Here is a 52,004-nt window from a genome sequence, read left to right on the forward strand (position 1 = left end):
GGTGCGACGTATTACGTCTTCGGATTCGCTTTGTGGCGCAAGGTTGGATTGACTGTCTGTATACTGGCCTATTTCATCCTGGCCTTTCCCATGCAATACCTGCTGCACGCTTACGTGCTTCACCATATGACGCTGTTGTTCCTGCCTTTGCTATATCTGGTGTTCGGCATCTTCATGGATGTGATGATGTTCGTCGCCTTGTATTCCTGGGGCATGAGCTGGGGGCGGCCGGATGCGCGCGCGTAGGCCGGCCATGCGTATGGCGATTTCAATGCTCCTCCTCCTGCTTGTGGTCTACACCGCGGCATGTGCCCTGGTGTTTTTCCGCCAGCGCAGCATGCTCTATTTCCCGCAGGCGTTTGAAGGCGGCAGGGTGCTCGATCTGGGCGGCGGTGCGCGCGTTGGCGCCACCGTTGACGAGCGTCCCGGACCCGCCGCCGTGATCTATTTTGGCGGCAACGCGGAGGCGGTCGGATACAGCCTGCCGGAATTGCAAGCCGTGTTTCCCGGCCAGTCGCTGTACCTGATGCACTACCGCGGCTACGGCGCCACACCGGGCGAGCCGACCGAGGAGGGCTTGTCCGCCGACGCGCTGGCCCTGTATGAGTATGTGCGCGCGCGGCACCCGCAGGTAACGCTGGTCGGGCGCAGCCTTGGCAGCGGCGTCGCCACGCGCCTGGCGAGTTTGCGTCCGGCCGACCGGCTGGTGCTGGTCACGCCTTACGACAGCATGGGCGAGGTGGCCTCGCATCACTTCCGCTGGCTGCCGGTGCGCCTGCTGCTGCGCGACCGGTATGACTCCGCCGCTTATGCGCCGCGGATCAATGCCCCCACCACCATCCTGGCCGCCGAGCGCGACGAGGTGATTCCGCGTACCAGCAGCGAGGCGCTGTATCGCAGCTTCCGTTCAGGAGTTGCCACCTTCCATCTTGTGCCCGGCGTCGGCCACAACGACATTTCCCTGCGCGCCCTGAAAACAGATTGACCTTTCGGCCAGGGCTATGGTCACTGAAACGCAGCGAGCTTGGCGCGGATGGCGGGGCCCACCGAAAGCTGCGGGTTGGAGTAGCCGTCATCCTTGCCCGCTTCGATTTCGCGCTTGCGTATCACTTCACGGGCCGCTGCATGGGCTTCCTCGAAGGAGCGGGTGTGGCTGCGCAGCTGCTCGTCGAACATGGCGCGGCCGAAGTAAGTCAATTCGGACTTGTAGCCGCAGCCATATGAAGTATGGTTGGCATCGGCCGCCGTCAGCACCATGGTCGCATCGTCTTTCAGGGCCGGGATCCAGCTGCCGGAATAGCAGGCCGATACCGCAATCACCCGGTGTTTGATGCCCGCATCGTCCAGGAATTTGCGCAGCATGGCCGGCGTCAGCTCGGTCAATTCGAACGGCCAGAAGTCGGCCGCCAACCGCCCTTCGCGCGCTCCGTGCGAGGTAAGGTAGACGAACAGCACGTCTTCGTCCTTGTCCATGGTGCGCGCCACGCTGCGGATCGCACGCCGCAGGTTCAGCGTGGTGGCCCAGGGGAGCTTGTCGGCGGTTTTGACGTGGTTCACAAACTGCACGGTACGGCCGCCGGTGTCGAAACGCGCGGACATCACGTCGGCCACCATCTGGCTTTCGCGCCGGAACACTTCGTCGCCATAGGGGGCGAAGGTCAGCGCATACATGTCGACTTTGCCCGGCCGCTGCGGCGCCAACGCCGCCAATTGGCGCGACAGCAGCGCCGGCTGCGCCTCCATCATTTCCGCCGTCAGTTTCAGGTACCGCTCCGGCGCGTCCTCGTTATCGGCCGAATCCTTTTCTGGATACCAGAAGTCCGGGTGCCGTGCCGACACCCCCAGCGCCACCACCCCCGCCATCATGACGGCCGTCACTGCCAGTGGCCAGCGCCTGCCCCGTCCAGCACGCGCCAGCAGGGTCAGTTGCGACAGCACGAACAAGGTGACCGGGATACCCCATAAGATCCAGGCACCCCATGGTCCCAGGTAGCGCGTCGACCACTTATCGGCCTTGCCGGCCCACATGCTGAACAGGAACAGGTTGAGCAACAGGTTCAGCCAGACGGTCTGCGACAGCAGCATGGTCACCAGGGCCGCCAGGTCGGGCGCCGCGCCCGGACGCCCGCTCGGCCCCGTGCCGCGTACCAGCAAGGCGTAGAACGGAAGCAGGGCGAAAGGCAGCCAGCCATATGCTATGGCTTGCCAGTAGAACTGGGCCGGGCCCTGGACATACAGGCGCTGGAAAATGACCGTTTGGGACAGCACCAGCAGCACCAGCGTCAGAACCAGGTTGGCGTCCGTATGCGCAAGGCCGTCCCAGCGCGGAGAACGGAAAAAGGCGGTGGATGCGCCTGCGCGCAGCCACCGCCAGAGATCGCGGCCGTTGTTATTGAAGTTCAAGATCTACGCGCTTTGCCTTTCCGCTTTCGCCCGGGAAGCCCGTGAAAGCGCTTTGTACCAGCGCCGGCATCACCATCGGCGTCGATTGCTTGCGGCTGGTGTTTTGTACCGTTACATCGAACAGTTTCTTGCCCTGCAGGTTGTTGATGGTCACATGCAGGTTGCGGTCATAGTTGTGCTGGATGGTTTCGCGGAATTCCATCGGGCCCCACATCCACGGATCGTAGTAGGGGCGGTGGAAACCGTAGTAGCCATAGTAGCGGTAAGGGTAGTAGCCCCAGCGCGGATAGTAGCCCCACGGGCCCGGGCCATACATCCAGGGATCGGTCGCGGTCAGGACCTTGACCGGGCGGTCGACGGTGCTGAACTGCATACCGACGCGCAGTTTGGCGTCCCGAGCGCTGGCAGCCTGGGTGAAGCCCAGCTTGGCCAGTTCGCCGCCCACCAGGTTCTGGTAGCTGCGGAATTCCAGAGTATCTTCGCCGGGTGACGGCGTTTCGAAGGTATACGATTTGTCCTGCAGGTCGCTCGGCCACTCGTGGAAGACCGTGACGTTACTGCGCAGGGTCGTGGCACAGCCGCTCAGCAACAGACCGGTGGCCGCCACCAAAATGGCTAGGGCTCTCATGGCAAAACTCCTGTTTCTACGTAGATGTCAGTTTAATCCGGCAACATGCCTTTCACCTAATTATTACAGAATGTTACCCACGGCGGGCTACCGGAAAAGAATCGGGCGTACCCGGTGCGCGGTATTGGTAAAATAGCCTTCTTTGTCTCCGCTCGCCCAAACCATGCGTACCGACAGCCCGCAAACGATTTACCGCAAGGATTACACCCCGCCCAGCTACCTGGTGGATACCGTGGAACTGGGCTTTGACCTCGATCCCGACTGCACCATCGTCGCCAACCGCGTTCAACTGCGCCATAATCCGGCCAGCAAGAGCCGCGATCTGGTGCTGCACGGCGAGGCGATCGAGCTGGTGGCCCTGCGCATGAACGGTGAAGCGCTGAATCCGGGCCAATATATTATTGGCAACAATACCCTGACCATCCGCAATGCTCCGGCCGATGTGCTGCTGGAAATCGAAACCACTTGCGCCCCGGTCGAGAACACCACGCTTTCCGGCCTGTACACCTCGGGCAGCGGTTTCTACACCCAGTGCGAGGCCGAGGGCTTCCGCCGCATCACCTATTTCCCCGACCGCCCCGATGTGATGGCGCGCTATACCGTGATGCTGCGCGCGGACAAGCAGCAATACCCGGTACTGCTCTCCAACGGCAACCTGCTGGAAGAGGGCGACCTGGACGACGGCCGCCATTACGCCAAGTGGGAAGACCCGTTCAAGAAACCGTCCTACCTGTTTGCCCTGGTGGCCGCGCGCCTGGTATGCCAGGAAGAGAAATACACGCTGAAGTCCGGCCGCGAAGTGCTGCTGCAGGTGTGGGTGGAGGAGGGCAACCTCGATAAGACCGACTACGCCATGCAGTCGCTGAAGAATTCCATCCGCTGGGACGAAGAGCGCTGGGGCCTGGAACTGGACCTGGACCGCTTCATGATCGTCGCGGTGAGCGACTTCAATATGGGCGCGATGGAGAACAAGGGCCTGAACATCTTCAACACCAAGTTCGTCCTGGCCAACTCGCGCACCGCGACCGATATCGACTACTCCGGCATCGAAGCCGTGGTGGGCCACGAGTACTTCCATAATTGGACCGGCAACCGCGTCACTTGCCGCGACTGGTTCCAGTTGTCGCTGAAGGAAGGCCTGACCGTCTTCCGCGACCAGGAATTCAGCTCCGACATGATCGGCACCGACAGCGGCCGCGCCGTGACGCGGATCGACCAGGTACGCACGCTGCGCCAGGCCCAGTTCCCGGAAGACGCGGGCCCGATGGCGCACCCGGTGCGTCCCGATTCCTTCGTCGAGATCAACAACTTCTACACGGTGACCGTGTACGAAAAAGGCGCCGAAGTGGTGCGCATGTACCAGACCTTGCTGGGCCGCGAAGGCTTCCGCAAGGGCATGGACCTGTACTTCGAACGGCATGACGGCCAAGCCGTGCAATGCGACGATTTCCGCGCCGCGATGGCGGACGCCAATCAGCGCGACCTGAAACAGTTCGAGCGCTGGTACAGCCAGGCAGGCACACCGGTGCTCAGCGCAAGCGGCCGTCATGACGGCGCCAAACAGGTGTATGAATTGACGCTGCGCCAGTCCTGTCCCGCAACGCCGGGCCAGGCCGAGAAGCAGCCATTCCACATTCCGGTCGCGGTGGGCCTGCTGGACCGACACGGCAAGGACCTTATCCCGACCAGGGTGCTGGAGCTGACCAAGGCCGAACAGACCTTCCGCTTCGAGGGCGTGGCCGAAGCGCCGGTACCATCGATCCTGCGCGACTTCTCCGCGCCGGTGGTGCTGGAATATCCGTACACCGACGACGAACTGCTGCACCTGTTCCGCTACGACAGCGACGCGGTCAACCGCTGGGAAGCCGGCCAGCGCCTGGCCATGGAGCGCCTGCTGTCGCTGGCCAAGGCCGTGCTGGACAACAAGCCGCTCAAGCTGGACGACACCTATATCGGCGCACTGCGCGCCGTGCTGGCGGATAAGGAACTGGATGCCGCCTTCCGCGAGCAGTGCCTGATCCTGCCGTCGGAAACCATCATCGCGGAACGGATGGAAGTGGTGCATCCGCAAGCCATCCACAGTGCGCGCCAATTCATGCGCCACGCCATCGGTGAAGCGCTGCGCGCCGAACTGCTGCAGGTATATGCCGACAATGCCACCCCGGGCGCCTACAGCCCCGACGCCGTCTCGGCCGGCAAGCGCGGCCTGAAAAACGTGGCACTGGCCTACCTGCTGGTGCAGCCGAACGCCGAAGCGGTCAAGCTGGCCAGCGAGCAGTTCGCCGCCGCCAGCAATATGACCGACCTTGCCGCCGCGCTGTCCGCCCTGATCCACAGCGGCGCCGACGCCGGCAAGCAGCTCGATGCCTTCTACAAGGACTTCAAGGGCGAAGCGCTGGTGGTCGACAAATGGTTCGCCATGCAGGGTGCGGCGCCGCACACCAATGTGGCTAAGGTGCGCGAGCTGATGAAGCATCCAGCCTTCACACTGAAAAACCCGAACCGCGCGCGCAGCCTGCTGTTCAGCTTCTGCAACCAGAACCCATCGCAATTCCACGCCGCCGACGGCAGCGCCTACGAATTCTGGGCCGAGCACGTGATCAAGCTCGACGCCCTGAACCCCCAAGTGGCCGCCCGCCTGGCGCGCAGCATGGACCGCTGGCGCCGTTACGCGCCGGCGCTGCAAGTCCATATGCGCCACGCGCTGGAAAAAGTCGCCGCAGCCACCAAGCTGTCGAACGACGTCATGGAAGTGGTGAGCAAGGCGCTCGCAAACTAATTAAGCACAAACCTAGGGAAACAATGAAACGTATCAGCCTGACCCAATACCTCGTTGAAGAACAACGCCAGCACCACAGCATCCCAGCCGAACTGCGCCTCCTGATCGAGGTGGTCGGCCGCGCCTGCAAAACCATTTCGCACAGCGTCGGCAAGGGCGCCCTGGGCGAGGTGCTGGGCGCGCTGGAAAGCGAAAACGTGCAGGGCGAAGTCCAGAAGAAGCTGGACGTGATCTCCAATGAAATCCTGCTGGAAGCGAATGAATGGGGCGGCCACCTGGCGGCGATGGCGTCGGAAGAGATGGAAGACATCCATCCGATCCCTAACCGCTACCCGAAAGGCGAATACCTGCTGGTGTTCGACCCGCTGGACGGCTCCTCCAACATCGACGTCAACGTCTCGATCGGCACCATCTTCTCCGTGCTGAAGGCGCCGGACGGCATGACCGAACCTACCGAGCAGGACTTCCTGCAGCCAGGCGCCAAGCAAGTGGCTGCCGGCTACGCGGTGTACGGCCCGCAGACCCTGCTGGTGCTGACCACCGGTAACGGCGTGAACTGCTTCACCCTGGACCGCGAGATGGGTTCGTGGGTGCTGACCCAGCGCAATATGCAAATTCCTGCCAAGACCAAGGAATTCGCGATCAACGCCTCCAACCAGCGCCACTGGCACGCGCCGGTGCAGCGTTACATCGGCGAACTGCTGGCCGGCTCCACCGGCCCGCGCGGCACCGACTTCAATATGCGCTGGATCGCTTCCATGGTGGCCGATGTGCACCGCATCCTGAACCGCGGCGGCATCTTCATGTACCCGGCCGACAATAAGGACCCAAGCAAGCCAGGCCGTCTGCGCCTGATGTACGAAGCGAACCCGATGGCTTTCATCGTCGAGCAGGCGGGCGGCATGGCCACCGACGGCAAGAAGCGCATCCTCGACATCCAGCCTGAGAAGCTGCACCAGCGTGTGCCGGTCTTCCTGGGGTCGCGCGACGAAGTGGCCCTGGTGACGAGCTATCACCAGGCCGGCGTGTAATTTTTGCAATAATAGCGCTCTGCTACTAGCGAACGCGCAAGGTTGTTTGTTATAATCCGGGCTCTTTGCCGGTGTAGCTCAGTTGGTAGAGCAGCTCATTCGTAATGAGAAGGTCGTAGGTTCGATTCCTATCTCCGGCACCAGGACGTATAGAAACCCTGTCAAATCTTTGATTTGGCAGGGTTTTTTCGTTTTACATCTTTGCGACCAGCGCCACAAGCGCGAGAAAAATTGCGATCAGGAGTCCGACGATCAGATGATTCTGCGAGTCCATCCGTGCATTCAGCTTTTCCATCGCCTCGTATAACTTGGCTTCGAATTCTGCTCGCAATTCGATGCGCAGATTATCCAAGCTATTTTCGAGGTGTTTGAAGTGTCCGGCTACCTGCTCAAAGCGAACGTCGAGATGTGAGCGTAGCGACTGTAATTCACACGAAAGATTTGTCACGGCATTCTCCAGCTTGGCGATGCGTTTCTCGTGGTCGGCGAGCTCTGGCGGGGGAGTGGCGTCCATGGCGGCTCCTTGAAGTGATCCTACCATTGTCGCCACCCGATAAAGCGCGCGCTTGATGCACGTCGAACGTGCGCAGCGCCGCGTTACTTCACGTTACGCGCGAGGAAAGTGCGCATCAGTTTGCCTATTTCCGCGCCGTCTTCCTCCAGTGCGAAGTGGCCGGTGTCGAGCAAGTGAAGCTCGGCTCGCGGCAGGTCGCGCAGGTAGGGCGCGGCACCAGCGGCGGGGAAGATCTTGTCGTTCTTGCCCCAGGCGATCAGCATCGGCGGCTGGTGTTTGCGGAAATAGGCTTGCCACTCCGGATAACGTCCCGGGTTGCTGCCATAGCTGTAGAACAGCTCGAGCTGGATGTCCTTGTTGCCCGGGCGGTCCATGTATGCCTGGTCCACGGTCATGCGTCGGGGCTGATCTTGCCGGCATCGCGCACGCCGTGCGTGTACTGCCATTTGGTCGCGCCGATTTCAAAGAAGGGCTTCAGTTTGGCGCCGTTTGTTTCGGATTTTTCGGCCCAGTAAGCCTTGAATGGCGCCCAGAATTCGTTGTCGATGCCTTCGTTGTAGGCATTGCCGTTCTGGACCACGATGGCGGACACGCGCTCAGGGTGCGCAGTAGCGAGACGGAAGCCGATCGGGGCGCCGTAGTCCTGTACGTACAAGGCGTACGTCGATGCGCCGACCGCGGCGGTGAACTTGTCGACCACGGCGGCGAGGTTGTCGAAGCTGTAGGCGAATTTATCGGGTGCCGGCATATCGCTTTGGCCGAAGCCGGGATAATCGGGGGCGATCACGTGGTAGCGGTCCGCCAGCTGCGGGATCAGGTTGCGGAACATCTGGGATGACGTCGGGAAGCCGTGCAGCAGCAGCACGGTTGGCGCATCTTTCGGCCCGGCTTCGCGGTAGAAGATGTTGATGCCATCGACTTTGACCGTGCGATAGCTGACATCCGCCGGTGCGGCGAAGGCGGTGGCGCCAGCAAAGGCGAGGACCAGGGATGCGGCGATGCGAGAGGTTTTCATGTTCGCTTCCTTCAACAGTGGTTTGGATGGGATGGATTTTAGGAAGCCGCCGGGTACGGGGGAACTACGCGCAGCGAAACAATCCATTTCGCTGCGCGTAGTTCCGCGTGGCGCGAGGCGCCGATAGAGTAGGGGCATCGACAACCCACTGGAGAACACCATGAAAACCCTGTTAGCCTCTGCCGCCATTGCGCTTGCCGTCGTCGCCCCTGCATATGCGGCGCCGGTAGCCTACCGCTCCGTCAACGTGGACGGCGTGAACATCGCATATCGCGAAGCGGGGAACGCCAGCAAGCCGGCTGTCCTGCTGCTGCACGGCGTTCCCAGTTCATCGCGCATGTACGACGGCCTGCTGCGCAAGCTGGGCGACCGCTATCACCTGATCGCGCCGGATTATCCGGGCTTTGGCAACAGCGATGCGCCAGATCCCCAGAAGTTTGCCTACACCTTTGAGAACCTGGCCGTCGTCATGCAGCACTTCACCGATGCGGTCGGCGCGCGCCGCTATGTGCTGCTGATGCAGGATTACGGGGCTCCCGTAGGCATGCGCCTGGCCCAGGCGCGGCCGGAAGCGGTGCAGGCGCTGGTGTTCCAGAACGGGAATGTGTACGAGGAGGGCCTGGGTGCGATGTGGGCCAAGCGCAAACCGTTCTGGGCGAACCGCGAGGCGCATGAGAAGGACGTGATCGCGGTGCACCAGTCGGTGGCGGCGACCCGCGCGCGCCACATCGGCAGTGATCCCGATATTGCGGCGTATGACCCGGATCTGTGGATGGACGAATATGCCTACCTTAACCGTCCCGGCCAGGCGCGTATCCAGGCCGACCTCATTTACGACTATCAGCACAACCTGGCCGCGTATCCGCAATGGCAGGCTTGGCTGAAACAGCGCCAGTTGCCGACACTGGTCGTCTGGGGCAAGCACGACCTGGCTTTCACCGTGCCTGGAGCGCAGGCCTTCAAGCGCGATAACCCGTCCGCGGAAGTGCATGTTCTCGACGGCGGCCATTTTGTGATGGATACGAAGCTCGATGAAGTCGCCGCCATCACAGGCGCCTTCCTCGGCAAGCTTAGTTCAGGTGCGGGTGCGTCCGCAGGTGCTGCGCCAGCAGGTCGATGAATTTGCGCACGTTGGAGGAGCCGTACTTGCTCTCGCGGTGCAGGATATGCACCGGCCACGGTTCCTCTTCAAACTCCGGCAGGAGGATTTTCAGCCTGCCGTCCGCAAGTTCATCGGCCATCTGGTAGGACAGCAGGCGGCAGATGCCCAGCCCCTCGACTGCGGCGCGAATGGCCGCGTCGTTGCTGGTGACGGTGAAGCGGGGTTTCATGCGGACTGTTATGGGCTCGCTGCCGCGGCCGAACTTCCACTCCACGCGCGGCGTGATATTGCTGGCGGCGATGATCGTATGCCGCGGCAATTCGTCCGGGTGCCCGGGTTCGCCGTGCCTGGCGAGATATTCCGGTGAGGCGCACAGCACGCGCCGCATGCTGCCCACGCGCAGCGCCCTCATGCTGGAATCGGGCAGGGGGCCCAGGCGGACCGCGACATCCATGCCTTCCTCGAGCAGGTTGACCACGCGGTCCAGGAAATAGGCGCTGACATCGACTTCGGGGTACTGCTGCAGGAATTGCACGATGCAGGGCGTGACGAAGCTCTTCCCGAACAGGACGGAGGCGGTGACGGACAGGTTGCCCTTTGGCTGGGAATTGACGCCGGCCGCGGCATCATTGGCTTCCTCGATGCTGGCGAGGATGTTGCGGCAGTCGTCCAGATAGCGCTGGCCCGCCTCGGTCAGGCGCACATTGCGCGTGGTCCGCTGCAGCAGCTGCGCGCCCAGCTGTTCCTCCAGCGCCGCCACCGCGCGGGTGATGGCGGCCGGCGACATGTTCAGGCTGCGCGAGGCGCCGGCAAAACTCTCCTGCTCGCCTACCGCCACGAATACCGTCATCAGGTGCATCTGATCCATTTATTTCCTCTCAGCACGATGGTTTCCGTTAATAATTATGACAGATTAACTTTTTTGCCTTATACTTCTTGCATGTTTGAATGAGAATGATTATCATTTGCGTTCTTTTTCAAACGTGAAGCGTGTTATGTCCTTTTCGAAAACCCTCCTCGCGGCAAGCTTGGCCGCAATCGGCCTCCCCGCAGTTGCTGACGAAGCCGCCGGTGCCAGCGACGGTAATGTCGTCGTCGTGACCGCATCGATGCGTGCCCATACCGTGGCCGGCGCGCCAGCGTTCACGACCGTCCTGACGGCGGAAGATATCGCCAAGTCGCCGGCCAATGGCCTGGCCGACCTGCTGCGCGACAGCGTGGGCGTGAACAACCAGACCGACGGTAACGGCCGCGACGAGATCCGCATCCGCGGCCTGGGCGGCAAGTACACCTTGATGCTGGTGAACGGCAAGCGCGTATCGTCCGGGGGCGCCCTGTGGCGCGGCGGTGATTTCGATTTCAGCTCGGTCCCGCTGTCCAGCATCAAGCGGGTGGAAATCGTGCGCGGCCCGATGGCGGCGCTGTACGGCTCTGATGCGATCGGCGGCGTGATCAACATCATCACCTGGCCGGCCAGCAAGGAGTGGAAAGGCAGCGTCACCGGCGAATACCGCACCGTGGCCAGCGGCTACGACGGCGACCAGTACCGCGTTGGCGCGAATGCTTCCGGCGCCCTGAGCGACACGGTGAGCCTGTCCCTGGCCGGCGAGCGCTATGACCGCGACGCATGGTGGGATACCCCGGCCAGCGACAAGACCCGCACGCCGCGCCTGGAAGAGAAGAAGGCGAGTAACCTGACGGGCACCCTGACCTGGCAAGTGGCGGAGAACCAGTCGCTGGACTTCGACCTGGGCTACAACAAGGACAAACGTCCGCGCGTGATGTACTACTACGCCTTCTACCCGGCGTACAATTTCGAATCGAAGGACATCCGCGACCAGGACATCGAGCGCAAGACCTACGGCCTGACCCACCGCGCAAACTGGGACTGGGGTAACACCACCGCCTACATCACCCGTGAAAGCGCGGAGATCCAGGACTTCAACACCCGCTACAATGCGCCGCAGCAGCGCACCCTGAAGGAAGACAATACCTACGCCAAGTTCTACGGCAGCACTGCCCTGGGCATCAACGCCCTGACGGCCGGTGTGGACCTGCGCCGCCAGGTGATCCACGACGGCGCCAGCTATCTGGACACCGGCAAGGTAAGCACCGATACCAAGGCCGTCTTCCTGGAAGATGAACTGACCCTGGCCAAGGACCTGCGCCTGACGCTGGCGGGCCGCTTCGACGACCACAGCGTGTTCGGCGGCCACTTCTCGCCCAAGAGCTACCTGGTCTGGCAAAGCAATGATGTGCTGACCGTCAAGGGCGGCATCAGCAAGGCCTTCAAGGCGCCGGACGCCTATCAGCTGAGCAAGGAATACCGTATCGTCAGCTGCGGCGGCAGCTGCTTCCTGTCCGGCAATCCGGAGTTGTCGCCGGAAACCAGCACCAATTACGAAATCGGCTTCGAAATGCACCAGAAGACCTGGGACTTCACCGCCGTGGCATTCAGGAACGATGTGGACGGCCTGATCGTGGCAACTTACGATCCGGTGGCTAATGCCCGCCATTGGACCAATGTGGCGCAAGCCAAGACCAACGGCATCGAGCTGGAAGGCAATGTGCAGTTGCTGCCGTCGCTGACCCTGACCGCCAACTACACCCACCTGAACGCGGATTATGTGAACGAAAAGGGTGTCACCGCGGTGCTGGACAACCGTCCGAAAAACGTGGGCATGGCAAGCCTGGCCTGGACGGTGCTGCCGGGCGTCCAGACTTCGCTGTCGGCGCACTACACCGGCAAGCAGTTCTACGCCGAAAAAGAGATGCCGGCCTACACCCGCGTCGACCTGGGCGTTTCCGCCAAAGTCGACAAGCACTGGACCGTGCGTACCGGCGTCAAGAACCTGACCGACGTCGACCTGGCGAAGAAGAGCAAGGACTTCAGCTTCTTCGAACTGGGCCGCAATTACTACGTCAGCGCCACGTACGGCTTCTGACACCGGTGGGGCTGCGGCCCCACCTCTTCCCCCCCCTAGCCAGCGTCGAGCCAGCGAACCAACCAATAGTTTGCGAGGTAGACCATGGCTACGAGCTTATTCCTGTCGCCGCACCGTTCGCTGCGCGGCAGCGGCGTTGCAGAACGCATCGACACGCCGGCATTCGATGCCGGCCGTCTGCAGGCCGATGTCGCTGCGGCCTTGCGCCGTGCGCGCGTGCGCGGCAATCCACACCCGGTGGCGCTGGGCGCCATCCCGTTCGATACCCGCCAGCCGTCCGCGCTGGTGGTGCCCATGGTATCGGAATTCATTGAGCGCTCCAGCGTGGTGCAGGAGGCTGCGGTTGAATTGCCGCCCATCCTGCGCGAGCAAAGCATTCCCGGCGAGGAGCGCTTCAAGCAGGGCGTGCGCCAGGCCGTCGCCAATTTCGGTTTGAGCGATATCCGCAAGGCGGTGCTGTCGCGTCTTCTCGACGTCGAGCTGGCGGGCCGTGCCGACGCGGGCGATATCTTCCGGCGCCTGATGGCGCGCAATCCTTCCGGCTTCCAGTTCCGGCTGCCGCTGGCGGACGGCTCGGAGCTGGTCGGCGTGAGCCCTGAACTGCTGGTGCGCAAGGAAGGCGCGCGCATGGAGTCCAATCCCTTGGCGGGCTCCGCGCGGCGCGATGCCGACCCGGCGCGCGACCGCGCGGTGTCGGATGCGCTGCTGCGCTCGGCCAAGGATGCCTACGAACATCGCCTGGTGACGGACGAAATCCGGCGTGTGTTGGCGCCGGTCTGCCGCGAGCTGTCGATTCCGGAACACCCGTCGCTGCTGTCCACGTCCGCCATGTGGCATCTCTCGACGCCGATCGAAGGCACCCTGCACGACGGCGCGCTGGGCGCGCTGGAACTGGCCTGCCGCCTGCACCCGACGCCGGCGGTGTGCGGCTTCCCGACGCGCCTGGCGCGCAAGCTGATCGACCTGGTCGAGCCTTTCGACCGCGGCCTGTTCGCCGGCATGGTGGGCTGGTGCGACGACCAGGGCAACGGCGAGTGGGCCGTGACCATCCGCTGCGGGCGCGTGGACGGCAACCGCGTGCAGCTGTTCGCGGGCGCCGGCATCGTGGCCGATTCCTGCCCGGATGCCGAGTGGGCGGAAACCCAGGCCAAGCTGCAAACCATGCTGGGCGCCCTGACCGCCAGGGAGGCCGCATGATCGCCTTCACCCCTTGGCCCGATGATGCGGCGCGCCGCTACCGCGAGCAGGGCCTGTGGCGCGGGCTGCCGCTGACCGAGATCCTGGAACGCCAGGCGCGCGAACATCCGCAGGGCATCGCCGTCATCTGCGGCGAGCGCATGCTCAGCTACCGCGAGCTGGACGAACAGGCCGAGTGCCTGGCGCAGGTGCTGGCGCTGCGCGGCCTGGGCATGGGCGATACGGCGCTGGTGCAGCTGCCCAACGTGGCGGAGTTCTATATCGCGTTCTTCGGCCTGCTGAAGGCGGGCGTGGCGCCGGTCAACGCCCTGTTCAGCCACCAGCGCCTGGAGCTGTCCGCGTATGCGCAGCAGCTGCAACCGAAGCTGCTGATCGCCTCCGCCAGCCATCCGCTGTTCGCCAACGACGCCTTTGCGCGCGAACTGGCCGTGCCGCACACCATGGTACTGGGTCCGGACGGCTTCCGCGAGCAGGCGCACGGTATCGGTCCGCGCCCGCAGCATACGCCGGCGCCGGAAGTGGCTTTCTTCCAGCTGTCCGGCGGCAGCACGGGTACGCCGAAACTGATCCCGCGCACCCACGACGATTACTACTACAGCGTGCGCCGCAGCGCCGAAATCTGCCGCCTGGACCGTGGTACGCGCTTCCTGTGCGCGCTGCCGGCCGGGCACAACTTCCTGCTCAGCTCTCCGGGCGCGCTGGGCGTGTTCCACGCCGGCGGCACCGTGGTGCTGGCGACGGCGCCGGAGCCGCTGGCCTGCTTCGCCCTGATCGAGCGGCACGGCGTGAATATGGCCGCCCTGGTGCCGTCCGCCGTCACGCTGTGGCTGCAAGCGGCGCAGCAGCCGGAGCGCCGCGCGCAGCTGGCGTCCCTGGGCCTGCTGCAGGTGGGCGGCGCCAGCTTCGCCGAAGCGCTGGCGCGGCGCGTGCCGCAGGAACTGGGTTGCGCCTTGCAGCAAGTGTTCGGCATGGCCGAAGGCCTGGTCAACTACACCCGCCTGGACGACGCCGACGACGTGGTCTACACCACCCAGGGCCGTCCGATGAGCGATGCCGACGAGGTGCGCGTGCTGGACGCGGACGGCCGCCCGGTCGCCGACGGCGAAACCGGCATGCTGGCCACGCGCGGCCCCTACACCTTCCGCGGCTACTACCGCGCGCCGGAGCACAACGCGCGCGTGATCGACGCCGACGGCTTCTACCACACGGGCGACCTGGTGCAGCGCAGCGCGGACGGCAACCTGCGCGTGGTGGGCCGCGTGAAGGACCAGATCAACCGCGGCGGCGAGAAGATCGCGGCGGAGGAAGTGGAGAACCTGCTGCTGCGCCATCCCGGCGTGCTGCAGGCGGCGCTGATCTCGGTGCCGCATCCGATGCTGGGAGAAATGAGCTGCGCCTGCATCGTGCCGCGCGCCGACGGCCTGCGTTCCGTCGAACTGCGCAAATACCTGCGCGGGCTGGGCGTAGCCGATTACAAGCTGCCCGACCGCTTTGAAATGATGGACCGGCTGCCGCTGACGGCGGTCGGCAAGACCGACAAGCTGGCGCTGCGCGCCCGCATTCCCAATTGAGATGGAGCCTGGACCATGAGCATTCCCGTAATTTCTTCCTACCCGATGCCGCAGCCCGACAGTCTGCCCGCCAACAAGGTCGCCTGGCAGCTGGAGGCGCGCCGCGCCGTGCTGCTGGTGCACGATATGCAGGACTACTTCCTGCGCTTTTACGGCGCAGACAGCGAGCTGCGCACCAAGCTGGTGGCCAATATCGCCGCCCTGTGCGCCTGGGCGCGCGCGGCCGGCGTGCCGGTGGTGTACACGGCGCAGCCGGTCGAGCAGAGCGCGGAAGAGCGCGCCCTGTTGAACGATATGTGGGGGCCGGGCCTGACCACGGCCGATCCGGCGCTGCAGCAGGTGACGTCCGCCGTGGCGCCGCTGCCGGGCGACACGGTGCTGGTGAAATGGCGCTACAGCGCTTTTCAGCGCTCCGACCTGCAGCAGTTGATGCGCGACTGGGGCCGCGACCAGCTGCTGATCGCCGGCGTCTACGCCCACATCGGCTGCATGACGACGGCGCTGGACGCCTTCATGCGCGACGTGCAGCCTTTCATGGTGGCCGACGCGCTGGCCGACTTCAGCGAGGAAGAACACCGCATGGCGCTGCGCTACGTGGCCGGCCGCTGCGGCATGGCAGTCCACACGGCGCAGGTGCTGGGCGCACGCCCTGAGCTGTCGATCGAATGGCTGCGCGCCTGCCTGGAGGGACGGGTGGAGGAGGGCGGTTTCGGTCCGGACGACAATCTGCTCGACTACGGCCTCGATTCGCTGGAAGTGATGGCGCTGGTGGCCGAATGGGAGAAGCTGGGCCTGCGCGTCCGCTTCGAAGAACTGGCCGGCACGCCGACGCTCAACGCGTGGTGGGACGTCCTGCAGCGCAAGATCGCCGCCTGAGGTGAACCATGTTCCTGGCTGAACAGAACAACCTGACCGCGGCCCGCCCGCAGGCGCCGCCGCGCCCGCCCGGCCTGGATTTCGAAGGGCGCCAGGTGTGGGTGACCGGCGCCGGGCGCGGCATCGGCTACCAGGCGGCGATGGCTTTCCGCCAGCTGGGAGCGCGCGTGGTCGGCATCGACCGCCATTTCGATTCGGAGCTGGGAACGGTGCACGGCAAGAAGTATCCCTTCAAAACCGTGCAGCTCGATATTACGGACCAGGCGGCGGTGGCGGCAGCCTGCGGCGAGCTGCTGCTGGAAACTCCGCGCGTGGACGTCCTGGTCAACGCGGCGGGCGTGCTGCGCCTGGGGCGGCTGGAAAACACCAGTGTCGAAGACTGGCAGGCCTGTTTCGACATCAACGTCAGCGGCGTGTTCTACATCCTGAACCGTCTGCTGCCGCAATTCAAGGCGCAGCGTTTCGGCAGCATCGTCAACGTGGCGTCGAATGCGGCGCATGTGCCGCGCATGAATATGGTGGCGTATTGCGCCTCCAAGTCGGCGCTGGTGAGCCTGAGCCACTGCGCGGCGCTGGAGCTGGCGCAGTACGGGGTGCGCTGCAACCTGGTGTCGCCCGGCTCGACCGATACGCCGATGCTGCGCTCCATGCTGCCGGACGAGGAGGGCATGCAGCGCACCATCGCCGGCTTGCCGGAGCAGTACAAGCTGGGTATCCCGCTGCGCAAGATCGCCACCGCGCGCGAGATCGCCAACACCATCGTCTTCCTGGCCTCGGACCTGGCCAGCCATATCACCATGCAGGACCTGGTCGTCGACGGCGGCGCCACGCTGGCCGCATGAGCATTCTGGAGCGAACATGCACTACCTGAAGTACCTGCCGGCCGTCGTGCTGCTGGCGGCATGCGGCGCCAGGCAGGAAGCGCCGCCCGCCCCGGCGGTGCCGGAAGTGGCGGTGACCACCTTGGCGCTGGAAAAGCTGCCGCTCAATAGCGACCTGGCCGGGCGCGTTGCCGCCGTGCGCGTTTCGGAAGTGCGCCCGCAGGTCGACGGCGTGATTGTGCAGCGCTACTTCGACGAGGGCGCCGACGTGCGCGCCGGGCAGCTGCTGTACCGGATCGACAGCGCCAGCTATGCGGCGCGCCAGGCGCAGGCCAGCGCCGAGCTGGCGCTGGAGAAGGCCAGCCTGGTCAACCTGCGCGTCATCGCCGAGCGCTACGCGCGCCTGCTCGATTCGCGCACGGTGACGCAGCAGGACCACGATCTGGCCCAGGCCAACTTCAAGCAGGGCCAGGCCCGCGTCCAAGCGCGCGAAGCGGCGCTGCGCGCTGCGCAGATCGATTTGCAGCGCACCGAGGTGCGGGCCGCCATCGCCGGGCGCATTGGGCGGGCGGAAGCGACCGAGGGCGCCCTGGTGTCGCGCGCCCAGGCGGAACCGCTGGCGCGCGTGCAGCAGCTCGATCCCGTCTACGTGGATGTGGTGCAGTCCAGCCAGCAGATGGTGGCCTTGCGCCGCGCCTTGGACAAGGGCAGCGTCAAACCCGGCGCGCGCGGCGTGACGCTGACGCTGGAGGACGGCAGCGCCTATCCGCACGCGGGCGAGCTGCAGTTCGCCGATATGCAGGTGGACCCGCAGACCGGCATGGTCATGCTGCGCGCGCGCTTCCCCAATCCGCAGCGCTTGCTGATGCCGGGCATGTATGTACGGGCCCGCGTCGAACACGGCGTGCAGCCCGATGTCGTCATGCTGCCGCAGCAGGCGGTGCGCCTGGGCGAGGGCGACAAGGCGACCGCGCTGCTGGTCAACGCCAAGGGCGAGGTGGAGCCGCGCGCGCTGGTGCTGGCCGGCAGCCACCAGGGCCGCTGGGCCGTGCTGTCCGGCGTGCGCGCCGGCGAACGCGTCATCGTCGAGGGCGGCATGAAAGCCGCCCCGGGCGCCCGCGTCAATGCGGTCGAATGGCGCGATCCGGCGCGCGTTGGCGCCGCCCCGGCGGCATCGTCCGCCGCGCGCGTCGATCGGGGGGGCTGAGCGATGGTGGCGCGTTTCTTCATTGCGCGGCCGGTGCTGGCCTGGGTGCTGGCGGCGCTCGTCATGCTGGGCGGGATGCTGGCGCTGGCCAAGCTGCCCGTGGCGCAGTACCCGGACATCGCGCCGCCGACCGTGCGCGTGGCGGCCAGCTACCCTGGCGCTTCGGCCCAGGTGGTCGAGCACAGCGTGGTGCAGGTGCTGGAGCAGGAGCTCAAGAACCTGAAGCACCTGACGTATTTCGATGCCAGCAGCACCTCGTCCGGCGAAGCGGAGATCATGCTGACCTTCGAGCAGGGCGCCGACCCGGTCCTGGCCCAGCTGGAGGTGCAGAACAAGGTCAACCAGCTGGCCTACCGTCTGCCGCGCGCGGTGCAGCAGAACGGCCTGAACGTGCGCGCCCTGCAGAACAGTTTCCTGATGGTGGTGGTGTTCAGCGACAGCCGCGGCGCGCTCGGCGAGGCGGCGCTGGCCGACTGGATGAATAGCCAGGTGATCGACGCCGTCAGCCGCGTGCACGGCGTGGGCGAGGTGCGCAGCTTCGGTGCGCCGTACGCGATGCGCGTCTGGCTGCAGCCGCACCAGCTGCAAAGCTTCGGCCTGATGCCGGCGGACGTGGTGCGCGCCATCGAAAGCCAGAATACCGAAGTGCCGGTGGGCGAATTGGGCGCGCTGCCGGCGCCGGCCGGACAGGCGTTGAACGTGAGCGTGACGGCCTTGTCGCGCCTGAAAACCCCGCAGCAATTCCGCGACCTGGTGCTGAAGACCCGCCCGGACGGCGCCGTGGTGCGTTTGTCCGACGTGGCGCGGGTGGAGGTGGGCAGCGAATCCTACGGCGCCGCTTCGCGCGTGGACGGCCAGCCTGCCACCGGTTTCGCGGTCATGCTGGCGCCGGGCGCCAACGGCCTGGCGACGGCGGCGGGCGTGCGCGAGCGCATCGCGGCGCTGCAGCCGGCGTTCCCGCCGGGCGTGCAGGTCGGCTATCCGGAAGACGCCACCCGTTTCGTCAAGCTGTCGATCCGCCAGGTGGCGGCGACCCTGGCCGAAGCGGTGCTGCTGGTGGTGCTGGTGATGTTCGTCTTCCTGCAGGGCTGGCGCGCGACGCTGGTGCCCGTGATTACCGTGCCGGTGGTGCTGCTGGGCACCTGCGGCGTCCTGGCCCTGACCGGCTTTTCCATCAACACCCTGACCCTGTTCGCCATGGTGCTGGCGATCGGGCTGCTGGTGGACGACTCCATCGTGGTGGTGGAGAACGTGGAGCGCATCATGGCCGAGCAGGGCTGCGACGCCCGCAGCGCCACCCTGCAATCGATGCGCGGCATCACGGGCGCCCTGGCCGGCATCGCCATCGTGCTGGGCGCGGTGTTCCTGCCGATGGCCTTCTTCCCTGGGTCGGTGGGCGTGATCTACCGCCAGTTCTCGGTGACGCTGGTGACCGCCATGGCGCTGTCGGTGCTGGTGGCCATCAGCCTGACGCCGGTGCTGTGCGCGGCGCTGCTGCGTCCCGCCGCGGCGCATGCCGCCGGCGGCCGCTTCGCACGCGCCATGGCCGCCGTGCAGCGCCGCTACGACAGCCTGCTGCAAACATTGCCGGGCCGGCCATGGCGCCTGGCCCTGGTCTACGCCGTGCTGCTGGGCGGCGCGGCCTGGGGCTACCAGCGCCTGCCCGCATCCTTCATCCCGGTCGACGACCAGGGCACGGTCATGGTGCGCTTTGCGCTGCCGGCCGGCGCCACCTACCCGCGCACCGCCGAACTGGCGCGCGAGGTGGAGCGGTATTTCCGCGAGACCGAGAAAGCCAATGTCGCCATGGTCTACACCGTGGCCGGGATGGGCCTGGGTGGCGCCGGCCAGAACGCCGGCATGGCTTTTGTCAATCTGAAGGACTGGTCGCAGCGCAAGGGGGCGGAAAACTCGGCGCAGGCGATCGCCGCGCGCGCCACCGAGGCGCTGGGCAAGCTGCGCGACGCGCGCGTGTTCGCCATGGTGCCGCCGCCGATCGACGGGCTGGGCGAAGCGAGCGGCTTCGAATTCTGGCTGCAGGATACCTCCGGCGCGACGCCCGAAGCGCTGGCCGAGCGCGCGTCCGCGCTGGCGGCCAAGGCGAACGAACTGCCCGGCGTGATCTACGCCGAAGCCGACGGCAGCGACAGCAAGGCCCAGCTGCGCATCGATATCGACCAGACCAAGGCGCTGACGCTGGGCCTGAACCTGGACGATGTGAACAGCACGCTCAGCGCGGCCTGGGGCGGCGTCTACGTCAACGACTACCTGCATGAAGGCCGCGTGCGCAAGGTGCTGGTGCAGGCGGACGCGCCGTGGCGCGCCGCGCCGGACGACCTGCAGCACTGGTCGGTGCGCGGCAGCGGCAACGCGATGACGCCGCTGTCCTCCTTCTCCAGCACGCGCTGGGACAGCGGGCCGACGCAGCTGCGCCGCTTCAACGGCCTGCCGGCCGTGCACTTCAGCGGCGCCGGCGCGCCGGGCGCCAGCTCGGGCGAACTGATGGCGCGCCTGGAAGCGCTGGTGGCGGAGCGGCCCTCCAGCCGCCTGGCCTGGAGCGGCCTGTCCTACCAGGACCAGCTCGCGCGCGGCCAGGCGCCGCTGCTGTACGCGGCATCCGTGCTGTTTGTCTTCCTCTGTCTGGCAGCCCTGTACGGCAGCTGGTCGATCCCCTTCTGCGTGCTGCTGGCGATCCCGCCCGGCGTGCTGGGGGCGGTGCTGGGCGCCGGCTTGCTGGGCCTTGAGCGCGACATCTTCTTCCAGGTCGGCGTGCTCGCCACGGTCGGCCTGTCCGCCAAGAACGCGATCCTGATCGTGGAGTTCGCCGAGGCGGCGGTGCGCGCCGGCCAGGCGCCGTGGGCGGCCGTCACGGCGGCCGCCAGCCAGCGCCTGCGCCCCATTCTCATGACTTCGCTCGCCTTCGGCGCCGGCATCGTGCCGCTGGTCGTGGCCAGCGGTCCCGGCGCGGCGGCGCAGCAGGCGATCGGCGCCAGCGTGCTCGGTGGCGTCCTGCTGTCGACGGCGCTGGGCGTGTTCCTGGTGCCGCTGTTCTACCTGTCCATCCTGAAAGCCGGCCAAGGCCGGGTCTTACAACATGATCCTGTTCCTCATACTTAATATCGCGGGCTGCTGCCTGCTGTACCTGAGCCACCGCCACCAGGGCTGGCTGGCGCAACCGATCGGCCCACTGGGCGCCGCGGGCGGCGCCGCCGCGCTGCTGCTGGCATTGGCCGCCGCCTGCTTCGCGCTGTCGCCGCTGGCGGCGGTGTTCGCCTGGCTCGCCGTCAGCATGCTGGCATTCAGCCTGCTGCCGTTCGCCTCACTGCTGAAAGGAAAACCATGAGCAGCAAGCCCGCAGCCATCCGTCCCGACTGGTGGAGCAAGACTTTTGCCGGCGCGGTGCTGGGCGCCGCCCTGGCGCTGGCGCTGGCCGGCCTGTTCGCCTGGGTGGGCCCCGGCGGCATCGGCGCGCGCGAAAAGGCGCAGGTCGTCATGTGGATCATGGCGCCGATCTGGATGATCGTGTTTTCCACCGTCTACCTGTTCCGCAGCGGCCTGCAAGCCGTCCTGTGGCTGGGCGGCGCCAATGCGGCGGCGTACGGCCTGCTGTTCTATATTCGTTCCACCCTGGGGTAAGCCATGAAAGTCCGCAGCGATATCCTTCGCATCTACCAATCGCTTCACACCTGGGCCGGCATCTGCGCCGGCATCCTGCTGTTCATCGGCTTCTTCGGTGGCGCGCTGACCATGTTCAAGCAGCCGCTGGAACGTTGGGTGAGCGCGCCCTCGGCGCCGCTGGCAGCGCTGGCGCCGCAGCAGGTCGATACCGTCGTGCGCGAAGTGCTGGCCGCGCATCCCGCCGCGCGCAATGAATTCACCCTTCATGTCGAGCGCCACGAGGATCACCCGGCGCCCGTGACCTGGAGCGCCGGCCACGCGGGGCGCGAGATCGACCTGAATGCCATGCGCTGGCAGGGCACGCTGGACGCCAATGGCAAGCTGCTGGCGCAGGAAGTGCGTCCCTCCCTGTTCGGCGAGATGGTGGACATGCTGCACCGTACCGGCGGCATCCCCGGCACGCTGGGCGACGAATACCTGGGCGTCTACGTGATGGGCGTGGCCGGCGTACTGTACTTCCTGGCGCTGGTGTCGGGCGTGATCCTGCTGCTGCCGACGCTGGTGAAGGATTTCTTCGCCCTGCGCCAGGGCAAAAACCGCAAGCGCTTCTGGCTCGATGCGCACAATGTGATCGGCATCGCGAGCCTGCCTTTCCATATCGTGATCAGCCTGACCGTGATCGTGTTTGCCTTCCACGACCAGTTCTACGGCAGCCTGCAGCAGGTGGTGTACGGCGAGCACAAAATGTGGACGCGGCCGTCCGGCACGCCGGGACCGGGCGACATCACCCAACTGGCGCCGGCCAGCGCGCTGGTAAGGCGCGCGCAGCAGGAAGCCCCCGGCTTCACCGTCACCGACATGCTGTTCATGGACCTGGAAGGCCCGCGCCCTCTGGTGCGCGTGGGCGTGGCCAACAGCGACTATGTGGTGCGCGGCGCCGAAACAGGCTACCTGCTGATGGATCCATACAGCGCGCAGGTGCTGAATACCAGTATGCTGCCGACCAAAAGCGATACCTGGAGCAGCATGGCGGCGGCCTTCTTCTCGCTGCACTTCGGCAGCTACGGCGGCAACTGGATGCGCTGGGCCTACTTCGCGTTCGGCCTGTCCGGCGCCTTCCTGTTCTACAGCGGCAACCTGCTGTGGGTGGAGAAACGCCGCAAGAACCAGCTGCGCGACCAGGCGCCGCCCGAGCAGCCGCGCCGCACCGCCTTGCTGGCGGCGGCCACCGTCGGCGTCTGCCTGGGCAGCGTGGCCGGCGTGGCGGGCGCCCTCCTGGCCGCCAAATGGCTGCATGCCTCGGCGGGCAACCTGAACGCCGCGCTGATGGGCTCCTACTATGCGGTCTTCCTGGCCTGTGTGGCCTGGGCGTTCTGGCGCGGCGCGGCGCGCGCCGCCCCCGAGCTGCTTGGCCTGTGCGCGCTGGCCGGATTCGCGATCCCGCTCACGTCCTTGCTGGCGCGCCTGTTCCCGGCGCTGGGCATGTGGGCGCACGGCAGCCTGGGGGCAATGGCGGTCGACCTGGCGGCATTCGCCCTGGCGACGATGCTGGCCTGGGCGGCCCGCCTGTCGGCGCGCCGCGCCCGTAGCGGTCCGCTGGACAGCGTCTGGGCCGCACCCGCAGGCGCGGAAGCGGCACCCCAGCCGGCGCCGCAGGAGCGTCGCGCATGATGGCCCGCGCCGATTTCGGCAGCGCGGCATGGTGGGGCGAGGTTGCCGCGCGCGGCACGCCCCTGGTGGCCGCCAATGATGCGGGCGCCGACGGCAGCGCCGCCGTAACCTTTCTGTGGCGCGCCGCGCCGGGCGCCGCGCCGCACGCCGTGTATCTCGACGTGTATTCGCATACCCCCCATCCCAGCAGCGGCCCGGCCGCCATGCGCCATCACGCCGGCACCGATGTCTGGAGCTGGGAGACGCGGCTGCCCAGTGATTGGCGCGGCAGCTATTTCCTGATGCCGGTCGGCGCGGAACGGCTGCCGCCGGAAGAGGGCGGCGCAACGGCCCTGCGCCGCTGGTGGGTCGGCCTGCTGGAGAGCAATGCCCAGGCCGATCCGCTGAATTTGCGGCCGCCGCATGCGGGCGGCTGGGGCCAGCCGCTGTCGCCGCTGCTGCTGCCGCAGGCGCCGGTGCACAGCGCCTGGGACAGGGCGGCAGCGCCGCAAGGCCGCTTGCACCAGCACCGCTGGCACAGCTTCACGCTTGGCCTGTCGCGCGACAGCTGGATCTACCGCACGGCGCCGCAGGCGCAAGCGGGCAAGCCGCCGCTGGTGCTGCTGCTGGACGGCCACTATTGGGCGCGCCAGGCGCCGCTGTTCGGCGCGCTGGACCTGCTGACCGCCCAGGGCGAGCTGCCGCCGGCCGTCTACCTGCTGGTGGACGCGGTCTCGCCCGAGCGCCGCGCCATGGAGCTGCCTTGCCATGCGCCGTTCTGGTACGCCCTGCAGCAGGAATTGCTGCCCGCGGTGGAAGCGCTGGAACCCGCCACTTCCGAGGCGCGCCATACGGTGGTGGCGGGCCAGAGTTTCGGCGGCCTGGCGGCGGCGTATGCGGCGCTGAACTGGCCGGAACGCTTCGGCAATGTGCTGAGCCAATCCGGCTCGTTCTGGTGGCCCGATCCCGCCGATACGGCGAGCGGCGGCAGGCTGGCGGCCGACGTGGCGAACGGCCTGGGCGCCGGCGCCCCGCTGCGCTTCCTGCTGGAGATCGGCTGCTACGAAGGCAGCATGCTGGGACCGAATCGTTCCTTCCACCAGGCGTTGTGCGCCGCCGGCCATCACGCCGTCCTGCGCGAAGTGCGCGGCGGCCACGATTGGCTGTGCTGGCGCGACGGCCTGCTGGAGGGTTTGTGTGAACTGATGAAGAACTTTGACGAGAGCGAACAACCATGAGCAACGAAAACACCACCAACCCATTCGACGACGAGCGCCACCAGTTCACGGTGCTGCGCAACAGCGACGGCCAGTACAGCCTGTGGCCGGAATTCGCACCGGTTCCGGCCGGCTGGCTGGCTTGCCACGGACCTGCGCAGCGCAGCGAATGCGTGGATTACATCGAGCGCCACTGGCTCGCCATCAACCCCTTTGCGGCACGCGCCTGAGGAGCCGGCATGGAACAGCAACAACTGCCCTTGAACGGCAGCCAACTGGGGATCTGGCTGGCGGACCAGGTAGCCGAAAACAAGCAGGGCTATGTGATCGCCCATTGCATCGAAATGCGGGGCGGACTTCAGCCGGAGCTGCTGGCGCGCGCCGTCCGCCGCGGACTGGCGGAAGCCGATACCGTCACCGCCCGCTATGTGCAGGTGGAAGCGGGCGCCCGCCAGATCACGCTCTCGGGCGCGGGCGATGCCGCCATCGCGCCGCTGCAGCAATTGGACTTGCGCGGCAGCGAGGACGCGCGGCAGGATGCCGACGCCTGGATGCAAGCCGATATCGAAGCGCCGTTCGACCTGGCCCGCGGCGAGGCCTGCTACCGCCAGGCCTTGTTCCACATCGGCGAAGACCACTGGCTGTGGTACCAGCGCTTCCACCACATCATGCTCGATGGATTCAGCTTCCTGGCGCTGACGCGCCGTATCGCCGCGCACTACACGGCGCTGGCCGGCGGCGCCGACGCCGGAGCGTCGCCCTTTGTTCCGGTGGCGGTCGCGGTCGACGAATACCTGGCCTACCAGGCTGGCGAGACGCGGGAGCGCGACCGCTCCTTCTGGGCGGGATTCTGCGAATCGCTGCCGCCGGCGGCCAGTCTGTCGCTGCGCAATGCGCCGCCTTCGGGGCGAACGCATAGCCTGTCCTGGCGGCTGCCGGATGGCGCGGCCACGGCCCTGCAGCGCCATGCCACCGCCGCCGGCCTGGCCGTGCCTGACCTGCTGCATGGCCTGCTGGCGGCCTACCTGTACCGCATGACGGGGCAGAAGCGCCAGGCCATCGGCATGCCTTTCATGCGCCGCATGGGATCGCGTGCCATCAATTCCCTGGCGCCGATGGTCAATGTGCTACCGCTGGCGGTGGAGATGGACGCCGACATGGACTGGTTCGGGGTTTCGCGCGCCTTCCGTTCGGCGGCGCAGGCGGTACGCCCGCACCAGCGCTATGAGGCCGAGCAGATTCAGCGCGATGCCGGCATGGTCGGCACGGGACGCAAGCTGTACGGCGCCCTGATCAACTTCAAGATGTTCGACTACCGCCTCGACCTGGCGGGACTGGCGGGCGTCACGCATCACCTGGCGACCGGCCCGGTGGACGACCTGGAATTCAGTCTGCAGGTGGGCGACGCCATTTCCCTCGAACTGCGGGCCGACGCCGCGCGCTACGGGCTGGCGGAACTGGAGCAGCACGCGGCGCGCCTTGCCGGCATGCTGGAAGAATGGGCTGCCGCGCCGCAGCGCGAGCTGCAAGCGCTGGCGCTGGCGCCGGCCGCCGAATTGGCGCGTATCCGCGCCTGGGCGCAGGGCCCGCAGGTGCCGGCGCCCGCCGTCGACCGGCTCTCGGCCATGCTGGCGCAATGCGCGGCCAAGCGGCCGCAGGCGGTCGCACTGGTGTGCGGCGAACGCACCCTGGGCTTTGGCGAACTGGCGAGCCGCGTGGCGCAACTGGCGCGCCTGCTGCGCCGCCAGGGCGCCGGACCGGGCCGGGTGGTGGCAGTGGCCATCCCGCGTTCGGTGGAATCGGTGGTGGCGATGCTGGCGGTGATGGAAAGCGGCGCCGTGTTCCTGCCGCTGGACCTGGACTATCCCGCCGACCGCATCGGCATGATGTGCGAAGACGCGGCGCCGGTGCTGCTGCTGTCCACCAGCGCATCGGGCTTCGCCGGCCCGTGCGGTGTGGCGAGGATCGACCTTGACAGCAGCGCGGTCCTGGAGGCGCTGGCGCAGCAGCCGGACGGCCCGCTGTCGGCCGACGAGCGCGGCGGCGTCCTGGCGGCCGACGCCGTGGCCTATGTCATCTTCACGTCCGGCAGTACGGGCAGGCCGAAAGGCGTGATGAACACCCATGGCGCCCTGCTGAACCTGTTCCTGGCGCACGAGGACACCGTCTACGGCCCCGCCCTGCAGGCGGTCGCGCAGCGCCACCCCGGCCGTGCCCTGCGCGCGGCCCATACCCATTCCTTCTCCTTCGATTCTTCCTGGCTGCAGCTGTTCTGGATGCTGCGCGGCCAGGAGCTGTACGTCTTCGATGAAGACATGCGGCGCGACGCCTATGGCCTGGTGCAGGAAGTGGAGCGCATCGGCATCGATGCGATGGATCTGCCGCCATCCTTCCTGGCGCAGATGCTGGGCAACGGCCTGATGGCGTCCGGCCGCCACCAGCCCACCCTGATCCTGATCGGCGGCGAAGCGGCGCCGGCCGCCCTGTGGCAGCAGCTGCGCTCCTTCCCGGACCTGCAGGCGCACAATCTTTACGGCCCGACCGAGTACACGGTCGACACCTTGCGCGCCCCGCTGGCGGGAAGCGAGCAGCCGGTCGTCGGACGCCCGATCGGCAACACGGTGGCGCACGTGCTCGATGCGCGCCTGCAGCCGGTGCCGTTGGGGGCGGCCGGCGAGCTGTATGTCAGCGGCGCCGGCCTGGCCCAGGGCTACCTGGCGCGCGGCGGCTTGAGCGCGGCGCGCTTCGTCGCCTGTCCGTTCGGCGCGCCGGGCGCCCGTATGTACCGGACCGGCGACCTGGTGCGCTGGAACCACGACGGCCAGCTGGAATTCCTGGGCCGCGGCGACGACCAGGTCAAGGTGCGCGGCTACCGCGTCGAGCTGGGCGAAGTCGAAAACGCGCTGTCGCTGTTGCCGGACGTGGAAAGCGTGGTGGTGCTGGCGCAGGCGGTCAACAACACCCATCGCCTGGTGGGCTATTGCGTGGTGCCGGGACTCGACGAGCAGCAGCGCATGGCGCGCAGCGGCGAGCTGCTGGCTGCCTTGCGCTTGTCCCTGCCCGACTATATGGTGCCGGCCGCCCTGGTCGTACTGGACAAATTCCCGCGCAACGTCAGCGGAAAAGTCGATCGCAAGCAGCTGCCGCCGCCGCAAGCGATGGCGGCGCCGGCTGCGGTGCGGGACGGCGCCGCCGATCCGCTGGCGCTGCTGGTGGCGCGCGTCATGGCCGACGTGCTGAAGCTGCCGCAAGCGGGCGCGGACGACGACTTCTTCGCCCTGGGCGGGGACAGCATTTCCGCCATCATGCTGTGCACGGGCCTGCGCCATTGCGGCCATCTGCTGCGTCCGGCGGCAGTGTTCTCCCAGCGCACCCCGCGTGCCATGGCGGCGCAGCTGCAGCCGCTGGCCGCGCCGGCAACTCCCGTGGCCGATGAAACGGACATCACGGCGCAACAGCGCGAGCTGCTGGCGCGCCGCCACGGCGCGCACGGCGCCATCCTGCCCGTGCTGCCGCTGCAGGAGGGCATGCTGTTCCACGCCCAGGCGATGCAGGGGCAGGGCAGCTACAACGCCTTCACCCTGCTGCACCTGGACGGCGAGGTGGATGCGAACCGCCTGCATGATGCGCTGTGCATCGTCCTGCGCCGCTATCCGCAGCTGGGCGGCCTGTTCGACCTCGACGCGGCGGAGCGCCCGGTCTTCCTGATGCCGGCGCCGGACGCGGTGCCGGCCTGGCCTTGGCAGCAGCACGATTTCAGCCACCTGCCCCCAGCCGATGCGCAGGCGCAGCTGGCGGCCCTGCAAACGGCTTTGCTGGCGCAGGACGGCTCCACCGCCCGCTTCGGCGGCATGCTGCAGGCCGCGCTGGTGAAGCTGGCGCCGCGCCGCCATGCCTTGCTGCTGGTGGTGCACCATCTGATCATCGACGGCTGGTCCACCCCGCTGCTGCTGCGCGACCTGCTGGCGGCGTACCGCAATTGCGGCCTGTCCCTGCCGCCGTTGCGCGCCGATTACGCCGCGCTGCTGGAGCGCCTCGCCCGGCGCGACACGGCGGCATCGGAAGCGGCCTGGCGGGAAGACCTGGCTGGCGCCGAACCCCTGCTGCTGTTCGAGGCGGCGGCGGAGGCGGCACCGGTGCAGGAATACACGCTGGAGCTGCCCGCTTCGCTGAGCGCGAAACTGCAGGACGCGCTGCGCCGCAACGGCATCACGCTGAACGTGATGATGCAGGCGGTGTGGGGCATGGTGCTGGGCGTGATGGCCGGGCGCGACGAGGTGCTGTTCGGCAGCCCGATGTCGGGCCGCAACAGCGCGATCGACGGCATCGAAGAGCAGGTCGGCCTGTTCCTGAACACGGTTCCGGTGCGGACCCGCCTCGATTCACTGCAATCGATCTGGCAGCAGCTGCCGGCGCTGCAGCAGCGCCACATCGGCCTGATGGAGCACGACGGCCTGGGCCTGGCGGCGATCCAGCGCGCGGTGGGCGCCGGCGCGCTGTTCGATACCTTGCTGGTGGTGGAAAACTATCCGGACAATGCCTACCTGGAGCAGGAGCTGCCTGGGCGCGACGGCGCGCCGCTGCGCATCGGCGAAGTGCTGAACCGCGGCTATAGCCATTATCCGCTTGCCCTGCTGGTGCTGCCGGGCGAGCGCCTCTCGCTGCTGGTGGAAAGCCGCAGTCCGGCATGGGACGCGGCGGCGCTGGCGCAAAGGGTGGAGCAGGTGCTGCGCACGGCCCTGGACCAGCCGCAGCTGCCGCTGGCGCGCTATTCGTTGCTGACGCAGGCGGAAGCCCATACGCTGGCCAAAACCAACGACACCGCTGTCACGCTGACGGCGCAGACCCTGCGCGCCGCCCTGGCGACGCAAGCTGAGCGCACGCCGCACCGTCCGGCGCTGCTGGATGCGCGCGTGCAGCTCGATTACGCCGAGACGCGGCGCCAGGTCCTGGCCTTGGCCGCGCGCCTGGCGGTGCGGGGCGTGCGCCCGGGCGATATCGTGGCGATCGCCCTGCCGCGCTCCGTGCGCCTGAGCATCGCCGTGATGGCCGTGATCGAGGCGGGCGCCGCCTACCTGCCGCTGGAGCTGGGCTATCCGGACGAGCGGCTGGCGTATATGCTGCAGGATGCCGCCCCGCGCCTGCTGCTGACCGACAGCGGCAATGCCGGCCGTTTTGCCGGCGCCGCGACGGCGCTGCTGTATTTCGACGAGCTGGCCGATGCCGACGCTCCCGCACCGCGCCTGGACGTGGAAATCGGTCCATCCCATCCCGCATACGTGATTTACACCTCCGGCACCACCGGCCGTCCGAAAGGGACGATGGTGGCGCACAAGGCGATCTTCAACCGCATCGCCTGGATGCAATACGAATACCAGTTGGGCGAAGCGGATGTGGTGCTGCAGAAGACCCCTTGCGGCTTCGACGTGTCGGTGTGGGAGTTCTTCTGGCCGCTGATGCAGGGCGCCTGCCTGGCGATGGCGGAACCGGAGGCGCACCGCGACCCGGCCGCGCTGGTCGACGCCATCGAGCGGCACGGCGTCACCTGCCTGCATTTCGTGCCGTCCATGCTGTCGGTCTTCACCGGCCACCTCGCCGAACAGGCGGGCGGGCGCTGCGCCAGCCTGCGCCTGGTGTTCTGCAGCGGCGAGGCGCTGGGCAAATCGCTGGCCGGCGAGTTCGCGCAATACAGCGGCGCGGCGCTGCACAACCTCTACGGCCCGACCGAAGCGGCGGTGGACGTCAGCTATATGCCGGCCTTTGGCGACATGGGGCGGGGCGGGGCCGGCGTGCCGATCGGCCGTCCGGTGTGGAATACCCAGCTGCGCGTCCTCGATCGCAGCCTGCGCCCGGTGCCGCCGGGCGCCGTGGGGGAGCTCTACCTGGGCGGGGTCCAGCTGGCGGACGGCTATATCGGCAAGCCGGGCTTGACGGCGGCGCGCTTTGTGGCCGACCCGTTCACGTCCGGCGGGCGGCTGTACCGGACGGGCGACGTCGTGCGCTGGCTCGATGGCGGGATTGTCGAATACCTGGGCCGCGCCGACGACCAGCTCAAGATCCGCGGCCAGCGCATCGAACTGGGCGAGATCGAAGCGCTGCTGCGCGAGCAGCCCGGCGTGGCGGAAGCGGCGGTGCATGCCGCCGTCCTGGGCGGCGAGGCGGACGGCGCGGATGCGCGGCAATTGCTGGCGTATGTGGTGCCGGCGTCCGATGCGGCGCCGGAACCCGACCAGCTGCGCGCCGCGCTGGCCGAGCGCCTGCCCTCGCATATGGTGCCGGTGGCGGTGCTGGAACTGGCGCGCCTGCCGCTCAGCGCGAACGGCAAGCTCGATCGCAAAGCCCTGCCATTGCCGGCCCGTGCCGGGCAGGCGGCGGGCAGGGCGCCGGCGCGCGGCCTGGAAACGCGCCTGGCGGAGGTGTTTGCGCGCGTGCTGGCCCTGGACAGCGTCGGCGCCGACGACGACTTCTTCGCGCTCGGCGGCCACTCGCTGCTGGCGATGAAGCTGGCGGCCGAAGTCCGGCGCTCGCTGCAGCGCCGCGTCACGGTGGGGCAGGTCATGACCGCGCCGACGGTGGCGCGCCTGGCCGCGCTGCTGAACAGCCAGGGCATGGTCAATGATTTCGGCAACGACGGGTTCGACGAAGTCATCCACCTGCGCCAGGGCGACGGACCGCCGCTGATCTGCTTCTACCCGGGGTCGGGCTTCGCCTGGCAGTATAGCGTGCTGTCCCGCTATCTGGGCGGCGGGCGCGCCATCGTCGGCCTGCAGTCGCCGCGGCCGCACGGCCTGGTCGCCTCCAGCCCGGACATGGAAGCCCTGCTCGACCGCCAGGTGGAGATCGTGCGCGGGGTGCAGGCCGAAGGCCCGTACTACCTGCTCGGCTACTCGCTGGGCGGCACGGTGGCCTACGGCGTGGCCGAGCGCCTGCGCGCCCAGGGCGAGGAGATCAGCTTCCTCGGCCTGCTCGATACCTATCCGGCCGAAGTGCACGACTGGAGCGATCCGCAAGGCGCCGAAGCGGCGCTGGGCGCGGAGCGCGAACAGGAACGCCTGCTGGGCGATGCCTACGAGGGCGAAACGGACGACGTGCTGCGGCAGGAAAAGGAAGCCATGCTGGCACAGGTCTTCGCCAACTACGCCGATGCGGTACGCCTGCTGGCGCAGACCCGTACCCCCGACTACGACGGGCCGGTCACGCTGTTCATCGCCGGCCAGTCGCTGCCCGCGTACATCCGCCCGCTCGAAGCCTGGCGCAAGCATGTCGCCGACCTGGAAGTCCACCACCTGGCGCATTGCTCGCACGAGACCATTCTGTCGCCGCAATCGCTTGAAACACTGGGACCGCTGCTCGATCGCGCCATCGGCGGGGCGGAACAGCGCCTGCAGCTGCGTACGCGCCGCAGCGCCTGAAACGAAGGGAAAGAAATGAAAATGTTTGTTGATCTGGGACTGCTGCGCCGCAACCGCGATTTTCGCAGCGTCTTTATCGCCCGTACCATCTCGCTGCTGGGGCTTGGCATGCTGTCGGTCGCCGTGCCGATGCAGGTGTACGCCTTGACCGGCGACAGCCTGCAGGTCGGCCTGGCGCTGGCGCTGGAGGGCTGCGGCATGTTCGCCGGCCTGCTGCTGGGCGGCGTGCTGGCCGACCGCTACGACCGCCGCAAACTGATCCTCCTGGCGCGCGGCGTGTGCGGCCTGGGCTTCGTCGGCCTGGCCGCCAATGCCTGGCTGCCGGCGCCGTCGCTGTGGGCGGTCTGCCTGCTGTCGGCCTGGGACGGCTTCTTCGGCGCGCTGGGCGTCACGGCGCTGCTGGCCTGCATGCCCGCCATCGTGGGGCGGGAAAACCTGATGCAGGCGCGCGCCGTGAGCATGGTCTCGATGCGGCTGGCGACCGTGATCTCGCCCGCCATCGGCGGTGTGCTGATCGCCGCCGCGGGCGTCGGTTGGGCCTATGCCATTGCCGCCATCGGCACCGGCCTGACCCTGCTGCCTTTGCTGCGCCTGCCGTCAATGCTGCCCCAGCACGCCGGCGACGAGCATCCGCTGCGGGCCCTGGCCGACGGCGTGCGCTTCCTCTCCACCAGTCCCGTGCTGGCGGCAACGGTGCTGGTCGGCACCCTGGTGACGCTGACCACCGCCGTGCGCGTGCTGTTCCCTGCGATGGCGCCGGGCGCACTGGAACTGGGCCTGATGTATTCGGCGGTCTCGCTGGGCGCCACCTTGGGCGCCATGATCAGCGGGTGGACCGAACACCTGAAGCGGCCTGGCCAGGCCATGATCGCGGCCAGCCTGGCCGCATTCGCTTGCCTGATGCTGCTTGGCCTGCAGCCTGCCTTCCCGCTGATGCTGGCGCTGCTGGCCTGCTTTGGCTATTGCGTGTCGATTGCCTCGCTGCTGCAGTACGGCCTGGTGCAGGGCCACACGCCGGATCACTATATGGGCCGGGTCAACGGCCTGTGGGCCGCGCAGGATGCGGCCGGCGACTCGCTGGCCACCATCGGCATCGGCCTGCTGGGCAAGCTGCTGTCCGCCACGGCCGGCATCTTTGTGCTGGGCGCCACGGCGGGTGTGCTGGGCCTGGCCATGTTCGGCCTGTGCAAGCGCTTGCGCAATGTGCCCCTCAACGATCCGGCCTTGCATGCGCCCTGAAAAACTGGAGACCCCGCTGCCGCCTGGCCTGGCCGCATGGCGGGTGCGGCTCGACGCGCCGCTGGAGCCGGCCTGGCCGCTGCTGGACGACGCCGAACGTCAGCGGGCGGGCGAATTCCGCGCAGCGGCCGCCCAGCGGCGCTACGTGTTGGCGCGCGCCGCTTTGCGCTGCCTGCTGGGCGATGCCCTGGGCTGCGGGCCGGCCCAGGTGATGCTGCGCACCGGGAAGTACGGCAAACCTGCGCTGGCGGGCGTGCAGGGGCTCTGGTTCAATGTAGCGCACTCCGGCGACTACGCCCTGATTGCCCTGTCCAGCCAGGGACCGGTCGGTATCGATATCGAATGGCAGGATGAGCGCCTGCGCGCTGCCGAGGAGGAGGCGCTGACGGTGCGCGAACGCGCCGCACCGATGGATTTCTTCGCGCGCTGGGTCGGCAAGGAGGCGGTGCTGAAGGCGATCGGCGTGGGGATCGGCACGTACCTGCAGGAGCTTTCCGTGCTGGCGCTGGAGCAGGGCCGCTACCGGCTGGCGTACGGCCGCTGGCCCTGGCCCAGCTTCGCCGCCGCCAGCCTGCCGGCGCCGCCCGGCTACGCGGCGGCGATCGCCTGGATCAGCGCAGAAAGCCCAGCACGGTCGCGGTAAATTCCGCCGGCAGCTCGATGTTCGGCAGGTGCACGGTCGGCAGCGTCAGCAGGCGGGCGCCGGGGATGGCTGCCGCGAGGTCGGCGCCATGCCGGGCCGATGTCACCGTGTCGTCGCGCCCGGCGATGACCAGGGTCGGCGCTTCGATCAGCCGGGCGGTACGGCGCAGGTCGGCGTCGCGCACCGCCGCAAACAGGCCCGCCAGACCGTTGCGGTCCACGGCGAGCAGCATGCGCCGGAATTTTTCGATGGCAGGGCCGCCTGCGGCAAGCATAGGGGCCGGGAACCAGTTGGCGAGAAAACCTTCCGCCGTTTCCCGCATATCGCTTGCGGCGAGTACTTCCGCGATGCGCTGGTCGAATACGCTGGCCGGGCCGAGATGGGCGGCGGTATTGGACAGGATCAGGCGGTCGATGCGCTCCGGCGCATGCACGCCCAGCCACTGCCCGATGAAGCCGCCGAGCGACAAGCCGAGGAAGTGGGCGCGGCGGATTCCCAGTGCATCCATCAGTTCCAGCACGTCGCGGCCCAGGCGGTCGAGCGAGTAGGCGCCGGCCGGGATGCCGGACTCGCCATGGCCGCGCATATCGAAGCGCAGCACGCGGAAATGCCGGGACAGGGCATCCACCTCCCCATCCCACATGCGGTAGGTGGTGGCGATGGAATTCGACAGGATCAGTACGGGAAGGTGGTCCGCGCCGTCCAGCTGGTATGCGATGCGGACATTGTCGCCGGTGGTGATATGCATGATTCGGTCCTTTCAATGAATGCTGTTGATGGACCCATGGTAGGTGCGCCCGGCGCGAAAATATATTATAAAGATCGGCATATCTTTGTAAATGATGCTGACAATGAGCGCTTTCACCCTGCACGACCTGCAATGCTTCGACGCGCTTGCCCGCACCGGCAGCTTCCAGTCGGCCGCCGAGCTGCTGCATCGCTCCCATCCGGCCGTGCACGCGGCGGTGACGCGGCTGGAGCGGCAACTTGGCCTGCAACTGCTGGACCGCAGCGGCTACCGCATTGCGCTGACGCCCGCCGGGAAATCCTTCCACGGCAAGTCGCAAGCCACGCTGTCCGAACTGGCCGGCCTGCAGGTGCATGCCGAGCAGCTGGCTATGGGGGAGGAGGACGAGCTGCGCGTGGTGATCGGCGATATGTGCCCGCAGCGCGAGGTGCTGGCGACATTCGCCGAATTCTTCCGCAGTCACCCGGCGACACGGCTGCATGTGCAGGTGGATGCTGTCAGCGGTCCCGCCGAGCGCCTGTACGACGGCGATGCCGACTTGATCGTGCATGGCGTCGACAAGAGCGATGCGCGCGTGGAATGGCTGGACATCGCGAAGATTCCCTTCGTTCCGGTGGTGGCGCCGGGATTCCTGCGCTTTCCCGCCGGGCGCTCCATCAAGCCGGGGCAGATGCGCGATTACACGCAATGCGTCATCCGCGACACGGCGCGCAGCGAGGGGAAAAGCTATTTCACGATCGCGGGCGCGCAGAGATGTTCGGTGCCGGACCAGCAGATGAAAAAGGAAATCATCCTGCAAGGCCTGGCCTGGGGCCATTTGCCGCGCTTCCTGGTGGAGCGGGAGCTGGAGGAGGGGAGCCTGCTGTCGATCGCCGGCAGGTATTTGCCGGGCAGCGTGGAAGAACTGGTGGCTGCCCGCCGAAGCGACCGGCCGCATGGGCCGGTGGCGCAGGAATTATGGGACTTCCTCAGAGACTCGAAATTGCGGCAGGCTGGCCGTTCTTGAAGTTGAAGATGGTCACCGGCGAGGACTTCATATCGCCCTTGGCGTCGAACGCGTAGGTGCCCGATACGCCCTTGTAGCTGCCCGCGGAAATGTCCGCGCCGACTTTCGCAGGATCGATCGAGTTCACCTTCTGCATCGAGGCGGCGTACATCAGCACCGCATCGTAGTAGGCCGAGGCGTAGACGTCGGGCTCCGCGTTGAAGCGCTTCTTGAATTTGGCTTTGAAGGCAGGGCCGGAGGCCGCTTTGTCCAGCAGGGTGCCCCCTTGTGCGCACAGCACGTTTTCGCCGACGGCATCGCCGCCCAGCTTGCCCATTTCGGCGGTGCAGATGGTGTCGCCGCCCAGCAGTTTGGCCTGGATGCCCAGTTGCTTCATCTGGCGCGCCATCGGGGCGCCTTGCGGCGCGTAGCCGCCGAAGAACACGGCCTGCACATTCTTCGATTTCAGTTTGGTCAGGATGGCGGTGAAATCGACCGCCTTGTCGGTTGTGTATTCGTGGCCGGCCACTTGAAGGCCGGCGGTGCGCGCCTGTTTCTTGAATTCGTCGGCCAGGCCCTGGCCGAAGGCGGTGCGGTCGTCGATGACGGCGACATTTTTCAACTTCAGCTCATTGGCGGCGTACAGCGCCATCTTCGAGCCGAGCTGGGTGTCGCTGGCATTGATGCGGAAGATGTTCTTGTAGCCTTGCTGCGTGAGCTTGGGATTGGTCGCCACCGGCGCGATCAGCGTGCCGGCATCGTTATAGATGCGGGAGGCCGGAATCGCAACGCCGGAGTTGTACGGGCCGACCACATATTTGACGCCCGCATCGACCAGTTTCTGGGCGACGGAGACGCCGGCTTTCGGGTCGCCCTGGTCGTCTTCGGACATCAGTTCAAACTTGATCTTTTTGCCGCCGACCGTGATCGGCTTGGCGTTCAGTTCTTCGATGGCGAGGCGGGCGCCGTTTTCGTTGTCCTTGCCGGAAAACGCCTGCGCTCCGGACAGCGGGCCGCTATGGCCGATCTTTACCACCAGGTCTTGCGCGCCTGCGGCGGCGGCCATTACCAGCAGCGCTACCGCGCCTGCCGTGTGCTTCAGCTTCATCGAAGAGTCTCCCTTTATTTGTCGATGGCGTGATTATCCACAATCCGGACGGCACGGCAAGCCGCTTTGCATCAAGCGGCAAGTGGCGCGGGACTTCTGCTGGATTCCGCCAAGGCCGTGCCGAAAACGGCATAAGGGCTAGATCAGGCCTTGTTGTCGATATGGCTGCCCGGCTGCCCGCCGCGCTGGCTGTCGGCCGGGACATTCTGGCCGGCGGCGCCGCGTCCCGCTGCGCCGCCGGCGCCGGCGTTGGTATTTGCCGCAGTGTCCAGCGGCCGTTGGCCGGGGCGCCCCTGCACCGGGGCGACCGGCGGAATTGGCGGCACGGCGGCGGGGGCGGGGACGGCTTGCGTGCCGGGCGCCGCTGCCGGCGGACGTCCTGAGGCAGCGGCGATTTCTCCTGTGCGGTAGGCCGCCACCGCGGCGGCAATGGCCGGGTCGGTGGCTTGCTGGCGCTGCGCCTGCTGCGAGGTGGGAGCGGCAGCCAGACGGGCTGCCTCGGCGGCCTGCCTGGCGCGCTCGGCGCTGTCCTTGGCTTCCTGCGCCGCCGCCGTGGCGTTGGCGGCGGTCGATGCCGGCGGCGGTGCCGCTACGCCGGCCGGACCGGGTGGCAGGCCGGTGGCGGTTGCGCCGCTGACGGGCGGCCCGGCGGCATTGACGGCGGCTTCCGGCGGGCGGATGGCGGGGTTGGCGGGCGGCACAGTCCCCGGCGGCGCGGCTGGCGGTGGTGCGCTGGCAGGGTGCGGCGGCGCGGCGGGCGGCGCCAGCGCGGCGTTACGGGTCAGGGTCGCGGCGGCCTGCGCCGCCACTTGCGCCTCGCGCAGTGCCTGGCGCCGAGCCTCGAGCCGGGCTTCTGTCTGCTCATTGGCCAATTCCTGTGCAACGCCCTGGGCATCGTCGAGACGCTGGGCAATCAGGCGGTCTTGCATGGAGAGGGCATCGGCCGAACGCGCGGCTTGGGCCTGTTCGGCGGCATCGGCCGCCTGGCGCGCCTGCGCGGCTATTGTCGTTTGCCTGGGCGCCTGGGGGGCCGGTGCCAGCGGAGCCACACCGCTTGCCTGGGTCGCCAAAGGCGGCGTTGCGGCGGTGGACGTGGCGGCGATAGGCGCGAACCCTGCGGTAGCCGTCTCGGGCTGGGCGGCGCCCGAGGGCAGCACGGCGCCGCTCGCGCCGGCCGCTGCCTGTTGGCGCGCGAGGGCAAGCCGTGCCGCAACCAGGTCCTGGGTTTCGGTGGCTTCGGCCTGCTCGGCAACAAGGCGCCGGGCCGTGTCGAGCCGGTCGGCGGCAGCGCGTTCAGCCCGGGTCCGGCCAAGCTGGCTGGACTCGGCATCCTGCAGGGCGGCGCGGCGGGCCGCGTCCAGGCGGTCGGCCAGCGCTTGCGCGGCCAGGTCTTCTTCCCGCGTACTTTCCAGCTGCCGCCGCTCGGCCGCCTGGGCCTCGGCCAATCGCTGCTGCTGCGTGTCTTCCAGCGTATTGGCCGCCAGTGCCGCATTGGCCTGCTGGCGCGTTTCCGCCAACTGATCCGCGGCAAGGCGCTGCTGGGCGGCCAGATCGGACAGATTGGGCGAGACGGGGCTTGCTTGCGCCACCGTCCCGCCCTGGCCGGCGTCCCCGCTGGCGGCGATGGCGCCCAGCGCATTGTCCAGTGCCGCCAGCGCCTGCCGCGGCGCCGTGTTGAAGGCGGCGGCCAGCGCGCTGTCCTGAGCGGAAAGCGCACCATCGCTCGCGACATCGATGCCCGCTTGCCGCAAGAGGCCCTGTTGCGACGTCAGTACGGGCGCAAGGTGAGGGGGCGCATTGGCGTTCGCGTTATCCACCACCTGCCTTGCCACGGCGGCAAATGCCGCCGCGTCGCCGCCATTGGCCGCGATATCGCGCACGCTGCGCTGCGCCAGGACGAGGTTGGACAGGAACTGTCCCAGCGTCGAGACGGCCGGTGCGGCGCTTGCGTCGGCCGGAACCGGGGCAGTGGCAGGCCCAATCCGTTCGCCAGCGGCTGGCGGCGCGACAGGAGTGGCGGCATGCAAAGGATCGACAGGAATCATGCAAGGACTTTGCCAGACTTCGGGGCCGCGCATCGTTAAATGGCGCACGGTGGGCGCAGACGTGCGGCCTTATCTTGACCCTTCAAGACCAACCCAAACGATGAGGAGCTCGATCATGGACAACAACATCACCCACAATGAAAATGCAATCAAGGACTTGCGCGCCGGGGCACACAGCACCATCGACAAGGTGGCCGACAATATCAGCAATATCACCGGCCAGGTGGGCGCCAGGGGCGAGCAGCTGAACGCGGCCTATAAGCGCTTCGCCGAAAACGGCCGCAATTACATTCGCGAGAGCCCCGGAAAATCGCTGCTGGTGGCCGTTGCCGCCGGCTATGTCGTATCCAAGCTGCTCGGCATGCGCAAGCATTGATGCCGCCGGCGTTGGCGGGTGTACACTATCCAAATGGATGAGTACGCCCCCCAACAATGGCTTCCTCACGAGCGCCCGCTGCTGCCGGGCTCTCCTTCCACGCCGCTCCACTCGGCGCCCAAGCGCCTGGCCTTCCTCCTGGTCGGCCTGATCGTCGCACTGACCGGCGGCCTAGGCAACGCGCTGGTGACCGTCAACCTGGTCTATGCCCAGGGTTCGCTCGGCGTCACCTCCGCGGAAATCCAGTGGCTGCCGGCCGCCTATGTGATGGGCAATGTCTCGATGAACCTGCTGCTGGTGAAATTCCGCCAGCAGTTCGGCCTGCGCCTGTTCACGGAACTGTTCCTGATGCTGTACGCCCTGGTGACGGTGGCCCACCTGTTCGTGCACGGGCTGGGATCGGCCATCGCGGTGCGCGCGGCGCACGGCATCAGCGGGGCGGCCTTGACGGTGCTCGGCCTGTACTATGTGCTGCAGGCGTTTCCAGCCCAGCACCGCTTGAAGGGCGTCGTGCTGGGCATCGGCTTTGCGCAACTGTCGCTGCCGCTGGCGCGCATTTTTTCTTCGGAGTTGCTGTCCATTGCGGAATGGCGCGGCCTGTATTCCTTCGAACTGGGCATGGCCTTGCTGTCCTTAGGCTGCGTGCTGCTGCTCAAGCTGCCGCCCGGCGACCGCGTCAAGGCATTCGAGAAAATCGACTTCCTGACCTTCGCCCTGTTCGCGCCGGGCGTGGCCTTCCTGTGCGCCGTGCTGGCGCTGGGCCGCACGGTGTGGTGGTTCGAAGCGCCCTGGATCGGCTGGTCGCTGGTTGCCTTCATCGTGCTGTTCACGGCGGCGGTCGCCATTGAGCACAACCGGCGCCGGCCCCTGCTGAATACGCGCTGGCTGACCACGGCCAGCATGACGCGCCTGGCGGTGTCGGTGCTGCTGATCCGCGTGGTGCAGTCGGAGGCCGGTGGCGCGGTCGGCTTCCTGCAGGCGATCGGCTTGAACAATGATCAGATGCAGACCTTATGGCTGGTGGCGCTGGCGGGCGCCGCGCTGGGTATCGTCAGCAGTGCCCTGGTGATTACGCCGCGGCGCCTGCAGCCGATGCTGATGTTTGCCCTGGTATTGATGGCGGCGGGCGCCTGGATCGATTCGCAGGCCAGCAGCTTGACGCGTCCGGAGCAGATGTACTTCAGCCATTTCCTGCTGGCGTTCAGCGGTACCTTCTTCCTGGGACCGGTCTTCGTTTCAGGCTTCGGCGCCGTGATCGCGCAGCCCTGCAACCTGATCAGCTTCTCCTTGATGTTTTCGATGACGCAGAATCTGGGCAGCCTGCTTGGCTCGGCGCTGATCGGTACTTTCCAGGTGGTGCGGGAGAAGTTCCACTCCAGCCAGCTGGTCGAGCATTTGACGCTGCAGGACCCGCTCGTGGCGGCGCGGGTGCAGGCGCGCGGCCTGTCGTCGCTCGCCGGAGCGGCAACGCGCGAAGCCAATATCCTGGCTTACAACGACGTCTTCCTGATGATCTTCTTTGTTGCCTGCGGCACGCTGGTGTGGATGGCGCTGCATTACGCATGGCAGGCCTGCACGGCAACCCGTCCCGAGGCGCAGGCGCAGAATGCGCAGACAGGAATGGCGCAGGTATCACTTTCCAACTCGGGGGCGCGATGAGTACACCAACACCAGCAAGCGAGACTGCCGCGGCGCCGGCGCCGGCGCCACCAGTGCCCGACCGGCGCGCGCAGTGGCTGTCCGGCGTTGGCTTTGCGCTGATCGCCTTGACCGGTGTGCTGATCGTGCTTTACGCCTGGCGCCTGCCGCCGTTCACCAGCCCGATCGTCTCGACCGAGAACGCCACCGTGCGCGGGCAGGTCACGGTGATCGGCTCCCAATTATCGGCCTATGTGGCGGATGTGAAGGTGCAGGACTTCTTGTTCGTCCATAAAGGCGACCTGCTGGTGGAGCTGGACTCGCGCATCTATCGCCAGCGCTTGGAACAGGCGCAGGCGCAGTTGGCCGCGCAAAAGGCGGCGCTGGCCAACTGGGAGCAGTCGCGCGGCAGCGCCAAGGCTGGCATTGCGCTGCAGGAGGCGGTGCTGTCGAACGCGCAGGCGCAAGCGGCGCGCGCCGGTGCGGATTATGCGCGCGCTGAGCAACTGGTCGGCGATGGCTCCCTTTCGGTGCGTGAGCAGGATGCGCAGCGCGCGGCAAGGGCGCAGGCATTGGCAGCGGTGTCCCAGGCCAGGGCCAACGTGGACATCGCAAAGCAGCAGGCGCAATCGGTTGCGGTGAACCGCGGCGCGCTGGAAGCGGCGGTGGCAAACGCGGAAGCGGCGTTGAAGGCCGCCAGCGTGGACATGGACAACACCCGCATCGTCGCCCCGGCGGACGGCCAGCTGGGGCAGGTGAATGTGCGGCGCGGGGCCTTCGTCGCGTCCGGCGCGCAACTCATGGCCCTGGTTCCGCAGGAGATGTGGGTGATCGCCAATTTGAAGGAAACGCAGATGAACGGCGTGCAGGTGGGGCAGGGTGCAACGTTCAAGGTCGATGCGCTGGACGGCGCCACGCTGACCGGGCAGGTCGAGCGCATCTCGCCCGCCACCGGCTCCGAGTTTGCGGTGCTGCCGGCGGATAATGCGACCGGCAATTTCGTCAAGATCGCGCAGCGGATTCCCGTTCGGATCCGCATCGACGCAGGGCAGAAACTGGCGCAGCGGTTGAGACCGGGCATGTCGGTCATCGTCAGCATCGATACGTCGGCGGTATTGAACGAGAAAGCGTCCGGAGCGCGGCCATGAAGCGCCCCTTGGCAGGGATGGTCATCGCCGCCAGCCTGGCCGTCGCAGGTTGCGCCGCCCGCATCCCGGCGCCCTTGTCGTCGCAGCTATCACTACCCGAAAGCTGGCGCAGCGAACAGCGTCTTTCGGAGCCGTCTTCGACGCAAGTGCACGGTGCATGGTGGAAGGCCTACGGCGATCCGGCATTGTCGGATCTGGTTGCGCGCGTATTGGCGCACAACACGGATATACGCCTTGCCCAGTTAAGGGTGGCGGAATTCCGCGCACGGCTGGCGGCGGCCGATGCCAGCCGCGCGCCGACGCTCGCTGCGACCTTCGCGCCGGTCCGCACGCGCACCCTGGCCTATAACGGGATTCCCTACACGACCAGCCTGTTTGCCGGCGAAATCCAGGCCGCATACGAAGTCGACCTGTGGGGCCGCTTGGGACATGCCAGCGAAGCGGCAGCCCAATCGCTGGCGGCGGAGAAGGCAAACGCCGACGCGGCGGCGCTGTCTGTCGCGGCGCTGACCGCCAATGGCTACCTGCAATTGCGTGGGCTGGACGCCGCGCTGGAGCTGGCGCGCGCCACGCTCGATTTGCGCGAGCAATCGCGCCGCCTGGCGCAGCAGCAATTTGAAACCGGCTACACCTCGCGCCTGGAATGGCTGCAGGCCCAGGCCGAGTATCAAGCCGCCGCGGAACAGGTGCCCCAATTGCAGCGGCAGATCAGCGATCAGGAAAATGCCCTGTCCCTGCTGGCTGGCGGCAATCCCGGCCCGATCGCGCGCGGCAAAAGTCTCGACGAACTCTCACCGCCGGAGATTCCGGTTGGACTTCCTTCCGCTCTGCTGCAGCGCCGCCCGGACATTGCCCGTGCCGCGCATAATGTCGCGGCGGCGAAGGCCGGCGTTCAGGCTAGCAGCGAACAGCTGCTGCCAAGCTTCCGGCTGACGGCGACTGGCGGAGTGCAGTCCACCGATTTCAGCAAGTTCCTGCACGATCCGACCTACCTGTGGCGGATCGGCGCCGCCATGGCTGCGCCGATCTGGGACGGTGGCCGCGTCCAGGCGCAGACCGATGCGGCGGCAGCGCAGCGCGACCAGTCGCTGCTCGCCTACGAACATGCGGTACGCACTGCATTGGTGGAAGTGGAAAACAGCATGACCGCGTTGCAGCGCCTGCGCGAGCAGACAGCGCAAAACGAGGCGCGCCGCGCCACGGCGGCGGAAACGCTGCGTATCGCGCGCAACCGCTACCGCAACGGCTACGCGTCCTACCTGGAAGAACTGGATGCCCAGCGCACGCTGTTCAACGCCGACGTGACGCGCCTTCAGCTGCGCAGCCGCCTGCTGGGCGCCAGCGTGGACTTGTACCGCGCGTTGGGCGGCGGCTGGAGCGGGGATTAATTTGAAGCGCTGCTTGCAACTGTAAAGGCCCACCATGGGCCGTTCGTCTGCCCCAACATGGCGGCCCAGTACCAGGCTGAGACATCGCTCCATTGGCCGCCGCTGGCGTCGACAATGCGTTCGCGCACTGCGAGCTGTTTTCCACTCCTGGACGCGATGAAGCTGGACCAGCGTTCCTCCGCATGGATTTCCACCGGCTGTGCGGTAATTTCATAGCCGTTGGCCTTGAAGCAGTCGCCGCTGGCATGCAGCTTGCGCGTGCCCTGGTCCACCCAGCGGATAACGATTTCGCGCTCGCCATCGCTAAAGCGGCCCACGCAGCCGGGGAAGTTCTGCTGGAAGCGCTCTTCGATCGCGGTGAGCGGAAGCGGCGTGAGCTTGCGCCCTTCAAAGCTGGAGGGCCATCCAGGAAAGCCGGCGCTTATGTGCACGCCAGGGGCGTTCTCGACGGCCAGCGGCGCCAGGGCTGCCACAACACATAGCGCAGCGAATGCAAAGGTAATGCTTGATCTCATCTTGCACGTTTTCCCATACTGTGAATAAGGAATAAGATACCCACGCCTGCGACGGCAAAGCTGATGACGCCGATCACGCTGTGCGCATAGGCGGGCAGGTGAGTGATGCCGGCTTCCATATAGAACAAGGCCGAGGCGCGAACGGCGTTGGCCGCAACGATGAAGACGACGGCCAGTATCAGTGCGGCGGCCGTGCGCAGCGACGACAACCGGACGGCCGCGGCCAAAGCACTGGCCAGCAACAGCCCGGACCAAAGCATTTTCACGCCGCTGCATGGGGCGTCGATCGACACGGTTTGCTCTTGCCAGGCCAGCATGGCGCCTTCGCGCGCGACCGCCAGGCCGTTCATTCGCAAGAGGAAGACGGACAGGTCGCCGGCGAGGACGCGTAGCGGATAGCCCAGGTAGAACTGCAGCGTGGCGGCAAACGGCAGCGCCAGGATGCATAGCGCGAACAAGGCCATGTCGAAGCGCTTGCCAAGCCGGAAGCTGCTGGCCAGCGCGGTGATGGCCAGTGCCAGGAGCAGCGAACGCGCCGGTACGGGCACGTGGCAGACCGTGGCGACGACATAGACGACGAGGCATAAGGAAGGCAGCAATAAGGGGCGCGAAATGGCTTCCCGCTTCGGGGCAAGCGCGACGACGGCGGCCGCCGCCGCAACAGCCAGCAGGCCGGCGCTGTCGTTCGATCCGTCCGCCGTGCCCGTGGCGAACCAGCGCAGGACAGGCCAGAACGCCAGGCACAAGGCCGCCAGCAGGAGGGAAAATGGCGGCGTCTTCATTGGCTGCGGAAGCGGCGATGCCATATCAGCAGAAATGAGGCGACCAGTATCATCATCCAGGTTTCCGGTTCGGGAATGGTTGGTACGCTGCCCGCACGCACTGGCTCCAGCCCCGCTTCCTTATACTGCTCTGACGATTCCAGCACGACGGCGCCGGACACGGATGTGACGAGCTGGTAGCGGGTGGCCAGCGTGACGGCGGCCGTCTGCAGGGCGGGGGCCGTGCTCATTGCCGCAACTTCTTTCGCCGCCCACAGGCGTGCCAGATGCTCGGACGTGCGGCTGGATTGGGGCAGGCCGCCGGCGCTGCGGCGTTCACGCGAGACTGCCATGCGGATGGCGCCAGGCCGCCACCGTGCAAAAAGCTGGCCGAGATCTTCGTTCAGGTTGCCGAGAACCGGTACGGCGCTGACGCCCTGGAGGTGCTGTGCTATCACATTTGGTCCCCGCTCCACAGCCATGTCGTACAAGGCCACTTGACTTGCACGCCGCTCGAAGCGCTGCCCCAAGGTGTCCGTTGACGCGGACGCCAGCGGTTGCGAACCGTGGATCCACAAGACCGCACCACGGCTTGACATGCCAGCCCAATCCCAGGCCACGCCCAGTGCTTCGCTGTTATCGCGTCCGCCCACGAATTCCAGCTTTTCAAGATACTGGCGCGTGAGGAGTGAATTGGCCCTGTTATGCAGGAACAGGGACGGTTTTTCATCGCCGGCAAATACGACAGCCATCTCGGCATTCTGGGGGAATGCACTGAGAGCTTCAACCAGCATGCGTTTTCGGTGCTGCATGGATAAGGAACCGTCGATCACCAGCGCTACCCGCTGCGGTGGGATGGCGGCTGTTTCGCGGACTTCCTGGACGATGATCTTGCCGTCATTATTCTTCTCGTCGCTGCTCCAGGCCAGCGGCGCGGGGCGGGCGCCTGGCGCCCACACGGTGTGCATGGCCTGCTCCGGCAAGGGTTCCACAAGTTCGCCCCGGACGGCATACAGGCCGCGCGGGCCCGCTTGCACATTCAGGCCAGGACTGCCTTTCAGCGGCTCGGACGATTCAAACCACACGGCGTGGCGCAAGTCCGGCGCCAGGTCGAAATTGCGCTCGCTGAACGCAGGCAACTGGAGATGCATGCCGTCCTTGCCCGCGATTGGCATGGGAGCAGTGATGCCAAGGCGGATTTTCATGTCGCCCGATGGAGGAATCGGGAACAGTTGAACCATGACCCGGTCGTTCCCCGCCGTGGTGACAAGCAATGGATCGCGGCGCCTGCTGACCACTTTGGCGTAAGCTTCGCGCACTTGCGCACGGCCACCGAATGAGGCTTCGCGCTCTTCGCCGTCGATCCACAGCGTCGCGCGGGAGACCACCGCGCCCGGAGGCAGGACCACCTCGGCCCGGCCTTCCTGCTGGCTTGGCGACTTGTTATGGAACTCCATCGTCCATTCCATGTAGCCTAAGGCAGCCTTGGCATCGATCGATCCGTCCATGCGCGAGGATACCAGCGCAACGTCGCCGACGCGCTGGCCAACGCCTGCACTTCTCTGGTCACTGTCGAACGTACGTTCCCACTCGCGCATCGAACGACGCACGGGGGCCGGGCGGGAATTGAATACGGCGCCTGTCACCTGATAGAAGACAGCCCTCGCCTGCTGCGGGTCGCTCTCGATCTCGCCTGCGAACACCGTGCCAAGCAGGTCGGTCGCCTGCCCACGCTGCTGGTAGCAAAGGCGCAGCATCAAGTCTTCGTTACCGACTTTGCGCAGCAGCTGGATACCGCGCAAGCGCGTTTCGGCGGAGTCCGAGGCGGCCATCTGCATGCCTATGCGCGTCAAGGTGGATGGCGCATCGACGGCCTGCAGTACGAAGAAGGCGAGCGCCATCCCTTGCCACAGTTTGCCGGGCGCCCGGCCGGAGCCCGCCTTGATTGCCCTGCGGGCGAAAATGACGCAGAGCACGGCAAACATGGGCGAGAGGCCAAACATGCCGATGCCGAAGGCGATGACGGCCAACAACGCGATGGGAGAAATCGGCAGGAAGACCAGGCTATAGAACACGGCGACGCCGGCGGAAAAGGTATGCAGCCAGATCCAGCGCGCGGACAAGGACTCGCCGCGTTTCAATGCCAGCAAAACCCGCACATTGGCCAGCGGTATCGTGGCGTACAAGACAAAATGGAATGGGCTTGGCAAGGGATCGAAGAAGATCTGGCGGCACATGCCGGTGATCGACTCAAACAGCAGTGCGGCTATTGGTAGCAAGACCCCAAACAGGGCGATCAGGACGATGGTCGCACGCGGCATGCGGCGCGGGGGAAACTGGCCTTCCAAGGCGGCTTTCTCTGGCATTGCGTTTTCATTGGTGGATAGTGGAAGCGTCATAGTAGGATTCGAATGTGCGTTGACTATGCGCTCTGTGTGAAGCTCTTTAGTTGCTCTGACGGAGACCGCCCGGTACACTGAACCAAGCTGAGTGTCCGCTATCGCCAAAAGCGGACATCCTCAATTTCGAATACGTGATGGAACAAAAAAGTATCAGGGTCAAAATCCGATTCAGATCGGAAGATGCTGGTGGGCGCATAACTCCGGCCGATCTGCGCGCCGGAATCTATCGCCCGCATTTTCGGCTGGATAAAGGCGGGTATCTTGGCGTGGTATTGATCAATGGTTCGACGGCCTTGGCGTTGCCCGGTACTAGCGCAAGCGCAGGTGCTGTCTTGATTTATCCCGGCGTCGACTATTCAGCATTGAAGACAGGTGTGCTTTTTGACGTGTTGGAGGGAGCGCGAATTGTTGCAACTGGTGAAGCGATTTCTTGAAGGTGCATCTTCCAGCCAAATGCGAACTGCCAGGCTGCGTAGCCCTGCATGCTATATTGCTAATTTGTAAAATATGACTGGTTAGACGTTTGTATGGCTCGTAGGCGCGAACTTAAGAACATTGCATCTGGATTGCTGTGTTCCTTCATTAGCCGTAACAACGACGTTGGTGGGTATTGGGGAATTGGGAAGCTATGCTTACTTGCACAAGATAGTGCAACAACAGGCGTGGCGCTTGACCTTCTTTCCGAGACGGTGCATCCAAAATCCACAGAATTTTCCAAGCTGCTGCAGGGCTGTAGTTCGTTTTTGCAAAGGCATCTTGCTGCTCGAGGAATTCCAAATTGTTGGATTGCATCGGCAACGATCGAACTCGATTTCAGCCCGAAAGAACAACCCGAAAAGCACGTCCCGATCATCACGTGGGGAAAACTATTCAAGCTCTCGGTAACAATTTTGGACGATAGGGGTAGGAAACATGCAGTTTCGACCTACAGTTATTGCGCTCCGCATAATTCGAGGAAAGAACATCAAAGTGTAGGTCTCCGCTACTAACCTCGTGCCTTTGGCCGACACTGATGCCATGGGCAGAACCCGGCCAGAAGCAGCCGGACGCTAAGAATTGGCATTGAATAGATTGTGATGGCCAAAGGTTCGATGAAACCAAATTCTCCGCAGCAACACAAACTCAGATTGAAAAAATGCGCTGGCTTTGACCATTAGTATTGCTGAAGTTGCATGGCAATAACCGTCAGACCATCACGTTTTGGACGCTTTCTGCAATGCAAGCGACGCTCCCAACATCACCAAGCCGCCGATGGCAAGCAGTGTGCCGGCCCTGCCGGGTGCTGTCCATCCCCAGCCCGCTGCAATCGCCAAACCACCGAGCCATGCACCAAGCGCGTTGGCGAAATTAAACGCTGAATGATTCAATGCCGCTGCCAACGTCTGCGCATCCCCGGCGACGTCCATTAACCGGATCTGCACGGCCGGTCCGAGTGCAACGATGCCTCCGAGCAGGAACACGCCCACCAGTGCGGTAGCCAGGTGTTGTGCAAGCATGCTAAAGCCAGCCAAGAGCACGGCCGAATAGAGCAAGGTGCCGCCGATTGTTCGCATCAGCGCGCGGTCGGCCATGCGTGCGCCGATCAGGTTGCCTGCTATGCCGCCAAAACCGAACAGTGACAACGCCAGCGGCACGTGAGCAACGGGTAAACCACTGACTTCGACAAGTATCGGTTTGACATAGCTGAAGATGCAAAACATGCCACCGAAACCGATGCCCGCGATGGCAAGCGTCAACCAGACCTGTGGACGCAGCAGCGCACCGAGTTCGCGCAGCGGGTGAGCATCGGCGTCGGCAAGCAGGTCTGGTACGCAGTAGCGAATCAATACCATCGCGAGCGCTGCAATGGCGCCGACCAGCACGAAGGCGGCGCGCCAGCCGAAATACTGGCCTAGCCATGCGCCAACTGGTACGCCCACCAGCAACGCGGCCGTTAATCCAAGCATCATGAAACCGACCGCACGCGCACGCTGATTCGGCGGTGCGATACCAGCGGCAACCAGCGCTGCGACACCAAAGTAAGTGCCGTGCGGCAGGCCCGACGCGAAGCGCATTATGCTGACCGCAAAATAGCCCGGTGTGAGCACCGTCGCAAAGTTTGCAAGCGCGTAGAACGCCATCAACGCAATCAGCAGCGCGCGGCGCGGCCAGCGTGCGCCCAGCACTGCCAGCAGCGGCGCGCCAATCACGACGCCAAGTGCATACGCGCTGATGAAGTGGCCTGCTGCTGGGATAGTGATGCCAACGTCGCGCGCGACTTCCGGCAACAAACCCATGATGACAAATTCGCCGGTGCCGATAGCAAACCCGCCGACACCCAGCGCTACTAAGGCACGGATGGAATGAGTCGAATCAGCAGGGGGGGCCGCGCGGACGGAGTGAACGGATTGAGCGCTGGACATTGAAACGCCTTAGTCCTGAGCCGCAACGGTGAAGCGTGCATGCACGTGGCGCGGCTGTTCGATCTCGTCGACGATGGCAACCGCGAGGTCGGCGACGGAGATCCCGGCTGGCCGGTCGCCAGCCATCAACAATTCCTCCCCGCCTACGCGGTATGCGCCGGTGCGCTCGCCCGGTGCCAGCAGCGCGGGCGGGCTAAGGAAGGTCCAGTCCAATGCATTATTGCCGCGCAGCGCGGTGAGTGCATCGCGCGCCGCCCGAGCGCCGGGGACGATGTTAGCGGGCACATGGCTGGGGAACTCCGGCGTGTCGACCAACTGCACGCCGGGCGCCACGAACAGGCTGCCGGCGCCACCTACCACCAGCAGCCGCTTGACGCCGCTCGCTGTGACACCGCGCTCAATTGCGGCGCTGCCGCGCAAGAATTTGTCGTAGAGCTCGGATTCATTCCAGCCGGGGTTGAAGGCGGATACGACGGCATCATGACCGCGCGTGGCGGTGCCGATAGAATCGGCCGCGTAGGCGTCTGCTATGACAGTTGTCAAACCAGGCCGGGGGGTAAGTTTCGACGGATCGCGCATAAGCGCGGTGACATTGTGGCCCCGTTGCAAAAGTTCTTCGAGCACAGCTTTGCCGACGAACCCGGTGGCACCAATCAGGGCGATTTTCATTATTTCCTCCAAGTAAGTAATCGATATAAAAACTATACAGGCTTCACGATGAATCGATTAGTGCCGTAAAATCGCTAACACTTTGAAGTCTGGCTGCAAAATGGATGAATTAAAACCTTATGCGGTATTTGCCGAAACCGTCGCCGCCGGTTCCATGAGCGCAGCAGCGCGGCGGCTCGGAATGAGCCCGTCGGCTGTCAGTCAAACCATTCGAGCGCTTGAACAACAAGTAGGCGTAACCTTGCTGCATCGCTCGACGCGCAAGCTGACGCTGACTGAGGCTGGCCAGCGTTGCTACCCGCATTGCCGCCAGTTGCTTGACGCTGCCCGTGCGGCAGCCGATTCGCTTGCCCTTGCACGCGATGCGCCGTCCGGTGAGCTGCGTGTCGCCGCTCCGGTTGGCTTCGCCGCTCATATCGCTTCCGCCCTTGCGCCACTGCTCGCAGAATCGCCGCAACTGCTGTTGCGCTTGCTGGTGGACGACGCGATGATCGACTTGATCGATGCGCGTATCGATATCGCCGTCCGCGTCGGACGCCTCGCAGACTCGTACTGGATCGCCCGCCCGCTGTGCGAGCTTGAAATGATTTTGTGCGCAGCACCCGCCTACATCGAACGTCATAGCACGCCCAATTCGCCGCATGATCTCACCGGCCATCATTGGCTGGCGTTCGCACGCGACGCGGTTGAGCCGGAGGAAAGTGGTTCCGGCGGCGCGACCGAAGGCCTGCCCACGTTGGCGCTGGATTTGCACGGCATGGCCGGTGAGCGCCAGCGCGTGCATGTTGGCGTGCGCATCGTTAGCAACAATCATCTTTCGCTACAGCAAATGTGCGAGCAAGGCCTGGGCATCGCCCCTTTAGGCCATGCCGACGTGCTTCCTTCACTTGCACGCGGCACGCTCGTGCGCCTGCTGCCGCAGTGGCGTTTCACGCCAATGCCGGTCACCGTGATCACCCCCCGGCGAGATGGCGAACCGGCCAAGGTACGTGCTGCGGTGGAGGCGCTCAAGCGCTATTTCTCGACATTGCCGGGTGTTGAGTCCGCCTAGCGATTGACGTCGTGTTTGATGCATGAATGCCATCGCGAATTTGTCAAATTCGTGTTGGACCAGCTTATGCTGCATCAGGTGTTCGTTTGCCCGCGGAATTGACCCACTCCGATTGACCCACCTTCCACTGGCGAAAGCAGCCACCCGGTCATATGACCCTTCATACCCGAGCTGAGTATTAACTCTCCAGTGGATGTTTTGGTCATGAGCGCGGCCCTAGCAGGCTGCTGAAATACTGCCTTGACAAGCGGGCTGTGGCTGGCGGCCCAATGTTATCCTGACATCCCCACTTCATTCTGAAAAACGATGCGCGGCGCCGACACCTTTACCGAAAGCCTGTTCACGATGCGCAAATTGGAGGACTTCATCCCGAAGGATCATCCATTGCGTGCGATTCGCCAGATGGCCTATACGGCGCTGGAGAAGATGAACGGCCTGTTCGCTGAGATGTATGAGGCCGACATTAAGGGGGGGGGGGCGCCCGAGCATCGCGCCAGAAAAGCTGTTGCGGGCCATGCTGCTGCAGGTGCTGTACAGCATTCGTTCGGAACGCCAGTTAATGGAACAGGCCCAGTACAACTTGCTGTTTCGCTGGTTTATCGGGTTGTCGATGGACGATGTCGTGTGGGTGCCCACCGTCTTCACCAAGAATCGGGCGCGCCTTATCAAGCACGACGCGGTCGTCGAATTCTTCAACGAAGTGCTGGCCATCGCCGAAAAGAAGGAGTGGCTGTCGGGCGAGCACTTCAGCGTGGACGGCACGCTGATCCAGGCCTGGGCCGGCCACAAGAGCTTCGTCCGCAAGGACGATGATCAAGACAACGGTGGCGGCGGCAACTTCAAAGGCGAAAAGCGCAGCAATGACACCCACCAATCCAAAACCGATCCGGAGTCGCGCTT

39 protein-coding genes, 1 tRNA gene and 2 pseudogenes (1 of these 42 running past the window's edge) are annotated in these 52,004 nt (G+C 66.0%); 29 read left to right on the plus strand and 13 right to left on the minus strand.

The annotated features are described in order from the left end of the window. Positions 1-246, plus strand: partial view of a hypothetical protein gene (locus H597_RS32570; protein WP_051294119.1) — the final stretch only. Its footprint begins 561 nt before the window's first position; only the last 246 of its 807 coding nucleotides appear in the window; the start codon falls outside the window, past its left edge; it ends in the stop codon at positions 244-246. A gap of 25 nt (positions 247-271) precedes the next feature. After that, on the plus strand, positions 272-985 hold the full coding sequence (locus tag H597_RS0126240) for an alpha/beta hydrolase (RefSeq protein WP_211232087.1): 714 nt from the start codon (positions 272-274) through the stop codon (positions 983-985). A gap of 20 nt (positions 986-1,005) precedes the next feature. On the opposite strand, the gene H597_RS32575 is transcribed toward H597_RS0126240, so the two are convergent. After that, positions 1,006-2,403, minus strand: coding sequence for a C13 family peptidase (locus H597_RS32575; RefSeq protein ID WP_051294120.1), 1,398 nt, complete (start codon positions 2,401-2,403; stop codon positions 1,006-1,008). Next, complete coding sequence (locus H597_RS0126250; protein ID WP_028104727.1) at positions 2,390-3,031, minus strand: DUF4136 domain-containing protein; 642 nt, start codon at positions 3,029-3,031, stop codon at positions 2,390-2,392. The genes H597_RS32575 and H597_RS0126250 overlap by 14 nt, the downstream gene beginning before the upstream one ends. Positions 3,032-3,194: 163 nt before the next feature. Here H597_RS0126250 and pepN point away from each other — a divergent pair, with 163 nt between their 5' ends. From pepN to H597_RS0126265, 3 genes are all read left to right on the plus strand, one after another. Further along, the gene (gene pepN / locus H597_RS0126255; RefSeq protein WP_028104728.1) at positions 3,195-5,810 is read left to right on the plus strand and encodes an aminopeptidase N; all 2,616 of its coding nucleotides are present in this window, start codon (positions 3,195-3,197) and stop codon (positions 5,808-5,810) included. A 23-nt stretch (positions 5,811-5,833) separates the two neighbouring features. Then, positions 5,834-6,841, plus strand: coding sequence for a class 1 fructose-bisphosphatase (locus tag H597_RS0126260; RefSeq protein ID WP_028104729.1), 1,008 nt, complete (start codon positions 5,834-5,836; stop codon positions 6,839-6,841). A gap of 67 nt (positions 6,842-6,908) precedes the next feature. Beyond that, positions 6,909-6,984, plus strand: a tRNA-Thr gene (locus H597_RS0126265). Between the two features lie 50 nt (positions 6,985-7,034). Here the strand turns inward: H597_RS0126265 and H597_RS0126270 are convergent. Both H597_RS0126270 and H597_RS32580 read right to left on the minus strand, forming a co-directional pair. Next, on the minus strand, positions 7,035-7,355 hold the full coding sequence (locus H597_RS0126270; protein ID WP_028104730.1) for a hypothetical protein: 321 nt from the start codon (positions 7,353-7,355) through the stop codon (positions 7,035-7,037). Positions 7,356-7,438: 83 nt separating this feature from the next. Further along, positions 7,439-8,370, minus strand: a pseudogene (locus H597_RS32580) (alpha/beta fold hydrolase). A 160-nt stretch (positions 8,371-8,530) separates the two neighbouring features. On the opposite strand from H597_RS32580, the gene H597_RS32585 reads away from it, so the two are divergent. Further along, positions 8,531-9,490, plus strand: coding sequence for an alpha/beta fold hydrolase (locus H597_RS32585; protein ID WP_051294121.1), 960 nt, complete (start codon positions 8,531-8,533; stop codon positions 9,488-9,490). On the opposite strand, the gene H597_RS0126285 is transcribed toward H597_RS32585, so the two are convergent. Then, positions 9,441-10,340 carry a LysR family transcriptional regulator gene (locus H597_RS0126285; protein ID WP_028104731.1) on the minus strand — a complete coding sequence of 300 codons (900 nt, stop codon included), beginning with the start codon at positions 10,338-10,340 and terminating at the stop codon, positions 9,441-9,443. The genes H597_RS32585 and H597_RS0126285 overlap by 50 nt on opposite strands. A 127-nt stretch (positions 10,341-10,467) precedes the next feature. Between H597_RS0126285 and H597_RS0126290 the strand changes: the two genes are divergently transcribed. From H597_RS0126290 to H597_RS32600, 15 genes are all read left to right on the plus strand, one after another. Beyond that, the gene (locus H597_RS0126290) at positions 10,468-12,417 is read left to right on the plus strand and encodes a TonB-dependent receptor domain-containing protein (RefSeq protein ID WP_028104732.1); all 1,950 of its coding nucleotides are present in this window, start codon (positions 10,468-10,470) and stop codon (positions 12,415-12,417) included. 84 nt (positions 12,418-12,501) lie between these two features. Continuing rightward, positions 12,502-13,614 carry an isochorismate synthase gene (locus H597_RS0126295; protein ID WP_028104733.1) on the plus strand — a complete coding sequence of 371 codons (1,113 nt, stop codon included), beginning with the start codon at positions 12,502-12,504 and terminating at the stop codon, positions 13,612-13,614. Further along, the gene (locus H597_RS0126300; protein ID WP_028104734.1) at positions 13,611-15,185 is read left to right on the plus strand and encodes a (2,3-dihydroxybenzoyl)adenylate synthase; all 1,575 of its coding nucleotides are present in this window, start codon (positions 13,611-13,613) and stop codon (positions 15,183-15,185) included. The genes H597_RS0126295 and H597_RS0126300 overlap by 4 nt, the downstream gene beginning before the upstream one ends. Before the next feature lie 15 nt (positions 15,186-15,200). Next, the gene (locus tag H597_RS0126305; RefSeq protein WP_028104735.1) at positions 15,201-16,061 is read left to right on the plus strand and encodes an isochorismatase; all 861 of its coding nucleotides are present in this window, start codon (positions 15,201-15,203) and stop codon (positions 16,059-16,061) included. Positions 16,062-16,069: 8 nt separating this feature from the next. After that, on the plus strand, positions 16,070-16,903 hold the full coding sequence (gene dhbA, locus H597_RS0126310; protein WP_083941295.1) for a 2,3-dihydro-2,3-dihydroxybenzoate dehydrogenase: 834 nt from the start codon (positions 16,070-16,072) through the stop codon (positions 16,901-16,903). Between the two features lie 16 nt (positions 16,904-16,919). After that, positions 16,920-18,089: an efflux RND transporter periplasmic adaptor subunit gene (locus tag H597_RS32590; RefSeq protein ID WP_035375283.1), complete on the plus strand. Its 1,170-nt coding sequence runs from the start codon at positions 16,920-16,922 to the stop codon at positions 18,087-18,089. Positions 18,090-18,092: 3 nt separating this feature from the next. After that, complete coding sequence (locus H597_RS0126320) at positions 18,093-21,206, plus strand: multidrug efflux RND transporter permease subunit (protein WP_028104737.1); 3,114 nt, start codon at positions 18,093-18,095, stop codon at positions 21,204-21,206. After that, entirely contained in the window at positions 21,184-21,432 is a 249-nt protein-coding gene (locus tag H597_RS0126325) for a hypothetical protein (protein ID WP_028104738.1), read from the plus strand. The genes H597_RS0126320 and H597_RS0126325 overlap by 23 nt, the downstream gene beginning before the upstream one ends. Further along, positions 21,429-21,725, plus strand: a complete 297-nt coding sequence (locus H597_RS0126330) for a hypothetical protein (protein WP_028104739.1) — start codon at positions 21,429-21,431, stop codon at positions 21,723-21,725. The genes H597_RS0126325 and H597_RS0126330 overlap by 4 nt, the downstream gene beginning before the upstream one ends. 3 nt (positions 21,726-21,728) lie before the next feature. Beyond that, entirely contained in the window at positions 21,729-23,378 is a 1,650-nt protein-coding gene (locus tag H597_RS0126335) for a PepSY-associated TM helix domain-containing protein (RefSeq protein WP_028104740.1), read from the plus strand. Next, positions 23,375-24,595, plus strand: a complete 1,221-nt coding sequence (gene fes, locus H597_RS0126340; protein WP_051294122.1) for an enterochelin esterase — start codon at positions 23,375-23,377, stop codon at positions 24,593-24,595. Before H597_RS0126335 ends, fes begins: the two co-directional genes overlap by 4 nt. Beyond that, positions 24,592-24,804: an MbtH family protein gene (locus H597_RS0126345; RefSeq protein WP_028104742.1), complete on the plus strand. Its 213-nt coding sequence runs from the start codon at positions 24,592-24,594 to the stop codon at positions 24,802-24,804. Before fes ends, H597_RS0126345 begins: the two co-directional genes overlap by 4 nt. A gap of 9 nt (positions 24,805-24,813) precedes the next feature. Next, positions 24,814-31,986: a non-ribosomal peptide synthetase gene (locus H597_RS32595; protein WP_051294123.1), complete on the plus strand. Its 7,173-nt coding sequence runs from the start codon at positions 24,814-24,816 to the stop codon at positions 31,984-31,986. 15 nt (positions 31,987-32,001) lie between these two features. Continuing rightward, positions 32,002-33,225 carry an enterobactin transporter EntS gene (gene entS / locus H597_RS0126355; RefSeq protein WP_028104743.1) on the plus strand — a complete coding sequence of 408 codons (1,224 nt, stop codon included), beginning with the start codon at positions 32,002-32,004 and terminating at the stop codon, positions 33,223-33,225. Further along, positions 33,215-33,868, plus strand: coding sequence for a 4'-phosphopantetheinyl transferase family protein (locus H597_RS32600; RefSeq protein ID WP_051294124.1), 654 nt, complete (start codon positions 33,215-33,217; stop codon positions 33,866-33,868). Before entS ends, H597_RS32600 begins: the two co-directional genes overlap by 11 nt. Here H597_RS32600 and H597_RS0126365 read toward each other — a convergent pair. Beyond that, a complete protein-coding gene (locus H597_RS0126365) occupies positions 33,837-34,616 on the minus strand; it encodes an alpha/beta fold hydrolase (protein WP_035375284.1) in 780 nt (259 codons plus the stop codon). The two genes, H597_RS32600 and H597_RS0126365, sit on opposite strands and share 32 nt — an antisense overlap. Before the next feature lie 103 nt (positions 34,617-34,719). Between H597_RS0126365 and H597_RS0126370 the strand changes: the two genes are divergently transcribed. Next, entirely contained in the window at positions 34,720-35,622 is a 903-nt protein-coding gene (locus H597_RS0126370; protein WP_028104745.1) for a LysR family transcriptional regulator, read from the plus strand. Here H597_RS0126370 and H597_RS0126375 read toward each other — a convergent pair. Both H597_RS0126375 and H597_RS0126380 read right to left on the minus strand, forming a co-directional pair. After that, positions 35,585-36,709, minus strand: coding sequence for a branched-chain amino acid ABC transporter substrate-binding protein (locus H597_RS0126375; RefSeq protein WP_028104746.1), 1,125 nt, complete (start codon positions 36,707-36,709; stop codon positions 35,585-35,587). The genes H597_RS0126370 and H597_RS0126375 overlap by 38 nt on opposite strands. 143 nt (positions 36,710-36,852) lie before the next feature. Continuing rightward, positions 36,853-38,754 carry a coiled-coil domain-containing protein gene (locus H597_RS0126380; RefSeq protein WP_028104747.1) on the minus strand — a complete coding sequence of 634 codons (1,902 nt, stop codon included), beginning with the start codon at positions 38,752-38,754 and terminating at the stop codon, positions 36,853-36,855. A gap of 115 nt (positions 38,755-38,869) precedes the next feature. On the opposite strand from H597_RS0126380, the gene H597_RS0126385 reads away from it, so the two are divergent. Genes H597_RS0126385 through H597_RS0126400 form a run of 4 tightly spaced genes read left to right on the plus strand, consistent with a single transcriptional unit; the run spans position 38,870 to position 43,304 of the window. After that, positions 38,870-39,130 carry a penicillin-binding protein 1C gene (locus H597_RS0126385; RefSeq protein WP_051294125.1) on the plus strand — a complete coding sequence of 87 codons (261 nt, stop codon included), beginning with the start codon at positions 38,870-38,872 and terminating at the stop codon, positions 39,128-39,130. Positions 39,131-39,148: 18 nt separating this feature from the next. Beyond that, the gene (locus tag H597_RS0126390; protein ID WP_229632249.1) at positions 39,149-40,789 is read left to right on the plus strand and encodes an MFS transporter; all 1,641 of its coding nucleotides are present in this window, start codon (positions 39,149-39,151) and stop codon (positions 40,787-40,789) included. Then, positions 40,786-41,916 (plus strand): HlyD family secretion protein, encoded by a 1,131-nt coding sequence (locus tag H597_RS0126395; protein WP_028104750.1) that lies wholly within the window; start codon positions 40,786-40,788, stop codon positions 41,914-41,916. Before H597_RS0126390 ends, H597_RS0126395 begins: the two co-directional genes overlap by 4 nt. Continuing rightward, entirely contained in the window at positions 41,913-43,304 is a 1,392-nt protein-coding gene (locus H597_RS0126400) for an efflux transporter outer membrane subunit (protein ID WP_028104751.1), read from the plus strand. The genes H597_RS0126395 and H597_RS0126400 overlap by 4 nt, the downstream gene beginning before the upstream one ends. On the opposite strand, the gene xrtQb is transcribed toward H597_RS0126400, so the two are convergent. Genes xrtQb through H597_RS0126415 form a run of 3 tightly spaced genes read right to left on the minus strand, consistent with a single transcriptional unit; the run spans position 43,301 to position 46,946 of the window. Next, positions 43,301-43,819 (minus strand): exosortase Q subunit 2, encoded by a 519-nt coding sequence (gene xrtQb, locus H597_RS32610; RefSeq protein WP_154668294.1) that lies wholly within the window; start codon positions 43,817-43,819, stop codon positions 43,301-43,303. The two genes, H597_RS0126400 and xrtQb, sit on opposite strands and share 4 nt — an antisense overlap. After that, complete coding sequence (locus H597_RS33590) at positions 43,816-44,601, minus strand: archaeosortase/exosortase family protein (protein WP_051294127.1); 786 nt, start codon at positions 44,599-44,601, stop codon at positions 43,816-43,818. The genes xrtQb and H597_RS33590 overlap by 4 nt, the downstream gene beginning before the upstream one ends. Next, positions 44,598-46,946, minus strand: coding sequence for a VIT domain-containing protein (locus H597_RS0126415; RefSeq protein ID WP_028104753.1), 2,349 nt, complete (start codon positions 46,944-46,946; stop codon positions 44,598-44,600). Before H597_RS0126415 ends, H597_RS33590 begins: the two co-directional genes overlap by 4 nt. A gap of 170 nt (positions 46,947-47,116) precedes the next feature. Here H597_RS0126415 and H597_RS35220 point away from each other — a divergent pair, with 170 nt between their 5' ends. Beyond that, positions 47,117-47,416 (plus strand): hypothetical protein, encoded by a 300-nt coding sequence (locus H597_RS35220; RefSeq protein ID WP_154668295.1) that lies wholly within the window; start codon positions 47,117-47,119, stop codon positions 47,414-47,416. A 759-nt stretch (positions 47,417-48,175) separates the two neighbouring features. On the opposite strand, the gene H597_RS0126420 is transcribed toward H597_RS35220, so the two are convergent. Together H597_RS0126420 and H597_RS0126425 are read right to left on the minus strand one after the other, a co-directional pair. Beyond that, positions 48,176-49,384, minus strand: a complete 1,209-nt coding sequence (locus H597_RS0126420) for an MFS transporter (protein ID WP_028104754.1) — start codon at positions 49,382-49,384, stop codon at positions 48,176-48,178. Between the two features lie 9 nt (positions 49,385-49,393). Next, complete coding sequence (locus tag H597_RS0126425) at positions 49,394-50,053, minus strand: NAD(P)-dependent oxidoreductase (protein WP_028104755.1); 660 nt, start codon at positions 50,051-50,053, stop codon at positions 49,394-49,396. 100 nt (positions 50,054-50,153) lie between these two features. On the opposite strand from H597_RS0126425, the gene H597_RS0126430 reads away from it, so the two are divergent. Together H597_RS0126430 and H597_RS32615 are read left to right on the plus strand one after the other, a co-directional pair. Then, positions 50,154-51,104 (plus strand): LysR family transcriptional regulator, encoded by a 951-nt coding sequence (locus H597_RS0126430; protein WP_028104756.1) that lies wholly within the window; start codon positions 50,154-50,156, stop codon positions 51,102-51,104. 306 nt (positions 51,105-51,410) lie between these two features. Next, positions 51,411-52,004, plus strand: a pseudogene (locus tag H597_RS32615) (IS5 family transposase); the annotation flags it as partial.

Origin of the sequence: Pseudoduganella violaceinigra DSM 15887 (assembly GCF_000425385.1) — a bacterium.
GTDB lineage: Bacteria > Pseudomonadota > Gammaproteobacteria > Burkholderiales > Burkholderiaceae_D > Rugamonas > Rugamonas violaceinigra.

Excerpts from the sequence above, each read along its gene's own strand:
- H597_RS0126430 (WP_028104756.1), top strand. The coding sequence starts at position 50,154 with ATGGATGAATTAAAACCTTATGCGGTATTTGCCGAAACCGTCGCCGCC.
- fes (WP_051294122.1), top strand. The coding sequence starts at position 23,375 with ATGATGGCCCGCGCCGATTTCGGCAGCGCGGCATGGTGGGGCGAGGTT.
- H597_RS0126370 (WP_028104745.1), top strand. The coding sequence starts at position 34,720 with ATGAGCGCTTTCACCCTGCACGACCTGCAATGCTTCGACGCGCTTGCC.
- H597_RS0126325 (WP_028104738.1), top strand. The coding sequence starts at position 21,184 with ATGATCCTGTTCCTCATACTTAATATCGCGGGCTGCTGCCTGCTGTAC.
- H597_RS0126380 (WP_028104747.1), bottom strand. The coding sequence starts at position 38,754 with ATGATTCCTGTCGATCCTTTGCATGCCGCCACTCCTGTCGCGCCGCCA.
- H597_RS0126270 (WP_028104730.1), bottom strand. The coding sequence starts at position 7,355 with ATGGACGCCACTCCCCCGCCAGAGCTCGCCGACCACGAGAAACGCATC.
- xrtQb (WP_154668294.1), bottom strand. The coding sequence starts at position 43,819 with ATGAGATCAAGCATTACCTTTGCATTCGCTGCGCTATGTGTTGTGGCA.
- H597_RS0126385 (WP_051294125.1), top strand. The coding sequence starts at position 38,870 with ATGGACAACAACATCACCCACAATGAAAATGCAATCAAGGACTTGCGC.
- H597_RS0126400 (WP_028104751.1), top strand. The coding sequence starts at position 41,913 with ATGAAGCGCCCCTTGGCAGGGATGGTCATCGCCGCCAGCCTGGCCGTC.
- H597_RS32595 (WP_051294123.1), top strand. The coding sequence starts at position 24,814 with ATGGAACAGCAACAACTGCCCTTGAACGGCAGCCAACTGGGGATCTGG.
- H597_RS0126415 (WP_028104753.1), bottom strand. The coding sequence starts at position 46,946 with ATGCCAGAGAAAGCCGCCTTGGAAGGCCAGTTTCCCCCGCGCCGCATG.
- H597_RS0126330 (WP_028104739.1), top strand. The coding sequence starts at position 21,429 with ATGAGCAGCAAGCCCGCAGCCATCCGTCCCGACTGGTGGAGCAAGACT.
- H597_RS32600 (WP_051294124.1), top strand. The coding sequence starts at position 33,215 with ATGCGCCCTGAAAAACTGGAGACCCCGCTGCCGCCTGGCCTGGCCGCA.
- dhbA (WP_083941295.1), top strand. The coding sequence starts at position 16,070 with ATGTTCCTGGCTGAACAGAACAACCTGACCGCGGCCCGCCCGCAGGCG.
- H597_RS0126250 (WP_028104727.1), bottom strand. The coding sequence starts at position 3,031 with ATGAGAGCCCTAGCCATTTTGGTGGCGGCCACCGGTCTGTTGCTGAGC.
- pepN (WP_028104728.1), top strand. The coding sequence starts at position 3,195 with ATGCGTACCGACAGCCCGCAAACGATTTACCGCAAGGATTACACCCCG.
- H597_RS0126395 (WP_028104750.1), top strand. The coding sequence starts at position 40,786 with ATGAGTACACCAACACCAGCAAGCGAGACTGCCGCGGCGCCGGCGCCG.
- H597_RS35220 (WP_154668295.1), top strand. The coding sequence starts at position 47,117 with ATGGAACAAAAAAGTATCAGGGTCAAAATCCGATTCAGATCGGAAGAT.
- H597_RS0126240 (WP_211232087.1), top strand. The coding sequence starts at position 272 with ATGCTCCTCCTCCTGCTTGTGGTCTACACCGCGGCATGTGCCCTGGTG.
- H597_RS0126420 (WP_028104754.1), bottom strand. The coding sequence starts at position 49,384 with ATGTCCAGCGCTCAATCCGTTCACTCCGTCCGCGCGGCCCCCCCTGCT.
- H597_RS0126290 (WP_028104732.1), top strand. The coding sequence starts at position 10,468 with ATGTCCTTTTCGAAAACCCTCCTCGCGGCAAGCTTGGCCGCAATCGGC.
- H597_RS0126335 (WP_028104740.1), top strand. The coding sequence starts at position 21,729 with ATGAAAGTCCGCAGCGATATCCTTCGCATCTACCAATCGCTTCACACC.
- H597_RS0126295 (WP_028104733.1), top strand. The coding sequence starts at position 12,502 with ATGGCTACGAGCTTATTCCTGTCGCCGCACCGTTCGCTGCGCGGCAGC.
- H597_RS32590 (WP_035375283.1), top strand. The coding sequence starts at position 16,920 with ATGCACTACCTGAAGTACCTGCCGGCCGTCGTGCTGCTGGCGGCATGC.
- H597_RS0126375 (WP_028104746.1), bottom strand. The coding sequence starts at position 36,709 with ATGAAGCTGAAGCACACGGCAGGCGCGGTAGCGCTGCTGGTAATGGCC.
- H597_RS0126425 (WP_028104755.1), bottom strand. The coding sequence starts at position 50,053 with ATGAAAATCGCCCTGATTGGTGCCACCGGGTTCGTCGGCAAAGCTGTG.
- H597_RS0126320 (WP_028104737.1), top strand. The coding sequence starts at position 18,093 with ATGGTGGCGCGTTTCTTCATTGCGCGGCCGGTGCTGGCCTGGGTGCTG.
- entS (WP_028104743.1), top strand. The coding sequence starts at position 32,002 with ATGAAAATGTTTGTTGATCTGGGACTGCTGCGCCGCAACCGCGATTTT.
- H597_RS0126285 (WP_028104731.1), bottom strand. The coding sequence starts at position 10,340 with ATGGATCAGATGCACCTGATGACGGTATTCGTGGCGGTAGGCGAGCAG.
- H597_RS0126260 (WP_028104729.1), top strand. The coding sequence starts at position 5,834 with ATGAAACGTATCAGCCTGACCCAATACCTCGTTGAAGAACAACGCCAG.
- H597_RS0126305 (WP_028104735.1), top strand. The coding sequence starts at position 15,201 with ATGAGCATTCCCGTAATTTCTTCCTACCCGATGCCGCAGCCCGACAGT.
- H597_RS0126300 (WP_028104734.1), top strand. The coding sequence starts at position 13,611 with ATGATCGCCTTCACCCCTTGGCCCGATGATGCGGCGCGCCGCTACCGC.
- H597_RS0126345 (WP_028104742.1), top strand. The coding sequence starts at position 24,592 with ATGAGCAACGAAAACACCACCAACCCATTCGACGACGAGCGCCACCAG.
- H597_RS0126365 (WP_035375284.1), bottom strand. The coding sequence starts at position 34,616 with ATGCATATCACCACCGGCGACAATGTCCGCATCGCATACCAGCTGGAC.
- H597_RS33590 (WP_051294127.1), bottom strand. The coding sequence starts at position 44,601 with ATGAAGACGCCGCCATTTTCCCTCCTGCTGGCGGCCTTGTGCCTGGCG.
- H597_RS32585 (WP_051294121.1), top strand. The coding sequence starts at position 8,531 with ATGAAAACCCTGTTAGCCTCTGCCGCCATTGCGCTTGCCGTCGTCGCC.